General features: G+C 73.7%; 51 protein-coding genes, 3 pseudogenes and 1 riboswitch (1 of these 55 cut by a window edge). Of the genes and pseudogenes, 26 read left to right on the top strand and 28 right to left on the bottom strand.

Going from position 1 to position 55,369, the window contains the following annotated elements:
- From cdgB to AC02VZ_RS19645, 3 genes are all read left to right on the top strand, one after another.
- A protein-coding gene (cdgB, locus tag AC02VZ_RS19655; protein ID WP_432054744.1) for a diguanylate cyclase CdgB crosses the window boundary here: on the top strand, positions 1 to 812 show its final stretch. It extends 886 nt beyond the left edge of the window; the window shows 812 of its 1,698 coding nt (coding positions 887–1,698); the start codon falls outside the window, past its left edge; it ends in the stop codon at positions 810 to 812.
- Between the two features lie 116 nt (positions 813 to 928).
- The gene (locus AC02VZ_RS19650) at positions 929 to 1,870 is read left to right on the top strand and encodes a carbohydrate-binding protein (protein ID WP_432054743.1); all 942 of its coding nucleotides are present in this window, start codon (positions 929 to 931) and stop codon (positions 1,868 to 1,870) included.
- A 460-nt stretch (positions 1,871 to 2,330) separates the two neighbouring features.
- On the top strand, positions 2,331 to 2,789 hold the full coding sequence (locus AC02VZ_RS19645) for a DUF3515 family protein (RefSeq protein WP_432054742.1): 459 nt from the start codon (positions 2,331 to 2,333) through the stop codon (positions 2,787 to 2,789).
- 276 nt (positions 2,790 to 3,065) lie between these two features.
- On the opposite strand, the gene AC02VZ_RS19640 is transcribed toward AC02VZ_RS19645, so the two are convergent.
- The 3 genes from AC02VZ_RS19640 to AC02VZ_RS19630 form a co-directional block, all read right to left on the bottom strand.
- On the bottom strand, positions 3,066 to 3,581 hold the full coding sequence (locus AC02VZ_RS19640; protein WP_432054741.1) for a hypothetical protein: 516 nt from the start codon (positions 3,579 to 3,581) through the stop codon (positions 3,066 to 3,068).
- Between the two features lie 22 nt (positions 3,582 to 3,603).
- Positions 3,604 to 4,677, bottom strand: coding sequence for a DNA polymerase III subunit beta family protein (locus tag AC02VZ_RS19635; protein ID WP_432054851.1), 1,074 nt, complete (start codon positions 4,675 to 4,677; stop codon positions 3,604 to 3,606).
- 146 nt (positions 4,678 to 4,823) lie between these two features.
- On the bottom strand, positions 4,824 to 5,774 hold the full coding sequence (locus AC02VZ_RS19630) for a DUF1963 domain-containing protein (RefSeq protein WP_125628102.1): 951 nt from the start codon (positions 5,772 to 5,774) through the stop codon (positions 4,824 to 4,826).
- A gap of 263 nt (positions 5,775 to 6,037) precedes the next feature.
- Between AC02VZ_RS19630 and AC02VZ_RS19625 the strand changes: the two are divergent.
- Positions 6,038 to 7,017 (top strand): annotated as a pseudogene (locus AC02VZ_RS19625) (IS5 family transposase).
- Between the two features lie 19 nt (positions 7,018 to 7,036).
- Here the strand turns inward: AC02VZ_RS19625 and AC02VZ_RS19620 are convergent.
- From AC02VZ_RS19620 to AC02VZ_RS19610, 3 genes are all read right to left on the bottom strand, one after another.
- Positions 7,037 to 7,966 (bottom strand): 1-phosphofructokinase family hexose kinase, encoded by a 930-nt coding sequence (locus tag AC02VZ_RS19620; RefSeq protein WP_476475996.1) that lies wholly within the window; start codon positions 7,964 to 7,966, stop codon positions 7,037 to 7,039.
- A gap of 129 nt (positions 7,967 to 8,095) precedes the next feature.
- Complete coding sequence (nagA, locus tag AC02VZ_RS19615) at positions 8,096 to 9,265, bottom strand: N-acetylglucosamine-6-phosphate deacetylase (protein ID WP_476475995.1); 1,170 nt, start codon at positions 9,263 to 9,265, stop codon at positions 8,096 to 8,098.
- Positions 9,265 to 10,218, bottom strand: a complete 954-nt coding sequence (locus AC02VZ_RS19610) for an ROK family protein (protein WP_476475994.1) — start codon at positions 10,216 to 10,218, stop codon at positions 9,265 to 9,267. Before AC02VZ_RS19610 ends, nagA begins: the two co-directional genes overlap by 1 nt.
- 120 nt (positions 10,219 to 10,338) lie before the next feature.
- Here AC02VZ_RS19610 and AC02VZ_RS19605 point away from each other — a divergent pair, with 120 nt between their 5' ends.
- Positions 10,339 to 11,607 carry an extracellular solute-binding protein gene (locus AC02VZ_RS19605; protein WP_476475993.1) on the top strand — a complete coding sequence of 423 codons (1,269 nt, stop codon included), beginning with the start codon at positions 10,339 to 10,341 and terminating at the stop codon, positions 11,605 to 11,607.
- A 104-nt stretch (positions 11,608 to 11,711) separates the two neighbouring features.
- Positions 11,712 to 11,969 (top strand): DUF3263 domain-containing protein, encoded by a 258-nt coding sequence (locus AC02VZ_RS19600; RefSeq protein ID WP_476475992.1) that lies wholly within the window; start codon positions 11,712 to 11,714, stop codon positions 11,967 to 11,969.
- A gap of 90 nt (positions 11,970 to 12,059) precedes the next feature.
- On the opposite strand, the gene otsB is transcribed toward AC02VZ_RS19600, so the two are convergent.
- From otsB to AC02VZ_RS19585, 3 genes are all read right to left on the bottom strand, one after another.
- Positions 12,060 to 12,929 (bottom strand): trehalose-phosphatase, encoded by an 870-nt coding sequence (otsB, locus tag AC02VZ_RS19595; protein WP_476475991.1) that lies wholly within the window; start codon positions 12,927 to 12,929, stop codon positions 12,060 to 12,062.
- Between the two features lie 313 nt (positions 12,930 to 13,242).
- On the bottom strand, positions 13,243 to 14,673 hold the full coding sequence (locus tag AC02VZ_RS19590) for an alpha,alpha-trehalose-phosphate synthase (UDP-forming) (RefSeq protein ID WP_476475990.1): 1,431 nt from the start codon (positions 14,671 to 14,673) through the stop codon (positions 13,243 to 13,245).
- A 44-nt stretch (positions 14,674 to 14,717) separates the two neighbouring features.
- On the bottom strand, positions 14,718 to 15,662 hold the full coding sequence (locus AC02VZ_RS19585) for a glucosyl-3-phosphoglycerate synthase (protein ID WP_432054734.1): 945 nt from the start codon (positions 15,660 to 15,662) through the stop codon (positions 14,718 to 14,720).
- Positions 15,663 to 15,807: 145 nt separating this feature from the next.
- Positions 15,808 to 15,955: riboswitch (SAM riboswitch) on the top strand.
- 18 nt (positions 15,956 to 15,973) lie between these two features.
- On the opposite strand from AC02VZ_RS19585, the gene thrC reads away from it, so the two are divergent.
- From thrC to groL, 4 genes are all read left to right on the top strand, one after another.
- The gene (gene thrC, locus AC02VZ_RS19580; RefSeq protein WP_432054733.1) at positions 15,974 to 17,278 is read left to right on the top strand and encodes a threonine synthase; all 1,305 of its coding nucleotides are present in this window, start codon (positions 15,974 to 15,976) and stop codon (positions 17,276 to 17,278) included.
- On the top strand, positions 17,275 to 17,550 hold the full coding sequence (locus tag AC02VZ_RS19575) for a MoaD/ThiS family protein (RefSeq protein ID WP_362101459.1): 276 nt from the start codon (positions 17,275 to 17,277) through the stop codon (positions 17,548 to 17,550). The genes thrC and AC02VZ_RS19575 overlap by 4 nt, the downstream gene beginning before the upstream one ends.
- 441 nt (positions 17,551 to 17,991) lie before the next feature.
- Positions 17,992 to 18,195, top strand: coding sequence for a cold-shock protein (locus AC02VZ_RS19570; protein ID WP_004986573.1), 204 nt, complete (start codon positions 17,992 to 17,994; stop codon positions 18,193 to 18,195).
- Positions 18,196 to 18,958: 763 nt separating this feature from the next.
- Positions 18,959 to 20,581, top strand: a complete 1,623-nt coding sequence (gene groL, locus AC02VZ_RS19565) for a chaperonin GroEL (RefSeq protein WP_362101457.1) — start codon at positions 18,959 to 18,961, stop codon at positions 20,579 to 20,581.
- A 271-nt stretch (positions 20,582 to 20,852) separates the two neighbouring features.
- Here groL and AC02VZ_RS19560 read toward each other — a convergent pair whose 3' ends face one another.
- The 3 genes from AC02VZ_RS19560 to AC02VZ_RS19550 form a co-directional block, all read right to left on the bottom strand.
- Positions 20,853 to 21,422, bottom strand: coding sequence for a hypothetical protein (locus tag AC02VZ_RS19560; protein ID WP_432054732.1), 570 nt, complete (start codon positions 21,420 to 21,422; stop codon positions 20,853 to 20,855).
- Between the two features lie 237 nt (positions 21,423 to 21,659).
- Complete coding sequence (gene murQ, locus AC02VZ_RS19555) at positions 21,660 to 22,739, bottom strand: N-acetylmuramic acid 6-phosphate etherase (RefSeq protein WP_432054731.1); 1,080 nt, start codon at positions 22,737 to 22,739, stop codon at positions 21,660 to 21,662.
- A gap of 454 nt (positions 22,740 to 23,193) precedes the next feature.
- Positions 23,194 to 24,135: a MurR/RpiR family transcriptional regulator gene (locus tag AC02VZ_RS19550; RefSeq protein ID WP_432054730.1), complete on the bottom strand. Its 942-nt coding sequence runs from the start codon at positions 24,133 to 24,135 to the stop codon at positions 23,194 to 23,196.
- Positions 24,136 to 24,190: 55 nt separating this feature from the next.
- On the opposite strand from AC02VZ_RS19550, the gene AC02VZ_RS19545 reads away from it, so the two are divergent.
- Together AC02VZ_RS19545 and AC02VZ_RS19540 are read left to right on the top strand one after the other, a co-directional pair.
- Positions 24,191 to 24,589: a hypothetical protein gene (locus AC02VZ_RS19545; protein ID WP_432054729.1), complete on the top strand. Its 399-nt coding sequence runs from the start codon at positions 24,191 to 24,193 to the stop codon at positions 24,587 to 24,589.
- Positions 24,586 to 24,846, top strand: a pseudogene (locus AC02VZ_RS19540) (DUF4031 domain-containing protein); the annotation flags it as partial. The gene AC02VZ_RS19545 and the pseudogene AC02VZ_RS19540, both read left to right, overlap by 4 nt.
- Before the next feature lie 278 nt (positions 24,847 to 25,124).
- Here AC02VZ_RS19540 and AC02VZ_RS19535 read toward each other — a convergent pair.
- Positions 25,125 to 26,198: a GNAT family N-acetyltransferase gene (locus AC02VZ_RS19535; protein WP_432054728.1), complete on the bottom strand. Its 1,074-nt coding sequence runs from the start codon at positions 26,196 to 26,198 to the stop codon at positions 25,125 to 25,127.
- Positions 26,199 to 26,208: 10 nt separating this feature from the next.
- Positions 26,209 to 26,886 carry an HD domain-containing protein gene (locus tag AC02VZ_RS19530; protein ID WP_432054849.1) on the bottom strand — a complete coding sequence of 226 codons (678 nt, stop codon included), beginning with the start codon at positions 26,884 to 26,886 and terminating at the stop codon, positions 26,209 to 26,211.
- A gap of 690 nt (positions 26,887 to 27,576) precedes the next feature.
- Here AC02VZ_RS19530 and AC02VZ_RS19525 point away from each other — a divergent pair.
- The 4 genes from AC02VZ_RS19525 (at position 27,577) to AC02VZ_RS19510 (ending at position 30,395) form a co-directional block, all read left to right on the top strand.
- Positions 27,577 to 28,413 carry a helix-turn-helix domain-containing protein gene (locus AC02VZ_RS19525; RefSeq protein WP_432054727.1) on the top strand — a complete coding sequence of 279 codons (837 nt, stop codon included), beginning with the start codon at positions 27,577 to 27,579 and terminating at the stop codon, positions 28,411 to 28,413.
- On the top strand, positions 28,410 to 28,613 hold the full coding sequence (locus tag AC02VZ_RS19520; RefSeq protein WP_432054726.1) for a DUF397 domain-containing protein: 204 nt from the start codon (positions 28,410 to 28,412) through the stop codon (positions 28,611 to 28,613). Before AC02VZ_RS19525 ends, AC02VZ_RS19520 begins: the two co-directional genes overlap by 4 nt.
- A 163-nt stretch (positions 28,614 to 28,776) precedes the next feature.
- Positions 28,777 to 29,655, top strand: a complete 879-nt coding sequence (locus AC02VZ_RS19515; RefSeq protein ID WP_432054725.1) for an alpha/beta hydrolase — start codon at positions 28,777 to 28,779, stop codon at positions 29,653 to 29,655.
- A gap of 59 nt (positions 29,656 to 29,714) precedes the next feature.
- Entirely contained in the window at positions 29,715 to 30,395 is a 681-nt protein-coding gene (locus AC02VZ_RS19510; RefSeq protein ID WP_432054724.1) for a maleylpyruvate isomerase family mycothiol-dependent enzyme, read from the top strand.
- Positions 30,396 to 30,521: 126 nt separating this feature from the next.
- Here AC02VZ_RS19510 and AC02VZ_RS19505 read toward each other — a convergent pair whose 3' ends face one another.
- The gene (locus AC02VZ_RS19505; protein WP_432054723.1) at positions 30,522 to 30,953 is read right to left on the bottom strand and encodes a prealbumin-like fold domain-containing protein; all 432 of its coding nucleotides are present in this window, start codon (positions 30,951 to 30,953) and stop codon (positions 30,522 to 30,524) included.
- 144 nt (positions 30,954 to 31,097) lie between these two features.
- Positions 31,098 to 31,967 carry a choice-of-anchor A family protein gene (locus AC02VZ_RS19500; protein WP_432054722.1) on the bottom strand — a complete coding sequence of 290 codons (870 nt, stop codon included), beginning with the start codon at positions 31,965 to 31,967 and terminating at the stop codon, positions 31,098 to 31,100.
- A gap of 827 nt (positions 31,968 to 32,794) precedes the next feature.
- Between AC02VZ_RS19500 and AC02VZ_RS19495 the strand changes: the two genes are divergently transcribed.
- The gene (locus AC02VZ_RS19495) at positions 32,795 to 33,487 is read left to right on the top strand and encodes a copper homeostasis protein CutC (protein WP_432054721.1); all 693 of its coding nucleotides are present in this window, start codon (positions 32,795 to 32,797) and stop codon (positions 33,485 to 33,487) included.
- 81 nt (positions 33,488 to 33,568) lie between these two features.
- Here the strand turns inward: AC02VZ_RS19495 and AC02VZ_RS19490 are convergent, their stop codons facing one another.
- Positions 33,569 to 35,674 carry a HelD family protein gene (locus tag AC02VZ_RS19490; protein WP_432054720.1) on the bottom strand — a complete coding sequence of 702 codons (2,106 nt, stop codon included), beginning with the start codon at positions 35,672 to 35,674 and terminating at the stop codon, positions 33,569 to 33,571.
- A 254-nt stretch (positions 35,675 to 35,928) separates the two neighbouring features.
- Positions 35,929 to 36,912: a helix-turn-helix domain-containing protein gene (locus AC02VZ_RS19485; protein WP_432054719.1), complete on the bottom strand. Its 984-nt coding sequence runs from the start codon at positions 36,910 to 36,912 to the stop codon at positions 35,929 to 35,931.
- 237 nt (positions 36,913 to 37,149) lie between these two features.
- Between AC02VZ_RS19485 and AC02VZ_RS19480 the strand changes: the two genes are divergently transcribed.
- From AC02VZ_RS19480 to AC02VZ_RS19465, 4 genes and pseudogenes are all read left to right on the top strand, one after another.
- Entirely contained in the window at positions 37,150 to 38,061 is a 912-nt protein-coding gene (locus AC02VZ_RS19480; protein WP_432054848.1) for an aldo/keto reductase family oxidoreductase, read from the top strand.
- 115 nt (positions 38,062 to 38,176) lie between these two features.
- On the top strand, positions 38,177 to 38,362 hold the full coding sequence (locus tag AC02VZ_RS19475; protein ID WP_432054718.1) for a hypothetical protein: 186 nt from the start codon (positions 38,177 to 38,179) through the stop codon (positions 38,360 to 38,362).
- Between the two features lie 21 nt (positions 38,363 to 38,383).
- Positions 38,384 to 38,695 (top strand): annotated as a pseudogene (locus AC02VZ_RS19470) (ABC transporter permease); the annotation flags it as partial.
- Between the two features lie 154 nt (positions 38,696 to 38,849).
- On the top strand, positions 38,850 to 39,233 hold the full coding sequence (locus AC02VZ_RS19465) for a hypothetical protein (RefSeq protein WP_432054717.1): 384 nt from the start codon (positions 38,850 to 38,852) through the stop codon (positions 39,231 to 39,233).
- 30 nt (positions 39,234 to 39,263) lie between these two features.
- Here the strand turns inward: AC02VZ_RS19465 and AC02VZ_RS19460 are convergent, their stop codons facing one another.
- Entirely contained in the window at positions 39,264 to 40,907 is a 1,644-nt protein-coding gene (locus AC02VZ_RS19460; RefSeq protein WP_432054716.1) for a DNA repair helicase XPB, read from the bottom strand.
- Positions 40,908 to 41,204: 297 nt separating this feature from the next.
- Positions 41,205 to 43,907, bottom strand: a complete 2,703-nt coding sequence (locus AC02VZ_RS19455) for a helicase-associated domain-containing protein (RefSeq protein ID WP_476475989.1) — start codon at positions 43,905 to 43,907, stop codon at positions 41,205 to 41,207.
- A 120-nt stretch (positions 43,908 to 44,027) separates the two neighbouring features.
- Between AC02VZ_RS19455 and AC02VZ_RS19450 the strand changes: the two genes are divergently transcribed.
- Positions 44,028 to 45,116, top strand: a complete 1,089-nt coding sequence (locus AC02VZ_RS19450) for a hypothetical protein (RefSeq protein ID WP_432054714.1) — start codon at positions 44,028 to 44,030, stop codon at positions 45,114 to 45,116.
- 408 nt (positions 45,117 to 45,524) lie between these two features.
- Entirely contained in the window at positions 45,525 to 46,319 is a 795-nt protein-coding gene (locus AC02VZ_RS19445) for an HAD family hydrolase (protein WP_476475988.1), read from the top strand.
- Here the strand turns inward: AC02VZ_RS19445 and AC02VZ_RS19440 are convergent.
- A complete protein-coding gene (locus AC02VZ_RS19440) occupies positions 46,286 to 46,546 on the bottom strand; it encodes a hypothetical protein (protein ID WP_362102600.1) in 261 nt (86 codons plus the stop codon). The two genes, AC02VZ_RS19445 and AC02VZ_RS19440, sit on opposite strands and share 34 nt — an antisense overlap.
- A gap of 162 nt (positions 46,547 to 46,708) precedes the next feature.
- On the opposite strand from AC02VZ_RS19440, the gene AC02VZ_RS19435 reads away from it, so the two are divergent.
- The gene (locus AC02VZ_RS19435; protein ID WP_164333825.1) at positions 46,709 to 47,092 is read left to right on the top strand and encodes a cold-shock protein; all 384 of its coding nucleotides are present in this window, start codon (positions 46,709 to 46,711) and stop codon (positions 47,090 to 47,092) included.
- Between the two features lie 256 nt (positions 47,093 to 47,348).
- Here AC02VZ_RS19435 and AC02VZ_RS19430 read toward each other — a convergent pair whose 3' ends face one another.
- The 4 genes from AC02VZ_RS19430 to AC02VZ_RS19415 form a co-directional block, all read right to left on the bottom strand.
- Positions 47,349 to 48,236, bottom strand: coding sequence for a 1,4-dihydroxy-6-naphthoate synthase (locus AC02VZ_RS19430; protein ID WP_476475987.1), 888 nt, complete (start codon positions 48,234 to 48,236; stop codon positions 47,349 to 47,351).
- The gene (locus AC02VZ_RS19425) at positions 48,226 to 48,921 is read right to left on the bottom strand and encodes a futalosine hydrolase (RefSeq protein ID WP_476476050.1); all 696 of its coding nucleotides are present in this window, start codon (positions 48,919 to 48,921) and stop codon (positions 48,226 to 48,228) included. The genes AC02VZ_RS19430 and AC02VZ_RS19425 overlap by 11 nt, the downstream gene beginning before the upstream one ends.
- Before the next feature lie 23 nt (positions 48,922 to 48,944).
- Complete coding sequence (locus AC02VZ_RS19420) at positions 48,945 to 49,442, bottom strand: DUF2771 domain-containing protein (RefSeq protein ID WP_362102591.1); 498 nt, start codon at positions 49,440 to 49,442, stop codon at positions 48,945 to 48,947.
- Positions 49,443 to 49,505: 63 nt separating this feature from the next.
- Complete coding sequence (locus AC02VZ_RS19415) at positions 49,506 to 50,966, bottom strand: MFS transporter (protein WP_476475986.1); 1,461 nt, start codon at positions 50,964 to 50,966, stop codon at positions 49,506 to 49,508.
- Positions 50,967 to 51,423: 457 nt separating this feature from the next.
- On the opposite strand from AC02VZ_RS19415, the gene AC02VZ_RS19410 reads away from it, so the two are divergent.
- Positions 51,424 to 52,350: a DUF3027 domain-containing protein gene (locus AC02VZ_RS19410; RefSeq protein WP_432054710.1), complete on the top strand. Its 927-nt coding sequence runs from the start codon at positions 51,424 to 51,426 to the stop codon at positions 52,348 to 52,350.
- 48 nt (positions 52,351 to 52,398) lie between these two features.
- On the opposite strand, the gene AC02VZ_RS19405 is transcribed toward AC02VZ_RS19410, so the two are convergent.
- From AC02VZ_RS19405 to AC02VZ_RS19395, 3 genes are all read right to left on the bottom strand, one after another.
- The gene (locus AC02VZ_RS19405) at positions 52,399 to 53,298 is read right to left on the bottom strand and encodes a hypothetical protein (protein ID WP_476475985.1); all 900 of its coding nucleotides are present in this window, start codon (positions 53,296 to 53,298) and stop codon (positions 52,399 to 52,401) included.
- Positions 53,299 to 53,306: 8 nt separating this feature from the next.
- Positions 53,307 to 54,200 carry a helix-turn-helix domain-containing protein gene (locus tag AC02VZ_RS19400; RefSeq protein ID WP_476475984.1) on the bottom strand — a complete coding sequence of 298 codons (894 nt, stop codon included), beginning with the start codon at positions 54,198 to 54,200 and terminating at the stop codon, positions 53,307 to 53,309.
- Positions 54,201 to 54,451: 251 nt separating this feature from the next.
- Positions 54,452 to 54,883 carry an ATP-binding protein gene (locus tag AC02VZ_RS19395; protein WP_432054707.1) on the bottom strand — a complete coding sequence of 144 codons (432 nt, stop codon included), beginning with the start codon at positions 54,881 to 54,883 and terminating at the stop codon, positions 54,452 to 54,454.
- A gap of 159 nt (positions 54,884 to 55,042) precedes the next feature.
- Here AC02VZ_RS19395 and AC02VZ_RS19390 point away from each other — a divergent pair.
- Positions 55,043 to 55,369, top strand: a 327-nt coding sequence (locus AC02VZ_RS19390) for a helix-turn-helix domain-containing protein (protein ID WP_476475983.1), incomplete at its 3' end; no start/stop codon positions are given.

The following is a 55,369-nucleotide window of genomic DNA, read 5'->3' as shown; positions in this document are numbered from 1 at the left end:
ACGGCACGTACGTCTGGGTGTCCCTGCGCAACAGCGTGGTCGCCGACGCCGCCGACGGGCCCCGTTTCCTGCTCACCCACGTCGAGGACATAGAGGAGCGCAAGCGGCGCGAACTCCACCTCGCCCACCGCGCCTCCCACGACTCCCTCACCGGCCTGCCGAACTCCGCCGAGCTGCGCGCCCGGCTCTCCGCCCGGCTGTGCCGCCAGCGCCCGCCGGCCGCGCTGCCCACGGCCGGGTCCGTGGAGGCGTTCGAAGCCTTCGAGTCGTTCGACACCCACGACGCCGCCCACGGCGGGCCGCCCGTCTTCGACCGGGGCCACGACTTCGACTTCCCGCCCGGCGCCGACGAGTACGACGGCTACGACCACCACGTGCACATGGTCGCGCCGTCCGACGAGTACGACGACGGCAGCAAGGGGCTCGCGGTCCTCTTCTGCGACCTCGACGGCTTCAAGTCGATCAACGACCGCTTCGGGCACAACGCGGGCGACGCCGTCCTCATCGAGGTCGCCCGCCGGCTCGGCAACGGCGTCCGCGACGGCGACACCGTCGCCCGGCTCGGGGGCGACGAGTTCGTCATCCTCGCCGACGGGCTCGGCCGCGCCGACGCCCAGGACCTCGCGGTGCGGCTGCGCAACGAGATCATCCAGCCCATCCGGGCCGAGGGGCGGGCCGTACGGGTCGGCGCCAGCTTCGGCATCGGGTGGGCGCACTGCGGCATGACGGCGGACGAAGTGCTGAAGTCCGCCGACGAACGGATGTACGTCGAGAAACGATCCCGTCCCAAACAGCACCGTCGAGCCGGGTGAACCCCAGGTCAGGAAGCTGATGCGGTCCGCGTCACCCGATCGGGTCATCCGATGGGGGTAGGCTCGCCATTCTGACCACGCTTCTGCACCCGATCAGTACCTAGGAGCACCAAGGGATGACGCCCGGCAACAACGGCGCGAGCACGCCCGAGGACGACGACCCGTTCGGCTACCTCTACGCCGACGGTCAGGCCAATGGGGCCCAGCCGCCGTCCGGGGGCTACGGCTACCCGAACTCGGTCAACCGGGTACGGGCGGTCGGCACCCGGCAGTACGGCCAGCAGGCGCCCGCCCCGCAGGCACCCCCGCAGCAGGGCACGTACGGCCAGCCCAACGCGCACTACGCGGCCCCCGAGACGCTGCCCGGCGGCGCCTCTTCCACCGTCCACTCCCCGCAGCCGGGGCACGGGGGCGGCGGCCGGGGCCGCGGGCCGAACACCAAGGCTCTGCTGATCGGTGCGACGGCCGTGGTCGCCGTGGTCGCCATCGGCATCGGCGTCGCGATGATCGGCGGCGACGACGACAAGAACGACAACCGGGCGGACGCCACCCCGACACCGGCGCAGAGCCAGAGCAGCGAACCGAGCCCGTCGGCGAGCGACGACGGCGAGGCGGGGAAGCCCTTCGCGTCACCGACCATCGACGCGAAGGCGCTCCGCCTGGACGGCGGTGCCTCGCTGGCGTCGGACGTCGAGGGCGCCCAGTCCGACGGCGGCATCTACGTGACCAACCTGAACCAGCCCGGTTCCCAGGTCACCTGGACCGTCAACGGCATCCCGAAGGACGGCGCGTACACCGTCTTCGTGGGCTACAGCACCGCCGGTGAACCCCAGTCGATGACGCTCACCGTCAACGGCAAGGAGTTCGGCAACAAGCTGAACATGGACAACTTCACCGGCGCCGAGGACGGCGACTTCGCCAAGGGCTGGACCAAGACCTTCGCCTGGCCGACCCTGAACAAGGGCACCAACACGATCTCGGTCTCCTGCAACGACGGCGACAAGTGCAACGTCCTGCTGGACCAGCTCTACATCAAGGAAGGCCAGGTCAAGAAGTAGCCCGCCCGCAGTCCCCCCACGGCGCCCGGGGCCCTGGCCCGAGGCGTCACCCCCGGTTTTGGCCGCACCGCGCTTCCCGGGCCTGGTGACGGCAGTCGGATTGCCGCGGTCATTCGATGTCCAGGGTCGTGTCACAGTGCTCGAAGCGCCAGGGCGGGGGTGCCGGCTCGATCAACTCCGGGCGGCCTCGGGGGTAGTTCACTCAGATGCGGGAGTTGCGTCGGCGGGTTTCGCGTACCGAGTGCGCCCGGGGCGCGGTGGCACGAACAGAGGGAGTCTCCGATGGCGTGCCCTGCCAGGCGCGGCACAGGCGTAAGGAACTCCTCACCTCATCACTCCGCCTCTGCGCTGGGAAGAGCGCCAAGCTGGGGCGTTCCGTGGGCACGGTCACCATGAATCGCAGCACAGAAGCCGAAGGCAGTCACGGTCGCTCGACTCGCTCCTTTTCCGACCGAGGCGCATGTTCACGCTTCTTGCGGCAGGTGCAGTGATCTTCTCAGTTCTCCTTTTTGTGGAGTCCCGCAGAATTGATTCCGGGCCTGACGCGGAAGATTTCGCGTGTTCCAGAGTTGTCGACCGCTCCCCTGACGAGGTCGCTTCCGAAGCCCGCGACTGGGTGACTGGTGAAGGCGTTGCCTCCTGGGGCGGGGGTTCGACAGTTCTCTGTTGCGGCGTCGATGAACTGCAGCCCACGATCAATCTGTGCATCTCGTCCGATGGCGTCGACTGGGTACTGGATGAAAGGAGATTGAAGGAGACTGGCGTGAGTGTTCTCACGACGTACGGGCCCTCTCCTGCGGTTGAAGTCGCGTACTCCGGTGGGCGAGAAGAAGTGGGCGGTCTCCTCGTCGAGCTGAAAGAATCCGTCATTGAGATTCCTCAGGACAGCAAGTGCATCGGTTACGGAGACACGCTCTGATCCTCATAGTGGTTGACACACATGAGGTGGACCGGCGCTGCGTACGTCTCAGCGTCGGACGAGCGGCGGGGGCGCCTGGAGCCGTTGCTGCCGAGGCTTGAGAAGCGACATCTCATCGCGGGTTCCGGCATGCCGGCCGTGAGCCGCTGCCGGATCGGGAGGGGCTGCGGGATGTGGCCACGGCACGCCCCATCTCGGCCGCGACCGGCGCGATCGGTCTCGTCCGGCAACGCTCGACCAGTCGACGGCGTCCCTCGACGGTGAGGGGCGCGTGCGTCATGCAGTGGGACCGGGCGCGGAGGGGCGCTTGGTGGTGTCCCGTTGGGAGATGGCCTGTGCCGCCTCGTCCAGGGCGGTGCGCAGGAAGGCACCGTATGCGTCCTGAGGGAGGTTGGGGGCGTGCTCTTTGGCTGCGTTGATGTGCTCCGTGGCCGCCTCGAAGGAACCGAGTCGTCGGTAGTTGTCGGCCAGGTTGAGGTGGAGAGAGGGGTAGAACCCGGCGATGCGGAGGCCGGCGTGGTGCTCCTGGACGCGCTGTTCGGTCACCGCATCGGCAGCGTCCAGGGCACGGACATCCCAGGCCAGGGCCTGGGCGGGATCCTCATAGAGATCCGCCAGGTAGTGGGCGAGTGAGCACCGGTGCAGTGGGTCGCCGGTGACGCCGATCGCCGACCACAGGTTCAGGAGCTTGGTGCGGGCGGAGTGAGTGTTGCCCGTTCGGCCTTCAGTAACGGCCTGGCCGATGGCCTCCATCGTCGGGTCGGGGCTGGCGGGTGCCGTAGGTGCAGACATGGCGTGGTCCTCGTGGTCGTTCTCAAGCTGAGCGGTCGGATGTGGTGGGCATGGCCAGGGTGGTGAGATCGCCACGGACGGCGGAGCGGATCGTGACGGGTCGGTCGTGTCCCCTCAGGTCGAGCATCACGTCGGGGCCGATGGCCGTGCTCACGGCGGGATAGAGCGTGGTCATCTCGAACCGGATCTCAAGGGCCGGGCCCGTCACGGTGGCGGGGAGCTGAACACCGGCGTGCTCGTCGTTCGGGATCCTGACGCTCACTGCCTGAGCGGAGACGTGCAGCGCGACATGTTCGCCGGGGTGCTCTTCGACGGCACGCAGCAGAAGATTCTTCGAGACTGTCACACGGGTGGTGACCTCATCCAGGGAAGCGAGCATCAGCCGGTGGTCGGGGAAGTCGTCGGACAGCAACCGGCAGTGCCGGTCCTCCTGCCCGGGCATGCGCAGCCAGATCCCGTGCGGCACCGTTTCTATGTGGACCAGCGCACTGCGCCGGACTGCGGCGACCGCGGCCCGCAGGTCGTCGCCGTCGACCGTGCCGACCCACGTCTGCGGTACGGGCCGTGCCGGCACCAGGGTCCGGGTGGAGAGCCGGTAGCGGTCAGTCGCCGTCAGGGCGATCGCCTCGTGACTCGCCTCGATGTGCACGCCGGCGAGCACTGCGATCCCCGGTTCGTGCGCCGTCGAGGTCAGGACCTGATCGACCGCATCCGCCAGTACGGGTCCCTTCAGGGTGGCGATCAACAGACTGGGCACGCTCGCGCCGAGCATGGACTTGATGACCGCAACCTTCTGCCGCGCTGACGCCGCATCCTCGACGATCTTGGCAACATGCTCGTCGAGCAGCCGCGCTGCTACGTCGGCCCCAGCGTCCAGGACCGCCTCCACCGCAGCCAGAGGCATGGCGATCTCGCGGAGCTGACGCAGCGCGGTCGCCCGCGCCACTTGGTCAGCGCCGTAATAGCGGTAACCCGAGACCGGGTCCACTTCGGCTGGGGACAGCAGCCCGGAGTCGGAGTAGAACCGCAACGCGCTGGCGGTCAGACCAGTGTGCTGGGCAAAGACCCCGATGGGCATCAGCTCGGAATTCGGCACCTCGCCATCATCGAGCTTCAACCAACTCGAAGGTCAACATGGCCGTGGGGCGTCACCGACGTCCTGGCCGGCAACACCTAGGGGGTGTGTGATGTCGTGATCACGCGGTGGTCACGAGGCCTCCGGGACAGGCCGAACCGCAGAAATCAGCCCAACCAGTAGTGCTCGACCTTGTCGAACCGTCTGGCGTGAAGGTCGTCGCGGCTGATCAACCAGCTGATGTCGCCGTCCATCCAGTCGTACTGGAGCGACTCCATGTTGAAGGTCGCGAGGTGCAACAGCGGTTGTCCGGGCAGCTCCCGCCATGCCCGGTCGTAGACCTCGTCGAACCGCTCCGGGGCGTCCCTGAGTTCGCGGACCGCCTCCTCCCGCAGGCGCTGGAACGCCTCTGTGCTCTTGTCCCAGCTGTGGTGGATGTTCCCCTGCACTCCCCGCAGCTTGTCGGTGCTGTTGTCCATGGCCGGTCTGACGCCGACCTTGGCGGCGTACTCCTCGACGGCGGCCTCCAGCCGAGCGTGCCACTCGGCTTCCTCCCCTTCCGGCTCACCCCAGATGCCCCCGTGGTCCTCGCCGATGAGCCAGGCGTGGGCGTCCCATGCGTCGTTGTGGGAGGCGACCATGGTCCAGCGGTCCAGCATCATGTGGGAGGACCCGAACTGCAGGTCCAGTTCGCTCGGGACGGGGGCCGGGCGCACGGTCGTCTTGGTCCCGGGCGGTATGTAGAGCGCCTTGCCGCCGCCAGCGTCCGACCAGGTGAACAGCAGGAGGTGCCCCTCCCGGGGCAGCCCGTCGTCGAACAGCGTGCGGGGCACCGCGGCGAGGTCGAAGGATGCGACGAAGATGTCGCCCACCTTCCACTCCATGTCCAGGGGCAGCGCCGGCGCCCCTCCGATGTGACCGATCACCCGGTCGCCGGGCCGGACGCTCTCCGGCGTCTTCTGCTTGAAGTACACGGCCGGCTCCATGCTCCACAGCAGGCGGGTGATGGCGTCGTCGGACACCCCGTGCCGCCGGGCGAAGGCCCGGAAGGCACTGCTGCGGGACGTCTGCCCCACGGGATCGCCGGAGGGGCCGACTGTGCTGTCCCAGTTGCTCACGAGTTCGCTTTCTGACGAGGGATCGGTGACCGGCACCGTGCGGGCGGAGCCCGATGCTGATCAACACGGTAGAGCACCCCTCCGACAACGCCCTCGTCGCCAACTGCCGGTGCCCCTAAGGCTGTCCACACGCCGCGTCACCCTCGGACCATCGTCGGCCTGAGGGTGGCGCGGCGCCGGCGACTCCTGGGGCCTGTGTGTTGTCGTGATTAGTTGCCGGGTTCTGAGCTCTTCGCGAGGTGGAAGCCGGTAGGACTGTGGTCGTGACGCGTAGGCAACTCACCGATGCTCAGTGGAAGTTCATCGAGCCGTATCTGCCGATCGGTAAGTACGGCCCGTATCCGGAGCGTTTGCGGGAACAGTTTGAGGGGGTGATCTGGCGGTTCCGCTCCAGCGGTCAGTGGCGGGAGATGCCTGCCGAGTTCGGCCCATGGGCCACCGTCTACGGACGTTTCCGCATCTGGCGAGACGCCGGTGTGTTCACCGCCCTGCTGGAAGGCCTGATCGCTCAGGCAGCCCGCGCGGAGCAAACAGATTTATCGCTGGTCAGCGTGGACTCCACTACGGTCCGTGCCCACCATGACGCCGCGGGGCTCCGCGTCAGCAAGCACCTCATGTCGGCCCTGGAGGAGGCTGCGCACAAGCAGGAGACAGCCCGGCAAAAAGGGGTGGTACGGAGGAACAGAACGGACAGGACGAGCGCCGGCGTATCCGGCGCCGACACAAGCTCCGTCTGAAGCAAGCCCTGCTCGGCCGGTCCCGGGGCGGCCTCACCAGCAAGATTCATCTCGCGGCGGACCGCAGATGCCGTCCGCTCGCCTTCGTCTTGACCGCCGGGCAGGCCGCGGACAGTCCGCAGTTCATCCCCGTGCTCGAGAAAGTGCGAGTCCGTCTGCCGGTCGGCCGTCCCCGCACCAAACCTGGCGCAGTCGCCGGTGACAAGGCCTACTCATCGCGCGGAAACCGCCGCTACCTGCGAAAACGCAACATCAAAGCAGTCATCCCGGAGAAGAAGGACCAGGCCGCAAATCGCAAGAAAAAGGGCTCACGCGGCGGCCGGTCCATCAGCCACGACGCCGACCTCTACAAGGAACGGAACACTGTCGAACGCCTGATCAACAAGCTGAAAGCCTGGCGGGGCGTCGCCACCCGCTACGACAAGTCACCCGAAAGCTACCTTGCCGGCCTCCACCTCCGAGCCTCCATAATCTGGATCGACGACTCGCTCAAGTACACCGTGTGATCACGACATCACACAGCCCCTAGGCCGCACTCGCCTCCCGCTCCACCGTCACCCGCTCCCGCAGCTCCTCGTACGCCGCCCGGTCGAACTCGCCCGCCACCGGTGACAGGACCGTGGCCGCCGACAGGGCGACCGCGCGGGTGAGGCGGTCCGGCCAGGGGAGGTTCTCGACCAGGCCCGACAGCAGGCCCGCGACAGCCGAGTCGCCGGCGCCGGTCGGGTTGCCGTGCAGGCGGGCCGGGGGTGTGGCGCGCCAGCGGCCCTCGGGGGTGAGGGCGAGCAGGCCGTCCGGGCCGAGGGAGGCGACCACCGCGCCCGCGCCCCGGCGGCGGGCGTCCCGGGTGGCGGTCGACGGCTCGTGGGAGCCGGTCAGTTCGGCCAGTTCGTCGGCGTTGGGCTTGAGGATGTCGGGGCGTCCCGCGATGCCGCGGCGCAGGGCCGCCCCGCCGGTGTCGAGGAGGGTGGGCACCCCGGCCGCGCGGGCGGTGCGCAGCAGGCCGGCGTAGGCGCCGACGGGGACGCCCGGCGGGAGGCTGCCGCACAGGGCCACCGCGGCGGCGGACGGGAGGAGGGCTTCGTAGGCCTCCTGGAAGGCGGACCACTCCGCGGGGGAGACCGTGGGGCCGGGTTCGTCGAACCGGGTGGTGCCGCCGGAGGTCTCGTCGACGACGGTCATGGTGCGCCGGGTGGTGCCGTCGATCGGGAGCAGCCGGTCCACCAGGCCGGGTACGGCGGCGAGTTGCTCGCGCAGGATGCGTCCGGTGGTGCCGCCGGCGAAGCCGGTGACCGTCACCTCGTGGCCGAGGGCGGCGAGGACCCGGGCCACGTTGATGCCCTTGCCGCCGGGGCGTTCGGCCACCTCGGAGACGCGGTGGGAGGCGTGGGGCCGCAGGGACGGCACACGGTGGGTGATGTCGAGAGCGGTGTTCAGCGTCACCGTGAGGATCACCGTGCCGACCTCCCCGTCGTGCCGTCCGCGTCGGTCGCGCGGGCCTGTCCGTCAGGTACACGATCATGCCAAAGAGACGGCGGCCGGCCCACCCCCGAGCCGGTCACCGTCTCCCGACGGCCGGACGGATCACGCCGGTTGGGGACGGACCACCCAGGAGCCCCGGCGCATCACGCCGGTGAGGGCGAAGTCCGCGTCCAGGACGACTAGGTCGGCGTCCTTGCCCGGTTCGAGGGAGCCGATCCGGTCGTCCAGGCCCAGCAGCCGGGCGGGGTTGGCGGACAGGGCGGCGACGACGTGTTCCACGGGCAGGCCGTCGACGGTCACCGCCCGCTGGAAGGCGCGGTCCAGGGTGAGCGTCGAGCCGGCGATGGAGCCGCCCTCCACCAGGCGGGCCACGCCGTCGGCGACCTCCACCTCCAGCGGGCCGAGCAGGTAGCGGCCGTCGCCGAAGCCGGCGGCGTCCATGGCGTCGGTGATGAAGGCGACCCGGCCGGGGCCCGCGTGGTGGAACGCCAGTTGGAGCGCGGCGGGGTGCAGGTGGACGCCGTCGTTGATCAGCTCGACGGTGACCCGCTCGTCCTCCAGCAGGGCGGTGATGGGGCCGGGGGAGCGGTGGCCGAGGGCGGGCATGGCGTTGAACAGGTGGGTGGCGACGGTGGCGCCCGCGTCGATGGCGGCGACCGTCTGCTCGTAGGTGGCGTCGGTGTGGCCGACGGCCGCGATCACGCCGTGCTCGGCCAGCAGGCGCACGGAGTCCAGACCGCCGGGCAGTTCGGTGGCGAGGGTGACCATCCGGGCGTGGCCGTGGGCGGCGTCGATCAGCTTGCGGACCTCCGCCGGGTCGGGGTCGCGCAGCAGTTCCTCGGAGTGCGCGCCCTTGCGGCAGGGGGAGATGAAGGGGCCCTCGAAGTGGATGCCGGCCAGGTCGCCCTGCTGGGCCAGTTCGGCGAGGAGGCCGGCGCGCTGGACGAGGGTGTCCATCTCGCCGGTGACGGTGGAGGCGACCAGGGTGGTGGTGCCGTGCTCCCGGTGGGTGCGGATGCCGTGCAGGACGTCGTCGGCGGTGCCGGAGGTGAAGGAGGCGCCGCCGCCGCCGTGGTTGTGCAGGTCGACGAAGCCGGGCACCACCCAGTGGCCGGTCAGGTCGACCGTGCTGACGTCGCCCGCGGGGGCGGTGGCGGACGCGGGGGGACCCCCGGCGACGATCCGCGTGCCCTCGACGATCACGCGGCCGTCGTCCACGGTCCCGGTGGGCAGGACCACCCGGGCACCGGTGAGAACAGTGGTGGGGGCCATCAGGCGGATACCTCCGAGGGGTCCGGGGAGTCGGCGGGGGTGAGCAGGTCCCGGGCGAGGAGTCCCGCGCCCAGGCATCCGGCGGTGTCCCCGAGGGCCGCGGGGACCAGGGACGGCATCTTCTGGAAGGTGACCCGCCGCCGGACGGCCTCCCGCAGTGGTGTGAACAAGGTTTCCCCCGCCTCGGCGAGCCCGCCACCGACGATCAGCGTGCGGGGGTCCAGCAGGGTGAGCGCGGTGACCAGCCCGTCGGCGAGCGCGTCGACCGCGCCGTGCCAGACCGTGCGGGCCCGTTCGTCCCCGGCCTCGACGGCCGCGGCGCAGTCGGCCGCGTCGGCGGCGGGGTCGCCGGAGGCCGCCGCCCACGCCTCGCTGACGGCCGAGGCGGACGCGTACCGCTCCAGGCAGCCGCGCTGGCCGCACGGGCAGGGGACGCCGCCGGGCCGGACGACGACGTGACCGATCTCGCCGGCGAAGCCGTGCGCTCCGGCCTCCACCCGTCCGTCGATGCCGATGGCGCCCGCGATGCCGGTGCCCAGCGGCACGAACAGGAACCGGTCGGCGCCCCGGCCCGCGCCGATCCGGCCCTCGGCGAGCCCGCCGGCGCGCACGTCGTGGCCGACGGCGACGGGGATGCCGCCGAGCCGTTCGGTGAGGAGCGCGCGCAGCGGGACGTCGCGCCAGCCGAGGTTGGCCGCGTAGACGGCGGTGCCGGTGCCCTCGTCGACGATGCCGGGGACGGCGAGGCCCGCCGCGGAGGCGGGGCGGCCGAAGCGGCCGGTGCCGTGGGCGTGCAGGTCGGCGGCGAAGTCGAGGATCCCGGCGACGACGGCTTCGGGGCCGCGCTCGCGGCCGGTGGCGCGGCGCGCCTGGTGCAGCAGCTCGCCGCCCGCCCCGACCAGGGCAGCCTTCATCCCGGTGCCGCCCACGTCGAGGGCGATGACATGTTCCACGAGGACAGTGTGACCCCGGCACCCGGGAGAGGTCTAGTCCACTCACGTGGTGTAGACCTTATTCCGGTTATCGAAAAATTTCGAACGGCGACCCGGTCGCCGGGGTTGGGGCAGTGAGCAGTGCAGCGGCGGGTCAGGACACGGGCGATCGCGGTGGTCTCCGCACTGGGACTCGTCGGAGTCCTCGGCGGATGCGGTGGCGGTGACTCCTCCGGCGTGACGCTGAAGCTGGTCGCCGCCGACTACGGGGACAGCTCGGCCAACAGCACCCGGAAGTACTGGGCGGAACTCGTCGAGGACTTCGAGGCCGGGCACCCGGGCGTGAAGGTCGACGTCAGCGTCTACTCCTGGAACGACGTCGACCGCAAGGTCAAGGAGATGGTCGACGCGGGCGACCCGCCGGACCTGGCGCAGATCGGCGCGTACGCCGACTACGCGCAGCAGGGCCTGCTGTACAAGGCGCGCGAGGTGCTCTCCATCCCCGTCCAGGCCGACCTCCTCTCCCAGCTGACGGACGCCGGCAAGGTCGCCTCGGTGCAGTACGGGGTGCCCTTCGCCTCCTCCACCCGCGTGCTGTTCTACAACAAGGACCTCTTCGACGAGGCCGGGCTCACCCCGCCGAAGACGTGGGACGACCTCGTCGACAACGCCACGAAGCTGAAGGCCGAGGGCGTGAAGTACCCCTACGCGCTGCCGCTCGGGCCCGAGGAGGCGCAGGCCGAGACGATGCAGTGGCTGCTCAGCGGCGACGGCGGCTACACCGACGACCGGGGCGCCTACACCATCGACTCCGTCGAGAACGTCGACACCCTCACCTGGCTGAAGGACGAACTGGTCGGCGCCGGTCTCACCGGCCCCGTCGCCCCCGGCGAGCTGGACCGGGCGGACGCCTTCGCCGCCTTCGCCGCGGGGGACGTGGGCATGCTCAACGGGCACCCCTCGCTGATGAAGCTCGCCGAGCGGAAGGGGGTGGAGTACGGCATGGTGCCCACGCCCGGCGTCGACGGGGAGAGCCGGGCCACCCTCGGCGTCTCCGACTGGATGATGGCCTTCAAGGAGAACGGCCACCGCGAGGCGATCGGCGACTTCCTCGACGCCGTCTACAGCGAGAAGAACGTGCTGACGTTCTCCCGCACCTACAACCTGCTGCCGGTCACCCAGTCCGCGTCCCGCGTGATGGCGGAGTCCGCCGACGACAAGGATCTCAAGCCCTTCCTCGACCAGCTCGGGACGTCCGAGCTGTACCCGGTCGGCGAGACCTCCTGGGCGGCCGTCAACGCGCAGATCAAGAAGCAGATCGGCAAGGCCGTCGCCCCCGGCGGCAGCCCCGCCGTCGTCCTCTCCGGCCTCCAGGCCACCGCCACCCGCACGGAGGGCGGCGACCGGTGACGGCGCCCCCGGCGGTTACCGGGCGAGCCTCCGGGACACCCGTGGGGGCCTCCTGGGCCGCCGGGCCCGGGCCGTTGTCGGTGGCGGGGGTTACGGTGCGGGACATGGACGAGGAATCGGGGACGGCCCGGCCGGCGGCCGGACTGGGCCGGCGCGAGCAGGACATCCTCGCGCTGGAACGCCGTGGCTTTCCCGGCCCCGGCGCGAAGGAGCGCGCGATACGCGAACGCCTGGGCCTGGCCCCGGTGCGCTACTACCAGCTGCTCAACGCCCTGCTCGACGACCCCCACGCCCTGGCCCACGACCCGGTCACGGTCAACCGCCTGCGCCGCATACGGGAGGCCCGGCGCGCGGAGCGCTGAGCGGCGGGGCCGGGGCCGCGGGGCCGGGGGCCGCGGGGTCGGCGGGCCGGGGACGGGCCGGCCGCGCCGGGCGGCCCGCCCGCGTGCGCGTCAGGCCATGCGCCCGGCCAGCGCGGTCAGCAGGTCCACCAGGCCCGCCGGGCCGTCCACCACCAGGTCCGCGCGGTCGCGCAGCTCGGGGACCTCGTCGCTGCCGCTGCACACCAGCAGACCGGGGACGCCGTCGGAGCGCAGCTCGTCCACCGCCGCGAAGGCCGGGAGGTCGCCGAGGTCGTCGCCCGCGTAGAGGACGCACCCGGCGCCGGTCTCCCGCGCGTACTCCCGGAGGGCGACGCCCTTGTCCATGCCCGGCGGGCGCAGCTCCAGCACCATCCGGCCCGGCTCCACGATCAGCCCGTGCCGGGTCGCCAGGTCCGTCAGCGGCTCGCGCAGGGCCTCGAAGGCGGCCTGCGGTGCGGCGGCCCGCCGGGTGTGGACGGCGACCGCCCGGCCCTTCTCCTCGACCCGGGCACCCCGCGCCGTGTCCAGCCCCTCCAGCAGCCCGGGCAGCTCGTGGCGCACGGCGGCCACCCCGGGGTGCGGTTCGGGTGCCGTGACGGTGTCGGTGGCGGCGTCCCAGCGCTCCGCGCCGTAATGGCCGAGGACGACCAGGTGCTCCAGCCCGGCGACCCCCGCGAAACCGCCGTTGCGGACCGCGACGGCGGGCGGGCGGCCGGTGATCACCGCGACGGAGGCCACCTTCGGGGCGAGCGCGGTCAGCGCCGGCACGGCGCCGGGGTGGGCCCGCGCCCGGTCCGGGTCGGGCACGATCGGCGCGAGGGTGCCGTCGAAGTCGAGGCCGATCAGCGCCCCGCCCGGCCGGGCGAGCAGGGCGTCGAGCCCTTCGCGCCCGGCCCGGGTGACGGGCGTCGGCAGGTCGGGGACGGCATGCGGATCCGTGGATGCGGTGTGGCTGCCCATACGGCCAACCTATCCACGTCCGTCCGGTGCCACGCCTGCCCGGCCGTCCGGTGCCACGCACGCCCGGTGCCACGTCTGCCCGGCCCGACGTCGGCGCGCAGGCAGGCACGGACGACCGTCGTCGCGCACCTCGGTCCCGGACGGCCACCGGCCCCGCAGGGCCGGGCTCGGAGTGGCCCCGACCCGCAGACCGGCCGGATCGTCCCCGGGTGCGCGTCGGGCCGCACCGGGCCGTGCCGGCCCGGCGCCCGGCTCCCGCGCCCGGCGGATCAAGGCCCAGGCCGAGGGCCGGGGCCCAGGCCCGGGCCCGGGATCAGGCGGGGCCCTGCTCCCGCAGGGCGTCCAGCTGGTCGACGAACCACTGGGCGGGCGGCAGCGCGGTCGCGGCGGCGGCCAGGCGCTTGCTGTGCTCGGTGCGCTGGGCCGGGCCCATCGTCAGGGCCTCGTGCAGGGCGCGGGCGGTCCCGGTCACGTCGTAAGGGTTGACGGTGATCGCGTCCTCGCCCAGTTCCTCGTGCGCCCCCGCCTCCCGGGACAGCACCAGCGCGCAGCCGGTGTCGGAGACCACCGGGACCTCCTTGGCGACCAGGTTCATGCCGTCCCGCACCGGGTTGACCAGGGCCACGTCCGCCAGCCGGTAGGCGGCCAGGGAGCGGGCGAAGTCGTCCTTGACGTGCAGCACGACCGGACGCCAGCCGGGCGTGCCGTACCGCTCGTTGATCTCCTCGGCGACCCGCTGCACCTCGGCGGTGTAGTCGCGGTACACCGCGAGGTCCTGGCGGGAGGGGTAGGCGAAGGCGACGTGCACGACCCGCTCGCGCCAGTCGGGGTGGTCGTCGAGGAGCTGCCGGTAGGCGAGCAGGCCGCGCACGATGTTCTTCGACAGCTCGGTGCGGTCCACCCGGACGATCGTGCGGCGCGGGGTGCCGTCGGGCGCGGTGCCGATCTCCTCGCGCAGCGCGGCCATCCGCTCCTCGACGTCCGGCTCGTGGGAACGGGCGCGCAGGAAGTCCGCGTCGGCACCGAGGCCGTGCACGCCGACGCGGGTGCCGCCGAGGCCGCCGGCGAACTGCTCGCAGCAGGCGGTGAAGGCGTCCGCCCAGCGCCGGGTGAGGAAGCCGAGCCGGTCCGCGCCCAGCATGCCGCCGAGCACCTGGGCGGCGATGTCGTCGGGCAGCATCCGGAAGTACTCCGGCGGTGCCCACGGGGTGTGCGAGAAGTGGCCGATGCGCAGGTCGGGGCGGAGCTCGCGGAGCATGCCGGGGACGAGCGTCAGGTGGTAGTCCTGCACCACCACGGCCGCGCCCGGCGCCGCCGCCTCGGCGAGCGCCTCGGCGAAGGCCCGGTTGTAGGTCTCGTACGACGCCCACCGGCGGCGGAACTCCGCGTCGAAGACGGGTTCCAGCGGGGTCTGGTAGAGCATGTGGTGCACGAACCACAGCACCGAGTTCGCGATGCCGTTGTAGGCGTCGGCGTGCACGTCGGCCGGGATGTCCAGCATCCGCACGCCGTCCTCGCCGACCCCGCGCCGCACGGCCTCGCGGTCGCCGTCGGAGAGGGCCGAGCAGACCCACAGGGCGTCGGCGTCCGAGCCGATCGCGGACAGCCCGGACACCAGTCCGCCGCCACCTCGTCGGGCCCGCAGCGCACCGTCCTCGTCCACCGTGTACGACACGGGCCCGCGGTTCGACGCGACCAGCACCTGGGCACCCTGACCAGCCTGAGCAGCATGCGTGGAAGCCATACGCACCAACCTAGCCCGGCCTCCGGAATCCCAAACGTCGAGGATCAGGCCACCCGGCGCGCCTGGTACTCGGCGATCTCCCGCATGGGCGGGCGTTCCTCGGTGTCGACGGAGTAGGTGCGCGGCTCGAAGCCGTCGTCGGAGCGCTCGAACTGGGTGAGGGCGGGCCGGATCAGGTGGCCGCGGGCCAGGCGGAGCTGGGCGGTGCGGTAGATGGCGGCGGCCATCCGGCCGAGCGCCCGCCCGTCCTGGTGGCGGTGCTTGCGCACCCCGACGTCGACCTGGGCGAGGGCGTCCAGCCCGGCCAGGTGCAGGGCGTCGACCAGCATGCCGAGCTCGACCCCGTAGCCGACCGGGAAGGGCAGCTGCTCCAGCAGGCAGCGGCGGGCCGCGTACTCGCCGCCGAGGGGCTGGACGAAACCGGCGAGCTGCGGCCAGTGCATGTTGAGGAGCGGGCGCGCCATCAGCTCGGTGACCCGGCCGCCCTGCCCGGCGGCGGCGCCCAGGGGACGGTCGTACATGGCCTTGACCAGCTGCACGTCCGGCTCGGTGAGCAGCGGACCGACGATGCCGGTGACGAAGTCGGAGGAGAAGTCGCGCAGGTCGGCGTCGACGAAGCAGACGATGTCGCCGCGGGTGACCAGCAGGGAGCGCCAGAGCACCTCGCCCTTGCCGGGCACGGCGGGGATGCGGGGCAGGATCGCGTCCCGGTGGACCACGGTGGCGCCGGCCGCCGCGGCGGCCTCGGCGGTGCCGTCCGTCGAGCCGGAGTCGACCACGACGATCTCGTCGACCAGCGGCACCTGGAGCATCAGGTCGTGCCGGATCACCGCCACGATGTCGCCGACGGTGGCCTCCTCGTCGAGCGCGGGCAGCACCACGCTCACCGTCTGCCCCGAGGCGCGTTTCGCGGCCAGGAGCGCGTGGAGGGGGCGGTCGGCCACGGACCAGGACCGGTCGATCAGCCAGCGCTCGACTTCTTCCAGCACGGTCTGCGGCTCCTCACTCCGGTCCGGTCCTGTGATCCATCTCGCGCTTCGGACGACTGTCTCAACCGCCCGGGGCGTCGGTTACAGTCTTGAACAACGCGCACGGTCCCCGCATGCCGGGGTCGCCGCCGCGACAACTGAACACCGCTCATCCAGAGGGGCAGAGGGATACGGCCCGTTGAAGCCCCGGCAACCCTCCAGTCGGTTCTTGTCACACGGACGTGGCGAGGCTCCCGGCTAGGGAAGGTGCCAAATCCGTCTCACGGCGAGATGCGTCGTGAGGAAGATGAGGAGAAAGGGCCTCGCCTCACATGGCTGTGCAGACCGTTGCAAGCAACGCCGACTCTGCCGGTTCCGCCGGTTCCCCCGCCGTCGACCTGGGTCCCGCCGCCGCGCTGTCCTGCCGCGAGTGCGGCCACCGCGTCCCGCTCGGACCCGTCTTCGCCTGCCAGGAGTGTTTCGGCCCGCTGGAGATCGCCTACGACTTCTCGTCCTACGAGGCCGGGGAGCTGCGCCGGCGCATCGAGGCGGGACCCGCGAACATCTGGCGCTACGCGCCCCTGCTGCCCGTCCCCGCGGACGTGGCCGGCAAGCCGAACCTCAACCCCGGCTGGACCCCGCTGGTCAAGGCGGACAACCTGGCCCGTGAACTCGGCGTCACCGGCGGGCTGTACGTCAAGGACGACTCCGGCAACCCGACGCACAGCTTCAAGGACCGGGTCGTCGCCCAGGCCCTGGAGGCCGCCCGCGCCTTCGGCTTCACCACCCTGTCCTGCTCCTCCACCGGCAACCTGGCCGGCGCCGTCGGCGCCGCCGCCGCCCGGGCCGGCTTCCGCTCCTGCGTGTTCATCCCGCACGACCTGGAGCAGGGCAAGGTCGTCATGGCCGCCGTCTACGGGGGCGAACTCGTCGGCATCGAGGGCAACTACGACGACGTCAACCGCTTCTGCTCCGAACTGATCGGCGACCCGGCCGGCGAGGGCTGGGGCTTCGTCAACGTCAACCTGCGCCCCTACTACGCCGAGGGCTCCAAGACGCTCGCCTACGAGATCTGCGAGCAGCTCGGCTGGCGGCTGCCGGACCAGATCGTCGTCCCGATCGCCTCCGGCTCCCAGCTCACGAAGATCGACAAGGGGCTGCGGGAGCTGATCGACCTGGGGCTGGTCGAGGACCGGCCGTACAGGATCTTCGGCGCGCAGGCGGAGGGCTGCTCCCCGGTCTCGGCCGCCTTCAAGGCCGGGCACGACGTCGTCCGCCCGCAGAAGCCCGACACCATCGCCAAGTCGCTCGCCATCGGCAACCCCGCCGACGGCCCCTACGTCCTGGACATCGCCCGCCGCACCGGTGGCGCGGTGGAGGACGTGACCGACGAGCAGGTCGTGGACGCGATCAAGCTGCTCGCGCGCACCGAGGGCATCTTCGCGGAGACGGCGGGCGGGGTGACCGTCGGCGTCACCCGCAAGCTGGTCGAGAGCGGCCTGCTGGATCCCTCGCTGACCACCGTCGTCCTCAACACCGGCGACGGCCTGAAGACCCTCGACGCGGTCGCCGGCACCGGCCTGACCGCCACCATCCGCCCCACCCTGGACTCCTTCCGAGAGGCTGGCCTCGCATGAGCGTGACCGTCCGCATCCCGACCATCCTGCGTACCTACACCGGTGGGCAGGCCCAGGTGAACGCCGAGGGGACGACCCTCGCCGAGGTCATCGAGGACCTGGAGAAGAACCACACGGGCATCGCCGCCCGCGTCCTGGACGACCAGGGCAAGCTGCGCCGCTTCGTCAACGTCTACGTCAACGACGACGACGTGCGCTTCGAGCAGGGCCTGGAGACGGCGACGCCGGACGGCGCCGGCGTCTCGATCATTCCGGCGGTCGCCGGGGGCTGATCCGGCCCGGTCATTACCGTAGGTAACTTCGGTTACCGAGCGTGGAACCCGCTGCCCCCTCCGTGAGAGAAACGGAGGGGGCAATTCCATGGGATTGAACGCGGTAGGGTTGGGGAACGCGGCCCCGGTCTCTCGATCGGGAACCGTGAATTCCTGCCGCTCGCCCGACGATAAGTAGCCAAAGTCTGTGCGCCTTTCGCGGCTTTTGTGACGTTTGTGCGGCCCGGTTTGCCCTGAATTCGGGCGAAGTTGCACAACATTCCGGACCGGTGTCGTCCAGATTTCTCGTCCGATTGACCTGTTGCAGACGGCAGTTGGACAGATACATTCAGCCGCGGTCGACGCGTTCCGGCGCACGCCCCCACTCCAATGGGGGGTGAGGTCTGACCCGGGTCCGCGAAGTGTGGATCTGTGCAAGGGCCAGTAATAGGGGAGTTAGGCATGGCTCAGGGCACCGTCAAGTGGTTCAACGCGGAGAAGGGGTACGGCTTCATCGCGGTCGACGGTGGTGCGGATGTTTTCGTCCACTACAGCGCCATCCAGATGGACGGGTACCGCACCCTTGAAGAGGGCCAGCGGGTCGAATTCGAGATCTCGCAGGGCCAGAAGGGCCCGCAGGCCGACATGGTTCGCGTCACCGCCTGAACGCGCTACCAGCCGCAAGCAGGTTCTGCTGACGAGGGGCCCGCACCTCCCGGGGTGCGGGCCCCTCGCCGTGCGTCGACGCCCCCACGGACGGGGGGGCGCGGGCGGCGGCCGGCCGTGCGTCGACGTTCGCCGGGAGTGGTGGCCCGGCGTGCCGTCCGCCGGGGGTGGGTGGCTGGTCATGCGCCGCCGTCCGTCGGGGTGGGTGGCCGGCCGTGCGCCGACGTTCGCCGGGGGTGGGTGGCCGGCGCGTACGCCCCGTCCGCCCGCGCTCCCCGTCCGGGCGGCGCCGTACACCCGTGTTCGCCGACCGCTGAGAGCGCGCCTCCCTCCTCCTTCGCGCCCCCGCGCGAAGGAGGAGGTGTACAGGGCGTGGCCGCGCCCCCGTGCCACCCCCGCGCCGCCCCCGCTCGGGGTGCCTCCCCACCCCCGTCCTCCGCCATCCGCCCAGCACACGGGCCCCGTCAGCCCTCGCGCCGAGGTGTCCGCGGGGCGCCTGTTCCCCTCCCGGGCCACGCCTGCGGGCGCACCCGCGCGCCGCGACCCTCCGACGGGCCCGCTTCGCGGGAGCGCCTTGCACTCGGAGGGGTCGAGTGCTAATCATTGGCGTTAGCACTCTGAAGGTGAGAGTGACAACGAAGGACCGGGTCGGTGAGGCCCGCAGGCCGTGTGGGGCAAGGAACCACGAGGCCGGCGAGCCGTCCGTCGCGGGCGCGGGCGCGGTCCGAAGGAATCACCCCCAGTCCTGGAGGGACCACTTCACATGGCCAAGATCATCGCGTTCGACGAGGAGGCGCGGCGCGGCCTCGAGCGCGGCATGAACCAGCTCGCGGACGCCGTCAAGGTGACGCTCGGCCCCAAGGGCCGCAACGTCGTCCTCGAGAAGAAGTGGGGCGCCCCCACGATCACCAACGATGGTGTCTCCATCGCCAAGGAGATCGAGCTCGAGGACCCGTACGAGAAGATCGGCGCCGAGCTGGTCAAGGAAGTCGCCAAGAAGACGGACGACGTCGCCGGTGACGGTACGACCACCGCGACCGTCCTCGCCCAGGCCCTGGTCAAGGAGGGCCTGCGCAACGTCGCCGCCGGCGCCAACCCGATGGCCCTGAAGCGCGGCATCGAGAAGGCCGTCGAGTCGGTCTCCGCCGCCCTGCTGGAGCAGGCGAAGGACGTCGAGACCAAGGAGCAGATCGCTTCCACGGCCTCCATCTCCGCCGCCGACACCCAGATCGGCGAGCTCATCGCCGAGGCCATGGACAAGGTCGGCAAGGAAGGCGTCATCACCGTCGAGGAGTCCCAGACCTTCGGTCTGGAGCTGGAGCTCACCGAGGGTATGCGCTTCGACAAGGGCTACATCTCGGCGTACTTCGCCACCGACATGGAGCGTATGGAGGCCGTCCTCGACGACCCGTACATCCTGATCGCCAACTCCAAGATCTCCAACGTCAAGGACCTGCTCCCGCTCCTGGAGAAGGTCATGCAGTCGGGCAAGCCGCTGCTGATCATCGCCGAGGACGTCGAGGGCGAGGCCCTGTCGACCCTGGTCGTCAACAAGATCCGCGGCACCTTCAAGTCCGTCGCGGTCAAGGCCCCGGGCTTCGGCGACCGCCGCAAGGCCATGCTCGGCGACATCGCCATCCTCACGGGCGGCGAGGTCATCTCCGAGGAGGTCGGTCTCAAGCTGGAGAACGCCACCCTCGACCTGCTGGGCAAGGCGCGCAAGGTCGTCATCACCAAGGACGAGACGACCATCGTCGACGGTTCGGGCTCGGCCGACCAGGTCCAGGGCCGCGTGAACCAGATCCGCGCCGAGATCGAGAACAGCGACTCGGACTACGACCGCGAGAAGCTCCAGGAGCGCCTCGCGAAGCTGGCCGGCGGCGTGGCCGTCATCAAGGCCGGTGCCGCGACCGAGGTGGAGCTCAAGGAGCGCAAGCACCGCATCGAGGACGCCGTGCGCAACGCCAAGGCGGCCGTCGAGGAGGGCATCGTCGCCGGTGGTGGCGTGGCCCTGCTGCAGGCCTCCCAGGTCTTCGAGAAGCTGGAGCTCGAGGGTGACGAGGCGACCGGCGCCAACGCCGTGAAGCTCGCCCTGGAGGCCCCGCTGAAGCAGATCGCCGTCAACGGTGGTCTCGAGGGCGGCGTCGTGGTGGAGAAGGTCCGCAACCTCACGGTCGGCCACGGCCTGAACGCCGCGACCGGCGAGTACGTGGACATGATCGCCGAAGGCATCATCGACCCGGCGAAGGTGACCCGTTCCGCGCTGCAGAACGCCGCCTCCATCGCCGCGCTGTTCCTCACCACCGAGGCCGTCATCGCCGACAAGCCGGAGAAGAACGCGGCCCCGGCCGGCGGCGGCATGCCGGGCGGTGACATGGACTTCTGATCCTTCCGAGGATCGGACCCGTCCGACGCACGACCGAGGGCGGCACTCCCTGGACGACAGGGGGTGCCGCCCTCGGGCGTGTCCGGGCCCTCGACCGCCGACAGCCGGCACCCGGCACCCGGCACCCGGCAGCCGGCGCCCGGCAGCCGGCGCCCGGCAGTCGGTGCCCGGCAGTCGGTGCCCGGCAGCCGGTGCCGGCGGTCGCGGGGGCGGGGGCGGGGGCGCGGTAGGGCCGGTGGGGCCGGTAGGGCCGGTGGGGCCGGTGGGGCGGTCAGAGGCCGCCCATCGGTTCGATGTCGACGCGCACCGGGGTGCCCCACACGCGCAGCACCTCGTAGTCGGTGAACTCGTGCACGAGCCGGTAGGCCATCGCGGGCCGGGGGCCGCGCCGTTGGGCGGCGAGGTACATCTCGGCCTCGCGGCGGTCCCGGCGCGGGGTGCCGCACAGCTGCCACGCCTGGCCGTTCCACAGCTCCGGCAGCCAGCGCTGCTGCGGCTGCGGCCGGTCGCCGCTCACCCCGTAGCGGGACGGGACGGGCTCGGCGGGCGGGTGCTGCGGCGCCGGGCCGTTGAACTCGGCGCGGCGGGCGGCGCGCCGGCGCGTCTCGCACAGCAGGCACAGGTCGGGCGCGCTCTTGTCGACCGGGCCGGTGGGGTGCTCGGGGCAGCGGGTGCTCGGCGCCGCCGAGCCGACGCCCTCCTCCAACAGGTCCAGGGCCCGCCGCAGGTCCGCCTTCACCTCGTGCAGCTTGGCGTCCGGTGTGTCGGCGCCGAGCGCCTCGCCGTGTTCGCCGAGGAGGCGCAGGGCACGCCCCAGTGCGGTGAGCTGCGCGTGGTTCATGGCGTCCGTCTCCGTGGGGTGGGGTTCGGTCTCCGTCGCTCCGGGACCGGTCCGGGTCGGTCCCTGGGGTCGGGTCCGGGTCGGTCCGGGGTCGGGCCAGGGGTCGGGTCCGGGTCGGGTCCGGGTCGGGTCCGGGGTCGGTACGAGTATCCCAGCGGCCCCCGGAGGCTGTCACAGCCGTGACCGTGACAGCGCCCCTCCGGGCTCCGGTGACTGCCGGCCGGCCCGGCCGTGGCGTCAGCCGTCCGCCCCTGGGGCGCCCCCGGCCTTGGCGAGCGCCACCCGGAGGTGGCCGCCGGCCTCGTCGAGGAGGCGGGCGGCGGTGGGGGCGTCGGCGTCGGTGAGGAGCACCAGGACGGCGTGCTTCACCTCGCCGTCGGTCGCGGTCAGCGCCCGCTCGACGGCGGCGTCGTCCGCGCCGGTGGCCAGGGCGACGATCCGGTGGGAGCGGGCGCGCAGCTTGTCGTTGGAGGCGCGCACGTCGACCATCAGGTTCCCGTACGTCTTGCCCAGCCGGATCATCGTGATCGTCGACAGCATGTTCAGGACGAGCTTCTGCGCCGTGCCCGCCTTGAGGCGGGTGGAGCCGGTGAGCAGTTCCGGGCCGACGACGACCTCGATGCCGTGGTCCGCGGCGGCGGCCAGCGCGCTGTCCGGGTTGCAGGCCAGCCCGACGGTCAGGGCACCGAGGGCCCGGGCGTGGGTGACGGCGCCGACGGCGTAGGGGGTGCGGCCGGAGGCGGAGACGCCGACCACCGTGTCGTCGGCGGTCAGTCCGAGCGCGTCCAGGTCGGCGCGGGCGAGACCGGCGGAGTCCTCCGCGCCCTCGACGGAGGTGACCATGGCGTCGGGGCCGCCCGCGATGAGCCCGACGACCTGCCCGGGGTCGGTGTTGAAGGTGGGCGGGCACTCGGAGGCGTCCAGCACGCCGAGCCGGCCGGCGGTGCCCGCTCCGGCGTAGACGAGCCGGCCGCCGCGGGACATCCGGTCGGCGACGGCGTCGATGGCGGCGGCGATCTCCGGTAGCCGCCGGGCGACCGCGGTGGCGACGGTGGCGTCCTCGCCGTTCATCAGCCGTGCGATGTCGAGGGTGGGCAGCCGGTCGATCTCGGCGAGCTCCGGACGGAACGCCTCGGTGGGCAGGGTCTCCAGCTGGGCGCGCAGAGCGGGGGAGGAGGACGGATCGGGCAGGCGCCCGCCGGGCGCGGGGTGCTCGGGTGACGCGGGGCGCTCGGGCGCGGTGTGGTCGGGCGAGGAGGCGGGAAGGCACGCGGGGTGGTCGGGTGAGGAGGGGGTGGTCGCGGGACGGTCGGTCATGGTGCGGGTCTCTCCGGTCTCCGGTCTCTCCGGTCGGTCTGGTCCGTGCGTCCGGGGCGGGCCGCGGCCGTCCGGTGGCCGTGGCACTGCTGGGGGGAGCCCGGTGGTGATGATCGTGCGGGGTGTGGGGAGGAGAAGGGGGCGGGAAAGCCGTGTGGTGAGGGGGAGGGCGTCGGGACGTCGAGTGAGTCGGGGGAAGGGACGGAGAGCGGAGGGGGAGGGCGGCCGTCGGCCGTCCGGGGTGAGCGCGGCCGGCCGGGGGCCGTTCCGGCTCCCGCCCGTCCTGCCGCCGGCCGGCCCATCGGTCTGTCCGCCCGTCGGTCCGCCCGTCGGTCCGGCCGTCCGTTCTGCGCGGTCGCCCGTCCGTCCGGCCGGTCGTCCGTCCGTTCCGCGCGGCGGGGCGTGCTGTTCCGTGCCTGCGGGACGCTGTGCCGCCTGCCTCCTCCCGCCCCGGCTACCGCGAGCCGCTGCGGTGGCGGTGGGCCAGGGCCTCGTAGGACGCCGACAGGGCCGGTGCCGCCTGTTCATAGGTCCGCTGCGCGACGCCGACGAACAGGCAGTCCACGACGAGCAGTTGGCTGGTCCGGGAGGACATCGCGGCCGGCCGCAGCTCGCTCTCGCGGGCGGTGGACGTGGTCAGCACGTGGTCGGCGTACTGGGTGACCGGGCCGTCGGGGCGGCCGGTGATCGCGACGGTCGTCGCCCCGTGCTCGAAGGCCACCCGGAGCGGTTCGATGACGTCCCCCGTCGACCCGGAGTGGGTGATGGCGATCGCCACGTCGCCCGGCCGCAGCTGCACGGCGTTGGTCACCGCGAGGTGCGGATCGCTCGGGGCGTGGGCTATCAGACCTATGCGCAGCAGCTTCTGGGTGAGGTCCTGCGCGACCAGGCCGGAGGCGCCGAGGCCGTACACGTCGGTGCGCCGGGCGCCCGCGAGCGCGGTGACGGCGGCGCCGAGCTGCACGGTGTCCAGTCCGGCGGCGGTGTCGGCGAGGGTCTGCTGCTCGTCGTAGGCGAGCTTCGCGACGACGTCGGCGATGGGGTCGTCCACCGCGATGTCGGTCGTGATGGCCGGAGCCCGGCCGGACTGCTGCTGGGCGGCGAGCCCGGCGAGGGCCAGGCGCAGGTCGCGGTAGCCCGGGTAGCCGAGGAGGCGGGCGGTGCGCACGACGGTGGCCTCGCTGGTGCCGGTCAGCTCGGCGAGCCCGGTGACCGTGAGGGCGGCGCAGCCGGCCGGGTCGCCCGCGACGGCCTCGGCGACGCGCTGCATGGAGCGCGTCATCGACGGCGCCAGCGTGCGCACCTTGGCCGCGAGGGCGGCGGGGGCGGGCGGGGCGGATGCGGAGCCGCCCGGTCCGCGGTCCTGGGCGAAAATTTCCTTCACGTCCTGGGTCACCCCTGAAAGATATTTTCGGCTCGGTGCCGGGGTCAAGAGTGCGCACAATAGGGGCATGCACCCCGACAACGCCCCCGTCAGTTCGCTGGAGCAGGCGCTGCACGCGGCCAGGGCCCTCGTCCTCGCCGACCTCGTCGCGCGCGAGGTCGCCGACGCGGACGTGGTGTCGCTGGTCGAGGAGTCGGTCGCGCACCGGCGGTGGTGGGTCGAGCAGTGGCCGGAGGGCGCCGCGTTCCTCGCCGGGCTGGTCGCCCAGGACGTGCAGGACGCCCTGCTGGAACGGTATGGCCGCTGGCCCGTCTGTCCGGTGTGCGGATCCGGGGACCCGCACGCGCTGGAGGTGGAGCCGGAGCTGGGCCCGGACCCGCACTGGGTGTGCCACAAGGCGGGCGTGAAGGTGGCGGCGGTCGGCTCGCTGGGCCCCGGGGCGACGGGCGGCACGCCGGCCCCATGACGCTCTACATCGACCCGCCCACCTGGCCGGGCCACGGCCGCCTCTGGTCCCACCTCGTCAGCGACGTCTCCTACGAGGAACTGCACCTGTTCGCCGCCCGCCTCGGCGTCCCGCGCCGGGCCTTCGAACGCGACCACTACGACATCCCCGAGCACCGCTACCGGGAGGCCGTCCTCGCGGGCGCGCTGGAGGTCAGCAGCCGCGAGGTGGTCCGCCTGCTGCACGGGGCCGGGCTGCGCCGCCGCAAGGGCGCGAGCACGGGGACGGGCCGCAGCGCGGTGCCGGGCCTCCCGGGCCTTCCCGACGGCCTCGGCCTCCCCGGCAGCCGCCCGGGCCTCCCCGGCGCCCCCGGCGCCCCGGGCGTCCTGGGCGACGGCGGCCCGGGTCTCCCCGGCCTCCCCGACGGCCCGGGCGTCCTGGGCGACGGCGGCCCGGGGCTCCCCGGCGGCCCCGGCGCCCCGGGTGTCCTGAGCGACGGCGCCCCCGGCGTCCTCGCCCCCCGTCCGCTCCCGGGGCCGGCCATGGGCGGCCCGGGTCAGCGGCGCAGTTCGTAGGCGAAGCCGCCCTCGCCGTCGCCCCCGGCGAGCCGGGTGAACCCGGCCCGCTCGATCACCGCCCGGGACGGCCGGTTCTCCGGTCCGGTCGTCGCGAACACCGACGTCACCTCCGGCTGCTCCAGCGCCCACGCCGACAGCGCGCGCAGCGCCTCGGTGGCGTACCCGTGGCCGCGCGCCCCGGGGGAGAGGTCGTAGCCGATCTCCACCCGGCCGTCCTCGTCCGGCGGGCCGTGGAACCCCATGCCGCCGACCGCCCGGTCGTCCTCCCGGCGGACCAGCACGAACATCCCCCACCGCGCCCGCAGCACGCCCTCCCGGTACGCCGTGAGCAGCGCCCCGGCGGCGTCCCGCGTGCTGTCGAACGGCCCGGACTCCACCCAGTCGAAGCTGCCGTCCCCGCCCACCGACAGGTCGGCGGCGGCCGCCGGTGTGACGCCCTCCAGGACGAGCCGCCCGGCCGGTACCACCAGGGTGTTGTTCCACCGCCACGCGCTCACCCGCTGACGGCCGGGCAGCTCCCCGCGCCCGGTCGCCCACCGCAGCGTCGGCCAGGGCGCGGGGCCCGGCCGCACCTCCGGGAAGAGGCGCGTCAGCACGAACTCGGCCAGCGCGGCGGGCGGTTCGTACGCCACTCCCAGCCCGGCGGCGATGTCGTGCGTGTGCAGCAGCACCTCCGCCACCCCCATCGCGGCGAAGCCCTCGCGGTTCGCGTGCCGGAACGGGTACGGGTGGAAGGCGCGCACCGCCCGCGGGGTGCTGCGCACGGTGGCGGCCAGCAGGGTCCCGGCCGTGCGGATCACGTGCAGGGCACCGGCGTTGTCGGTGCCGTCCTCCAGGACGATCCCGAAGGGGACGTAGGCGTCGGTGGCCCGCCCGGCGAGCTGGCCCGCGTAGGAGAACAGGTCGTCGGCGATGTGCTCCGCCGTCCGCCGGCAGTCCCACTCCAGACCTTCCGCCCGTACGGCCCGCCAGTCCCGGCCGACGGCTGCCCCCAGCGCGCTCACGCAGTCCGCGACGGCGTCCTCGACCTGTCGTGCGCCCGTGGCATCCATGGGGCCGACCCTAAGCGGGCGGCGGTGCCGGGGTCGACAGCATGTCCAGCTCGCCGCGGAGGTTGTGGCGGGCCGTGGCCTCCCAGTGCTCCGCCCCGTACGGGGTGCGGAACAGGCGGGGCAGGCCGAGCAGTTGGCGCAGCACGGCCGCGCGGCCCTCCCGGAAGGCGTCCACCGGGACGAAGTGGTACTCCTCGCGGACGGCCACCGTGTAGGCGGCGTACGCGGACGGCGGCGAGGCGAGGACCGCCAGGTCGGCGTCGCACAGCACCTGCCCGTCGCGGTCGTCGTCGGCCGGGTCGTGGCCGACGGTGAGCCGGACCAGCCGGGCCACCTCCGCCACCTTCGCCTCCGGCACCCCGGCCTCGGTCAGCGCCCGCTCGGCCAGCCGGGCCGACCGTTCCTCGTTCTCGGAACGGTCCGGCAGGTACACGGCGTCGTGGAACCAGGCGGCCAGCCGGACCACGTCCGGGTCGTCCGCGTACTCCGCCAGCGCGTCGACGTGGTCCAGCACGGCGGTCAGGTGGGCGACGGTGTGGTAGCGCCGCTGCGGCTCCGCCCAGCGCGTCAGCAGGGCGTCGGCGTACGGCGACGGGTCCGGGCCGCCGCCCCCGGGGCCCCGGGCGCCCTCCAGGGCACGGGCGAAACGGTCGCGCAGGGCGTTGACGGCGTCTTCGGTGTCGGCCATGGGGACATGGTGCCGGGTGGGGACGGTCGGTACGACCTCCGGCGGCTCCCCGGCCCGCCCGACGGCACCCCGGTCCGCCGGGGCGCCGCCGCCGAGGTCCAGCTCCGCCCGCACCGTCTTGCCCGGCCCGCCCTCCGCGCGCGGCCCGACGGACAGCCGGCTCACCAGCCGGGACACCAGCCACAGCCCGCGGCCCGTCTCCGCCTCCGGGTCCCGGGGAGGAGCGGGCGAAGCCGCCGGCACGTCGCCGGCCCGGGAGTCGGTGACCTCGACCCGGACGAGATCCCGGGACCTCGACCCGGACGAGATCCCGGGCAGCGGTCAGCGTCAGGCCCAGACGCACGTCGCGGCCCGGGACCCGGCCGTGGGTCACCGCGTTGGCGACCAGTTCGGCCACCACCAGCGTCACGGTCGCGTTCACCTCGGAGTCGTGGGCGAAGCCCCACGCGTCCAGACGGTGCGCGGCGAGCCGCCGGGCCAGGCGGGCACCTCGCGGGGTGGAGCTGAAGCACAGCGAGAAGTGTTCGGCGGGGGCGGCCGGTCGAGCGGTGCGCTCGTTGGGGGTGGTTTCGGTCGTCATGGCAGTGAGCGTGCCGGTCCATGCGTACCGTGACGAGTCGTGACGCCCTGACACAGCGTGTCTGTAGGGGTGCAGCGAGTGCCTGTCGGTGAGGAGAGAGAGGAACACTCATGGCACAGAACGCGGAGGCGGCGCGGGCCGAGGACCCGGCCGATGAGTTGCTGCGTTCCTTCGGCAGGCAGGTCAAGATCCTCCGCGAACGCCGCGGCCTCACCCAAGCCGCACTCGCCCCCCGACTCGGTTACAGCGAGGCGCAGATCGCCGCCATCGAGCAAGGGCGCCGGATCCCGCGACCGGAGACGATCGACCATCTCGACAGCGCCCTGGAGGGCGGGGGGCTGCTGCTCGCCATGAAGCGGGCCGTGGCCCTCACGCGGTACCCGGCCTTCTTCCGGGACGCGGCGCGCATCGAGGAGGAGGCCGTCGAGTTCCACGCGTACGCGGTGCTGGCCGTGCCCGGCCTGCTCCAGACGGGGGAGTACGCGCGCACCATGTTCACCGTGTGGCGGCCACGGCGGCGCGAGGACGAGATCGAGCAGATGGTGGCGGCGCGCATGGCACGCCACGGCATCTACGGGCGCAGGCCCGCGCCGACGCTGAGCTTCGTCATCGAGGAATCCGTCCTGAGCCGCCCGGTCGGCGGAGTGGAGGTGCTGCGCGGCCAGTTGGAACACATGCTGCACATCGCCGAGAACCCCCACGTCGAGATCCAGGTCATGCCGACCCGGGTCACCGACCACGCGGGGGCGGACGGACCGTTCACGATGATGACGCCGGAGGGCGGTGAACAAGTGGCGTACGTGGAGAGCCAGGCCAACGGGCGTGTGATCACCAGGCGGGAAAGCGTACGGGGGTTCGCCGTGCGGTATGGAATCCTGCGGGCACAGGCGCTGTCCCCTGCCGAATCCGTGCGCCACGTCGAGAAGTTGCTGCAAGGAGACCTATGAACACCGAGCAGTCCCAGGCCCACGCACTCCACTGGTACGCGTCCAGCCACAGCGGGGGCGCGGGCGGCGAGTGCGTCGAGGTCGCCACCCTCCCCGTCCGCGTCCATGTCCGTGACTCCAAGGACACCGGCCGGGGCACCTTCACGGTGTCCCCGGCCGCCTGGTCCGCCTTCGTCACCCACGCGCGTCACGCTCACTGAGCGGGACCGGTCGCCGTCGGCCGGCCGCCGACGGATTCCGGGGGCCGTTCCCGCGGGAACGGCCCCCTGACGTCCCGAAACTCGATCGTGCCGCGGCCCTGCGCTCGGTAGCGTGACCGGCGGATGCGCGATCAGCCATCCGCACCCCGCACCGCCGGAAGAAATGAGCTGCCGAGTGCAACCGACCTTCGTCCTGGTCCACGGGGCCTTCGCCAACTCCTTCTCCTTCGCGCCGCTCCAGGCCGAACTGGGGCTCCTGGGGCACCGGTCGGTCGCCGTCGACCTGCCCGGCCACGGCTTCGGGGCGACGTACACCCACGCCTACCAGGCGCCGCAGGACCTCGAAGCGCTGGCCGCCGCGCCCGGGGCGATCAAGGGCGTCACGCTGGCCGACAACGCCGCGCACCTGATCGGTGTCCTGGAGCGGGCGAAGCGGAACGGCCCGGTGGTCCTCGTCGCCCACAGCCGGGGCGGGATCACCGCCACGGCGGCGGCCAACGCCCGGCCGGACCTCATCGACCGCATCGTCTACGTGGCGGCCTGGTGCCCGGTCGCGCTCGACGTCGGCGACTACTACGCCGAGCCGGAGATGGCCGACGTGGACGCCGCCTCCCTGGCCCTGGCGGTAGCCGGGAACCCCGCCGAACTCGGCCTGCTCCGCGTCAACTTCCGTACCGCCGACCCGGCCGCCCTCGCCGCGTTGAAGGCCGCCTTCCTCGCCGACGGCACCGACGAGGAGTTCCTGACCTTCCTCAACACCTTCCAGCCCGACGAGAACCTGGACGTCGGCACCTCCGCCGACCGGGCGCAGGCGGCGACCTGGGGCAGGGTGCCGAAGACGTACGTCCGGCTGGCCGACGACGCGAGCATGCCGCCCGCGTTGCAGGACCGGCTGATCCGCGAGGGCGACGCGCTGACGCCGGACAACCCCTACGACGTCCGCACGTTGCCGGGCAGCCACCTCAAGTGGCTGGTCGACCCGGCGCCGGCCGCCCGGCTGCTGGGCGAACTCGCCGCGCTCACCGCACCGTCCGCGAACTGACCGGGCTTCTCCCGGGCTGTTCCGCTCGTCGGGGCCGGGCAGGGCCTAGCGTGGGGCGCATGACGACTCCTGCCGATGTGCACGACGTACGTGACCCCGAGCTGCCCGGGCGGCTGCTCGTCGCCGAGCGGGACGTGCTGGTGCCGCTGCTGCGGGCGCGCCCGGACGGGGACTTCGCGCTGCCGGTCGCGGCCTGTCCGGGGTGGACGGTGCGGGACGTGCTGGCGCACTGCTCGTCCGCCTTCACCCGGGTGCTGGAGAACCGGTTCGAGAAGGGGGTGTTCTCGCCCGAGTCCAACGACCGCGACATCGCCGAGCGGGCCGACTGGAGCAACGCGCGGATCGTCGACGAGTTCGAGCGCGGGCTGACCGAGGCCGGCCCGGTGATCGCCCGGGCGGGCGGCGTGCTGGACGTGCTCGCCCTCGGGGAGTGGGTGCACGCCGGGGACCTCCGGGAGACCTTCGGCGAGCCGGGAGCCTACGGCGACGACCGGCTGCCCGCGGCGCTCGCGCTGCTGGCCTACGTGACCTGCCGCGACCACCACCTGCCGCTGCACGCCGACCTGGACGACGCCGACGAGCCGCTGCGCCTCGGCGACATCGCGGGCGACCGGCCTCCCGCGCGCTACATCGGCGACGGGCCGACCCTGGTGCGCCTGTACGCGGGGCGCCCGGTCCACGGCGCGTCGTACGAGCTGGCGGGGGCGCGGGCGGAGGAGCTGAACATCTTCGGGGACTGAGGCGGGCGGACGGCACCGTCCGGTCCGTGACCGGCGCACCGGCCGCGGGGCGGCGAAGCCCCGCGGCCGGTGACGGCCTCCGTGACGCCCACCCGCGGGTGTGGCGCCTGCCGGCCTCAGTGGCGCCTACCGGCCGGCGTGCCGGGTGCCGTGCTCGCCGGGCTTCTTGCCGTGGGCGCCGTAGCCGGTGCCGGCGTGGCCGTAGCCGCCCGTGTCGCCGTAGCCGGTGTCGTGGTCGCCGTAGCCGCCGCCCTCGTTGACGCGTGCGACGGTGACGCCGTCCCCGGCGTTCTCCGCGGTCAGCTCGTGCGGGCCGCTGACCGGGTCGTCGGGAAGCTCGTAGCCCTCGGGCACGGCCGTCTCGACCAGGTAGTACCCGCCGAGCGGCAGGCCGTCGAAGGCGCAGGTCCCGGCGGCGTCCGTGGTGCAGCTCCGGCCCGTCATGGTGTCCGGGTCGGCACCGGTGGTCTGGAGTCCCGGCGTCCCGTTGGTCTCGCGCCAGAGGTCGAACGCCGCACCCGCGAGGGGGGCGCCGTCGTCCACGTCGGTCTTCTCCACCCGGAGGGAGCCCTCGGGGCCGGGCTGTTCGCTGCGGGTGTTCTCCGCCGTGACGCGGATCCCCTCCTCGGCGTCGTCCCCGGTCAGGACGAGGGGGCCGAAGACGCCCGGGTCGGGGAGGTCGTACCCGTCGGGGGCCGCGGTCTAGGTGCCGGGCTCGACGGTCCGGGCGCAGACACCGTCCGGGCCGGTGGTGCAGGTGTCGCCGAGGCGCGTGTCGGGGTCGGCGCCGGAGGTCTGGAGACCGGCCGTGCCGTTGGTCTCCTCCCACAGTTCGAAGACCGCGCCCGGCAGGGGGTCGCCCGTCGTCGCGTCGGTCTTCTCGATCCGCACCTCGCCGGTGACCGGCTCGTCGCCGTCGCAGTCCGGCAGGTCGCCGTCGAAGGGGTACGAGTGGAACTCGACGCCGGTCTGGGCGCTGGTGTGGGTGAGCGAACCGGTGGTGAAGAACCGGCCGTTCATGCCCGGCAGGGTCACCGTCGTCATGGACGCCTGCTGCCCGACCAGGACGCTCCCCTGGAAATGGCCCGAGCCGGTCAGGTCCACGGTGGTCGCGTCGGGGAAGTTCCACAGCAGCCGCTCGCGGAGGGCGTTGAGCGGGTCGGTCGCGTCGTCGATGCCGCCGCTGTAGGTGTTGACGACGCGGTCGGTGCCGACGAGGTTCACCAGGATCGTGGCGCCGTCCGGGATGCCGGCGAAGGCGATCCCCTGCTGGCCCCCGCCGGGGCCGGTCAGGTCGAAGTCGACGTTGAACACCTGGATCGGTGAGGTGCCGTCGCCCGTGAACAGGGTCTGGTAACCCTGGTTGACCGCGGTGCCCGTGGCCGGGCGGGGCGCCCCGTCGACCCGGGCGTAGCACTGGCTGGCCGCCGTCAGCCGGTCGCGCAGCGGCCGGTACGGCACCGCGGCGTCCGGGTCCTGGACGAGGGTGGCGTCCACGGTGCCGGTCACCGTGCCGGCGTGGCGGACGACGCCGCCCTCGGCGATCACCCGCTGGCGGGGGGCGACGGTCACGTCCCCGCCGGTGGTGAGGAAGTCCGGCGCCGTCCGGCGGGGGAACCCGCGAGCCGACCCCGACGATGCCCACGTTGTAGACGGAGCTGCCGCCGGCGCTCTTGTCCATGTCGAAGGTGTCCAGGACGACGACCCTGCCCTCGGCCTCCGCGGCCCTGCCGCGGACCAGGAAGTCGTCGCCGACGAAGATGCTGATGCCCTTGTCGCGGCCGGCGAACGGGCCGTTGTTGATGCCCGGGTAGGGGTCCGGGCAGTCACCCGGGACACACGGGCCGAGGCCGCCCGGCAGCGGGGCGGCCTGGGCCGGGCCGGAAGCGGCACCGACGACCAGGACGGGGGCGAGGCCGGCCACGAGGGCGCACGCCAGTCCGGTCCGGCCGAGCCGGGAACGGAGGGCGGACGCGCGTTGTCTGATGACATGCGTGCCCGCAGGTTTGGCCGTGGGCGTCCGTGGGGCGAAAACGACATCCGGATTCGGGTCCCCGTCACGCCAACGGCTCGCAGTCGGTTGCTCCGTTGGCCGGTACGGGTGCGGTGGGCCGCAGCGGCGCGCACGGGACGACCGGGCCGTCGCCGGGTGCGTCGTTTCGGCCGGAGAGGCCGAGACCTGGAGAGGCCGAGGGCCGAAGGGAGCGTGGGACGGAGAGGCCGACGCCCGAAAGGAGCGAGGCCCGGAGAGACCGACGCCCGAAGGGAGCGGGGGCCGGAGAAGACCGAGGGACGTTCGCGATGCGGGTAGATTGGACTAGACCTGTCGTCGTAGTCTGGTGCCGATACCGATACCGATACCGATACCGGCGCACCGATGAACCGATGAATGGGGTCCCATGAGCAAGCGTGCGGTGCTGGAGGTGATCGCCCTCGGCGTCGAGGACGCGGTCGCCGCTCAGGAAGGCGGTGCGGACCGTCTGGAGCTGGTCACCGACATGGCGGCCGACGGGCTCACCCCGTCCCCCGCGACGGTGGCCGGGATCCGCGAGGCGGTCGACCTCTCGCTGCGGGTGATGCTGCGGCTGGCGGACGGGTTCGCCGCCGGGGACGTGGACCGGCTCGTCGGGGTCGCGGGGGAGCTGCGGGGGGCCGGGGCCGACGAGTTCGTCCTGGGGTTCCTGGACGCCCACGACCGGGTGGACCTGGCGGCGGTGGAGCGGGTGGTCGGCGCGCTGGGCGGGTGCCGGTGGACGTTCCACCGGGCCATCGACCGCGCCGCCGACCGGGACGCGCTGCGCAAGCAGCTCGACGGGCTCCCCGGCCTGGACACCTACCTCACCGCGGGCTCGCCGGCCGGGGTCGACGAGGGGCTGCCCGTGCTGTGCGCCGAGGCCGGACGGCACGGTGAGCCGGGATACGCGCAGCAGGTGCTGGTCGGCGGCGGGCTGCGCCTGGACCACGTGCCCACGCTGCTCGCGGCCGGTCTCGACGCCTTCCACATCGGCGGGGCGGCCCGCCCCGACGGGTGGGACGGGCCGGTGTCGGCCGCGGCGGTCGCCGAGTGGCGGCGGGCCGTCGACGGCGGCTGAACCCGCTGCCCTGGGCCCCTTCGGCAGCGCGCCGGGGGTGTGCAGGGCCGTGGGCCGTTCCGGTGGTGGCCCGGGAGGGCGTCAGGCCGCCAGCTGCTGCGGCAGCGGGTCCCGGTGCGTGACGATCAGGCCCGAGACCGCGCGGGTCAGCGCCACGTACAGCCGGCGCAGGCCGGTGCGCTCGTCGGGTTCGGCCGCGACCACGGCGCCCGGCTCGTCCAGGACCACGTAGTCGTACTCCAGGCCCTTGGCCAGGGACGCCGGGACGAGCGTGAGGCGGGTGGCGTGCGTGGTCTCCTCGCCCGGGGCGACGAAGCCGAGGCCGGCCGCGGTGAGCGCGTCGGCCAGCTCCGCCACGCGGGCGTCGGCTGCGATCAGGCCGACCGAGCCCTCGCGGCGCAGCAGCTCGCGGCAGGCGGCGAGGACGTCGGTCGTCGCGGTGGCCCGGCGGATGTCGAAGAGGCCCGGGTTCTCGCGGATCGACGCCACCGGGGTCAGCCCCGGCGCGATGTGCGGGAGCAGCCGGGAGGCGTAGGCGATGACGTCGGTCGGCACGCGGAAGCCCGCGGTCAGCTCCTCCACGACCGCCTCCGGTTTGCCCAGGTGGGCCAGCGCCTCGTCCCAGCTGCGGGTCGCCCACGGCGTGGTGCCCTGGGCCAGGTCGCCGAGGACGGTCGCCGAGCCCGTGGAGCAGCGGCGGCCCACCGCGCGGTACTGCATGGGGGACAGGTCCTGGGCCTCGTCGAGCACCACGTGCCCGAGGGAGTGGGTGCGCCGGATCAGGTCGCTCGCCTCGTCGATCAGGACGGCGTCGGCCGCCGACCACCGCGCCGACCGCACCGACCGGGCAGGCTTCTCCCACAGGATCGTCTTCTGCTCCTCCGCGTCGAGCAGGCCCTCGGCGTGCTCCGCCAGGACGTCCGGGTCGCCCAGCAGCCGCAGCACCAGTTTCGCCGGGTCGACGGCCGGCCAGACCGCCTTCACCGCCGCCTTCACCGCGGCGTTGCGGGCCACCGTGTCCTGCACCCGGTCGTCCGGCGCCTCACCGGCGCGTTCCATCTGCACCAGCACGGCGTGCGCGATGCGCTGCGGCAGGGCGTCGCGGGCGGCTCCGTAGCGCATGTCGCGCTCCAGCAACTCCCGGACCATGTCCTCCAGTTCGTACGCCGGGACGCGCCAGCGGCGGGAGCCGCGCACCACCACGACCGGCTCCGTCGGCATCGTCACGTGCGCGTAGAGCGCCCGGCGCAGCACCTCGGCCATCCGGGCGTCGCCCTTGACGGTCGCGGCGGCGGCGTCGTCCGTGCCGCGCACCTCGACGTGCGCGACCAGGTCGTCCACCGTGGCCTGCCGCACGGTCAGCTCGCCCAGCGCGGGCAGCACCTGCTCGATGTAGTGCAGGAAGGACCGGTTGGGGCCGACGACGAGCGTCCCGGTGCGGGCCAGCCGCTCCCGGTGCGCGTACAGCAGGTAGGCGACGCGGTGCAGACCGACGGCGGTCTTCCCGGTGCCGGGGCCGCCCTGCACGCACACGCTGCCGGACAGCCCGGAGCGCACGATCTCGTCCTGCTCGGGCTGGATCGTGGCGACGATGTCCCGCATCGGCCCGACGCGCGGGCGTTCGATCTCCTGCTGGAGCAGCCTGCTGGGCCCCGCCGCCTCGGCCGGGTCGTTCAGGTGCTCGTCCTCGTACGCGGTGAGGTGGCCGCCGGTGTAGCCGAAGCGGCGGCGCAGCGCGACGCCCATCGGGTCCGTGCGGGAGGCCCGGTAGAACGGCTGCGACACCGGCGCGCGCCAGTCGATGACCATGGGGTCGCCGTCGGCGTCGTGCACGTGGCGGCGCCCGATGTAGAACCGCTCACCCGCGCCGTCGTCCGCCTCCGCGCCGTCGTCCGGGGCGGGCAGGTGGTCGAGGCGGCCGAAGAACAGCGGGGTGTCGGCGAGGTCGGCCAGGGCCTTGACGCGGTTCTCGATCTGGTGTTCCAGGACGGCGGCGTTGACCCAGTTGGCGGTGACGTCCCGGATGTCGAGCGCCTCGACGTCCTCCCGCATGGCGCGCAGGGCGGCGCGGGACGCGGCGAGGTGGGAGCGTTCGCGGGCGAGGGGGTCGTCGCCGGCGGTCGGGGAGTCGGCGGAACCGTCTACGGGTTGGTCTACGGGCTCGTCTACGGGCTCGTCAACGGGCATGGACGTGGACACGGGGGTGCCTCCGGGTGACCTGCTGGGGTGGGCTGCGGGGATGCCGGCCGGTTTCCGTCCGGGCGGCGGCGCTCCACGAGGGGGAGGCGGGGAGAAGCGGCGATTCTAGGGCGTGGAGCGGGGCCGGGTCCAAACGGTTTTCGCCGGGCGGACGGCGGCTCCCGGTCGGCGAGGGGGGTGGGTTCTCGGCCGGAGGCCGGAGGCCGGAGGCGCCGGAGAGGGGGCGCAGTACCCGGCGGCGGTCAGCGTGTCCCGGGGGCCGGGCGGGCGCCGGCGGGGTCCGTGGCCGTGGCACGTCGGGCGGGGCCGGTGGGGGCGGTCGCCTGTCGGGTGGGGCCGGTGGGGGCTGTGGCGGTCGCTTGTCGGGCCGGGCCGGTGGAGTCCGTGGCACGGCGGGCGGGGCCCGTGGTCAGGGAGGCGAGCAGGGCCAGGCGCTCGGCGTCCTCGCTGCCCGGCGCCGCGTGGTAGGCGGCGAGCGCCAGGCCGTCCGGGCCGTCGACGTCCAGCTTGGACAGGGTGAGGCTCAGTTCCCCGACCTGGGGGTGGTTCATCCGGATCGGCTTGTCCACCACCGGCCGCACGTCGTGGCGGGCCCACACCTTCCGGAACTCGGCACTCGCCAGGGACAGTTCACCGACGAGCCGCACGACGCGCGGATCGTCGACGTCGGTGCCGAGGCGGCGCCGGAAGACGGCCACGCACTGGGCGGCGGTGTGGGACCAGTCCGCGTGCAGGGCCTGTTCGGCCGGGTCGAGGAAGAAGGAGCGCAGCCGGTTCTCGCCCACCCGGAGGGTCGGCACCAGCGCGGAGGCGAGCGGATTGACCGCGATCACGTCGAGGGTCCGGTCCGTCACGAACGCCGGCAGCCCGATCGTCGCCAGCAGCTGTTCCGTGGCCGCCGGGACGGTGGGCCGCCGGGAGGTCCGGCGGCGGGCCCGTGGCCGGGGTGCGGCGAGCTGGTGGAGGTAGGCCGTGGCGGTGTCGTCGAGCAGCAGCACCCGGGCCAGCGCGTCGAGGACCTGCGCCGACGGATTGCGGTCGCGGCCCTGTTCCAGCCGGAGGTAGTAGTCCGAGCTGATGCCGGCGAGCAGGGCGACCTCCTCGCGGCGCAGCCCCGGCACCCGGCGGATCCCGTGCACCGGCAGGCCCATGTCGGCCGGTGTCACCAACTCCCGGCGCGCCCGGAGGTAGTCACCGAGCCGGTTCTCCTCAGACATGCGTTCCATCGTAGGCGGCGGGGGCGTGGTGTCCCTGGTCCTGTCACTCCCAGGATCGGCGGGGATCTGGGCGGGCCGCGCCGACGGGACGACGGTGGGGGCATGACCACTTCATCCAGCACTCCGCCCGGCACCGCGACCGACGATCCGCCCGGCACCTCCGCCGGCACCACGGCCGACACGCCTCCCGTCGCGTCCTCCGACACGTCTCCCGGCACGTCCGCCGGCACTCCGCCCGACCGCGCGGTGAGCACGGCGACGACCACCCTCCCCGGCGGCACCTGGACGATGGGCGACCTGACCGTCAGCCGGTTCGGCTACGGGGCCATGCAGCTGACCGGCCCGGGCGTCATGGGCCCCCCGGCCGACCACGCCGGCGCCCTCGCGGTCCTGTGGGAGGCCGTGCGCCTCGGCATCACCCACATCGACACCGCCGACGCCTACGGGCCGCACGTCACCAACCGGCTGATCCGCGAGGCGCTCCACCCCTACCCCGACTCCCTGCACGTCGTGACCAAGGTGGGCGCCGTACGGGACGCGCAGGGCGGCTGGCCGGTGGCCCGGGAGCCGGACGACCTGCGCCGGGCCGTGCACAGCAACCTGGAGAACCTGGGCGTCGAGTCGCTGGACCTCGTCAACCTCCGGCTCGGCACCGCGGAGGGACCGCGGCCGGGTTCGCTCGCCCGCCCCTACGAGACGCTCGTCGAACTCCAGCAGCAGGGCCTGATCCGGCACCTCGGCCTGAGCAACGTCACCGCCGAACAGGTCACCGAGGCGGAGGGCATCGCCCCGTTCGTCTGCGTGCAGAACCTCTACAACCTCGCGCACCGCGGGGACGACGCCCTCGTGGACCGGCTCGCCGCCCAGGGCATCGCCTACGTGCCGTTCTTCCCGCTCGGCGGCTTCACCCCGGTGCAGTCGGACGCCCTCTCCACCGTGGCCGCCCGGCACGGCGTCCGGCCGATGGCGGTGGCGCTGGCCTGGCTGCTGCACCGGTCGCCCAACATCCTGCTCATCCCGGGCACCTCGTCGGTGGCCCACCTGCGGGAGAACGTCAGCGGCGCGGGCGTCGCCCTGTCCGGGCAGGACCTCGCCGAACTGGACGCCATCGGCCGCCGACCCCCGGACGCCTCGTCCGTCTCCCCCTCCCACCCCTAGGGGACGCCCCGTCCTGCCTGAGGGGTACGGGTCGGCCGGGAGGCGTATGCGCGGGGCCTGTGGATCAGGTCCCTGGGCCGATGTCCGGGCCGGGGCGGGGAGCAACCATGGAGACATGAGTACAGCGACCGTCAACCCCACCGCACCGCCGGTCCGGCCGACCGGCGCGACCGCACTCCGGGGCGACCGCCCGCTCCGCCTCGGCGACGCCCTGCGCGCCGTCCGCGTCTTCCTGGGCACGGCCTTCGAAGTGGTCCTCCTCGGCGAGTACAGCGAGGAGGCGGGCGTCCGCCGCCGGTAGGCGCGGCGGGCCCCGGTTCCCGCGCTCACCTGGATCGCGGTCGGCATGGGCCTGGGCGCCCCGAACGCCGAGGCCGCCAGCAACAACGCCACGCCGTTGATCCTGCTGCCGCTGCTGTCCAGCGCCTTCGTCCCGGTCGACGGGATGCCGGGCTGGTTCCGGCCGATCGCCGAGTACCAGCCGTTCACCCCCGCCATCGAGGCCCTGCGCGGGCTGCTGCTCGGCAGCGGGATCGGCCACCACGGGTGGCTCGCGGTGGCCTGGTGCGTGGCGCTGACGGCCCTCGGCTACGTCTGGTCGACCGCCTCCTTCGCCCGCGAACCCAAGGGGTGAGCGACCGGGCGTCCCGGGGCGCCCAGCCGTCCCGGGACTCGTGCGGCCGGGCGCTCCGGGCGGGCCCCCGGGCCGCCGTCTGAGTACGGGAACGCCCCCCGGGGTGAGTACGCGAACCGGTGCGGGCGGCGCGGCGGGCCGCTTCACTGGCCGCATGAACCGTCACCGCCCCGCCGGACCCGCGTCGACGGCCCGGCAGTACCGGGCCGAGCCGGACCCCCGCGCCTGGGTGGCGCCCGCCGTCGCCACCGGGCTCGGGGTGTTCCTGGTCCCCGCGGCGCTCCTGCTGACGGCGCTGTCCCCGATGGCGACCGACTCCTGCGGCCCCGACGACTGCTCGCGGGCCCTGACGACCTCCCTGGCCCTGGCCCGGGGCACCGTGCTCCACGGCGGTGTCCTCGCGGCGGGCGCCTGGCTCGCCGCGTGGCTGCTGCCCCGGACGCGGCGCTGGACGGTGCCGCGCATCTGGCTGGCCGGTCTGTCCCTGCTGCCGTGGGCGTTCGTCCTGGTGCTGCTGCTCGCCCTGCCCGAGGGGTGACGGGCGGGCGCCCGCCGGCCGGGGCCCCGCTCAGCCCTCCGCCAGCAGCTCGTCCGCGTCCACGATCCGGTAGGCGTAGCCCTGCTCGGCCAGGAACCGCTGCCGGTGGGCGGCGAAGTCCTGGTCGATGGTGTCCCGGGCGACCACGGAGTAGAAATGCGCCTGGTGGCCGTCCGACTTGGGCCGCAGCACCCGGCCGAGCCGCTGGGCCTCCTCCTGGCGGGAGCCGAAGGTGCCCGACACCTGGATGGCGACCGTGGCCTCCGGCAGGTCGATCGAGAAGTTCGCGACCTTGGACACCACCAGCACGCTGATCTCGCCCTGCCGGAACGCCTCGAACAGCTTCTCCCGCTGCAGGTTGGTCGTCTCGCCCTTGATCACGGGGGCGCCGAGGTGCTCGCCCAGTTCGTCGAGCTGGTCGATGTACTGGCCGATGACGAGGATCTGCTGGCCGGCGAAGCGGCGCACGATCGCCTCCGTCACCTTCCGCTTGGTCGCGGTCGTCGCGCAGAAGCGGTACTTCTCCTCCGTCTCGGCGGTGGCGTACGCCAGCCGCTCGGAGTCGGTGAGGTTGACCCGGACCTCCACGCAGTCGGCGGGCGCGATGTAGCCCTGCGCCTCGATCTCCTTCCACGGCGCGTCGAACCGCTTCGGCCCGATCAGCGAGAACACGTCCGACTCGCGGCCGTCCTCCCGCACCAGCGTCGCGGTCAGGCCGAGCCGCCGCCGGGCCTGGAGGTCGGCGGTGAACTTGAAGACGGGCGCGGGCAGCAGGTGCACCTCGTCGTAGACGATCAGGCCCCAGTCCCGGGAGTCGAACAGCTCCAGGTGCGGGTAGACGCCCTTCCGCCGGGTGGTGAGCACCTGGTAGGTGGCGATGGTGACGGGACGGATCTCCTTCTTCGTCCCGCTGTACTCGCCGATCTCGTCCTCGGTGAGCGAGGTCCGCTTCACCAGCTCGTGCTTCCACTGCCGGGCGGAGACCGTGTTGGTGACCAGGATCAGTGTGGTCGACTTCGCCTGCGCCATCGACCCGGCGCCGACCAGCGTCTTGCCCGCGCCGCAGGGCAGGACGACCACGCCGGAGCCGCCGTGCCAGAAGTTCTCCACCGCCTGCTTCTGGTACGGGCGCAGCGCCCACCCGTCCTCGTGCAGCTCGATGGGGTGCGCCTCGCCGTCCACGTACCCGGCGAGGTCCTCGGCCGGCCAGCCCAGCTTCAGCAGCGTCTGCTTGATCTGCCCGCGCTCCGAGGGGTGCACGGCGACGGTGTCGGGGTCGATGCGGGCGCCGACCAGGGGCGCGACGCGCTTGGAGCGCAGCACCTCCTCCAGGACGGGTCGGTCGGTGCTGGTCAGGACGAGGCCGTGCGCAGGGTGCTTGACCAGGCTGAGCCGCCCGTAGCGGTCCATCGTCTCGGCGATGTCGACGAGCAGCGCGTGCGGCACCGGGTAGCGGCTGTACTGCACCAGCGCGTCGACGACCTGCTCGGCGTCGTGGCCCGCCGCCCGCGCGTTCCACAGGCCGAGCGGGGTCACCCGGTAGGTGTGGATGTGCTCGGGGGCGCGCTCCAGCTCGGCGAAGGGGGCGATGACGCGGCGGCAGTCGTCGGCCTGCTCGTGGTCGACCTCGAGGAGGAGGGTCTTGTCGGACTGGACGATGAGCGGACCATTCACGCGCGGCTGCCTTTCTGCGACGGGCTCGGCACGGCACTGCACCGGGGCTGCACGGGCACTGCACCGGTTGCACGGGCACTGCACGGCCGATCGTCCAGTTTGCCTGATCGAGGGCCCGCACGGTCCTGAGCCGGCCGCATCGCTCCGCCCCGGACGGCGTGAGCTTGTTCACCGGCCGGGCGGGAGACCCGTCCCGGAAGTGCTCGGCGGCCCGGTGCCCGGTGCCCGGCGGCCCGGCGGGCGACCGGTCCGGCGGCCCCGTACCCTCAGCAGCCCCCGTAGCGCCGACCCGCCCCCTCACCCCTCCTCGTCCGCCAGCTCCGCCACCCCCGTGATCCGGTGCAGCGGGTAGGTGCGGACCTCGTCGGCGGTGTGGTCGTACGCCGTGACGAAGCCGCCCTCGACGCGGACCGGCGCGATGACCCGCTGGCTGGCGGCGCCCTCGGCGTTGACGTAGCCGATCCACAGGGCCTCGCCGGTGAGGACGGCGGCCTGCAGGGTGGCGAGGGTCTCGGCGGTGGTGGTGCGGGGCGGCTCGCCGCCGGGCGCCGCGCGGTCCCCGTCCGCGGCGGGCTTGCGCGGGGCCGTGGAGGCGAGGTCACCGGCCCGGATGGCGCGGACCGCCGCCCGGAGCAGGGTGTCGTCGGGCACCGGCGGGCCGTCCGGGACCGGCTCGGGCGCCGTGCGCGGCGGAGTGCGGCGGGCGTGCGCGCGGGTGATCACGACGTCGCCCTCGGCGGACTCGGCGGCCGGGGCGAACCCCATCGACCGCAGGCCCTCCAGCAGCGCCGCCGGGTCGGCCTGCGCGGCCAGCACGGTCGGCGCGAGGCGGCGCAGGCCCAGTCCGGCGGCCCGCTTGTCGGCGAGGATCTCGTTGAGCACGGCGTCGTCGTCGCAGCGCACGTACGCCGAGGCGGCGCCCACCCGCAGGTGCCCGTGCCGGCGGGCCACGTCGTCGATCAGGTACGCCAGCGGCTGCGGCACCGGGGTCCGGGAGTGCGCGGCGAGGAAGGCGTGCAGGTCGGAGGCGGTCTGCCCGGCGTCCAGGGCGCGCCGGACCGATCCCGGCGTGAACCGGTACACCGTCGCCCCGCCCTTGGACTCCACGTCCGCCAGCACGTCCAGCAGGTCGGCGAGGGGCCGTTCCAGCGGGCCGGGCGCGACCGCCGTCAGATCGGCCTGGAGCAGGACGTGGTCCAGCGGCTCGGGCAGCAGCGGCGCCAGCAGGCGGGCGGCCTCGGCGGACGCCGTGGCCTGCTCGGCGGGGGAGAGGGCGGCGGGGAGCGTCGGCGGCACGGGCCGGTGGTGCACGGGCAGCTTGTCGCCGGGCACGTCGGCCGGTTCCGGCTCCCGGGCGCCCGCCGCCCCCGGCGGCCGCGGCGCGGCGGGGCCGAGCAGGGCCCGGCCGTGCGTGGACAGCGCGCCCCGCCCGGTGACGCCCAGCATCTCCGCCTCGGCCAGGGTCCAGCGGGCGAGCCGCGACCGCAGGTCCTCGCCGCCCCCGGAGGCCGACCCCGAGGCCGACCCCGAGGCCGAGCCGGACGCCGACCCGGACCCCGGCCCGGAGGCGGCGGAACCGGCACCGCGGTGCCCCGGGTCGGACCCCGCGGCGCCCGCACCCGTCGCGGACCCGGCCCGCCCCCGCAACGGCCGCTCCCAGCGCAGCCGCGCCAGCACCGACCCCTCGGCCGCGGAGTGCCCCTCCGGCAGCCCGGCCAGCAGCGTCAGCACCCGGTGCCGCACCTCGGGCGCCGCCGACCGGTCCAGCCCCGGACCGAGCGCCGCCAGCGCCCGGTCCTTCGCGTCCCGCCCGCCGACCAGCCCCGGCGTCCGGGTCGCCGTCAGCCAGGCGGTGACCAGGTGCGCCCAGCGCTCGGCGGGCGGCCGTTCCCGCCACTCGTCGTGGGCGGGGGTCGCCGCATACCGCTCGTCGGCCTCCCCGTCGGCCGCCAACAACCCTGCCGCATAGGCGAGTTCGACCCAGAACGCGGCCGTGGGCTCCGGCACGTCCAGCGCCACGGCGGTCCGCTTCAGGTCCCGCACGCTCAGCCCGCCGGACCGCAGCACGGCGGGCCCGCCCTCGTCCCAGTCCTTCAGCAGCTCCTCCACCGTCGCCAGCGCGGTGAACGCCTGCCCCGCCGCCGTCGCGTCCACGACCTGCGGGCGGTGCGTGCCGGCGGACTCCACGGGCGGCGGCACCGGCTCGGTCACCCGGTGCGCCCGCCCGCCCCGCAGGTGCAGGGCCACCTCACGCGGCAGCACCACCGTCCCGGGCGCCGTGGGCAGCAGCAGCCCGCGATCGAGCAGCCAGCGCAGCCGGGGCGCCGGATCGGCCGTGACCTGCCCGTACGGCGGCCCCCACACCAGCCGCTCCAGCACCTCCACGGACTCCGCCGGAGCCTCGTCCAGCAGCGCGGCCATCCGCTCCCGGTCGGTGAACAGCGCGGTCAGCGACGCCACCGCGGACACCGAGTCGTGCGTGGACGGCAGGCCCGCCGCCGCCACCAGCTCCTGGATCCGCCCCGGGGACATCCCGGCGGTCGCCTCCCGCACCGAGGGACCCAGCCCGGTCGGCGACGGGTGCTGCGGAGTGGGCGACAGCAACTCGCGGGCCGTGCGCACCAGACGGAGCACGTCGTCCCCGCCCCACACCAACGCCTGCTCCCGCAGCGTGCCCAGCGCCGCCGGCAGCGCGGCGGCCACGGCCGGATCGCCGTCGTCGCCCGCCAGCAGCCCGAGCAGATCGTCGTACGAGGCCGGGTCGGGTGCCACCGCCAGCGCCTCCGCCGTCTGGAGCGCGAACCGGTCCAGCCGTTCCAGCGCGCGCACCACCGAGGCCCGGGTACCGGCCCGGGTGGCGAGCTGCGTCAGGTCACCGGGCACGGGCGTGACGAGGTCCGGGCGGCTGCGCAGGAGCGCGGCGAGGGCGGCGTCGTCCCGCCCCCGGAGGGCTTCGGCGAGGGATCGGGGCGCCGCCGCTGGCTTCTCCTCGGTGCTCATCCGCCTCACGGTAGCGGGTGGGGTATGCGCGTGGGGCGTGTGCGGTTGGGCCGGGCGACGCGACTCGCGATACCGTCGGTCGACGGTGTGAGCCAACGCATCCGCCCCCGAGGGGACTTCGTGGGTATCGAGAGTGACCAGGTCGTCTACGAGTACCTGAGCCGCGTCGGCGACGTGGCCCAGCAACGGCAGCTGCCCTCGGCGGCGCGCATGCGGCTGGTCACCGAACTCCGCGACGAGATCGACCGGCGCCGCGCCAAGGCCGTGGTGGACTCCCCGGCCGCCGTGCGCCGCATCATCTCCCGCATCGGCACGCCCAGCGAGGTCGTCACCGCGGCCACGCGGACCGCCGACACCTCCGGGGCCGGAGGACCCGCCGACGCCCCGGCCGCGAGCGCCCCCGCCGCCGTCCCCGAGCAGCGCGACCCCGCCGTGCGAGAGGCCCGCCGAGCCCCCGCCGACCCGGCCCCCAAGCGTCCCGGGCGGCCCAAGGGCGTCCTCGGCCGCATCGTCCCGGGCCCGCGCCCGGCCGCCCCCGCCCGGCCGGCCGGCGACTCCGCGCCCGCCCCCGCCGACGTGCCGTCCCGGCCCGTCCCGTCCTCGCCGCACCAGGCCGGAGCGGACGAACTCGGGGACAGCGCGGGCCGGCCCGACTGGTGGCGGGTGGACAGCAGCCCCTTCGGTGTCGGCGACGAGGTGCCCGGGTTCGTCGGCGGGGTGGAGATCCCGGAGCTGCTGAAACCCCCGCCGGCCCGCGCGGAACCCACCGGGGCCGGGCCCGGGAAGCCGGAGGACGACGAGGGCGGAGCGGCAGCCGTGGAGGCCGACGTGGCGGCCCCCGCCCGCCGCCGCCTGTGGCGTCCGGCCGCCGGGAGCTGGAACAACCCGCTGCTGCTCCTGGCCGCCGCCCTGCTGGTCGCGGGCGCCGTCCTCGGCACCTGGCTCGCCCTGCTCCTCGGCTGGCTCATCGCCTGGGCGTCCCGGCGGCTGACCCCGGCCGAGTCGAAGTGGGCGGTCGTGATCATCCCCGGCCTGTCCCTCACCGCGGGACTCACCTGGCTCTGGGGCCGCAGCGCCGGCCGGTGGGGCGACCCGGTCGCCGAGGGCGCCATGAACGACGCGGTCGCCGAGACCTGGCCGTGGGTCGTCCGGGGCGCCGCCGTCGCCTCCGCCCTGTTCCTCGTGTGGCGCTCGCAACGGCAGAGGTGAACGGGGTCGCCGGGCGCGGACGCGGACGCCGACGCGGGCAGGGCACGGGTACGGACACGGGCGCGGGCCCGCCCCGGCCCGCGCGCCGGCAGAGGTGAGCCGGTGACCGGGCGGGGGCATGGCCACGGGCATGGGCATGGGCACGGGCATCAGCATCTGCAAGAGCCTGCGCCGGGGCTCAAGGTGACGGGCGGGAGCCCACGGCGGGGGGCGCGGGCCCGGGTGAGAGCCTCCGCCGGGGCCACGGACACGGGTGGGAGCCGGTGCCGTGGATCGCGGAGGCGGGCGGGTCTCGGCGCCGGGCCGGACCCGGGGCGGCCGGACCCGGGGCCGCGTCGACGTCGGGAACCGGCCGGGGCGCGGCCGGCGGCGGTGGGGTGCGCGGGGCGCCCGGGCACAATGGCCCATATGCCTTCCACGACCCCGTTCCCGCCCTCGTCGCAGTCCCCGTCCTCGTCCCCGTCCGCGCCGCAGTCCGCGGCCCCCGCGACTCCGTCGAGTGCCCCGGCCCCGGCCCCGAGCCCGTCCGCGACCCCGGCCGGGGCGGTCTCCGCCTCCCCGGTGTCCCCGGCGGACCCCGGGCCCACCGTGGGGTTCGACCTCGACATGACGCTCATCGACTCCCGGCCGGGCATCCGCGCCTGCTACCGGGCGCTGGCCGAGCGGACCGGGACGTACATCGACGCCGATCTCGCGGTGACCCGCCTCGGCCCGCCGCTCGCCGACGAGCTGATCCACTGGTTCCCGGCCGAGCGGGTCGAGGAGGCGGCGGACCTGTACCGGTCGATGTACCCGGAGTTCGCCATCACCCCCACCCCGGCCCTGCCCGGCGCCCGTGAGGCCGTCGACGCGGTGCGGGCGGCCGGCGGGCGGGCGGTCGTCGTCACCGCGAAGTACGAGCCCAACGCCAAGCTGCACCTGGCCCACCTCGGCATCGAGCCGGACGCCGTGATCGGCGGGCTGTGGGCCGAGCAGAAGGCGCTCGCGCTGCGCGAGCACGGCGCGCACGCCTACGTGGGCGACCACGTGGGCGACGTGCGCGGCGCGCGGACCGCCGACGCGCTCGCGGTCGCGGTCGCCACCGGGCCGTGCGACGAGGCGGAGCTCCGCGCGGCCGGGGCGGACGTCGTCCTGGCCTCGCTCACGGAATTCCCGGGATGGTTTTCGGACTACCGCACGGATGGCTCACCCGACCGCGCCTGACGCCGTCCCGCCGCCGCGGAACGCAGAACTCCCGCTCCGGCCATCAGGAATCCGACGCCCATCAGCATGCTCAGCACGAACATGTAGGTCGGAAAGGGCGTCGTTCCGAGGAACAGCGGGGCCACCGTGACCAGCGTGGCCACGGCACCGACGAAGAAGACGATGGCACCGGCACGGATCAGACCGTCGCCGGGCGCCGCGGAATTCGCTTGGGTTTTGTCACGCACTCGACCAGGGTAGTTCCTGCCCGAGAGAACGAACCCGGGGACGTCTTGTCACCGGCCCGAGGACCATTAGCCTGGGTACCGGCGGGCCACCAGGCCCGCCCCAGTGCTATCAAGAGCCGTTTCCGAGCAGTTTTCCCGACGAGAACGAGGACGAGGACAGACGTGCCCACCGGCAAGGTCAAGTGGTTCAACAGTGAGAAGGGCTTCGGCTTCCTCTCCCGAGACGACGGCGGTGACGTCTTCGTCCATTCCTCGGTCCTCCCCGCCGGAGTCGAGACACTCAAGCCGGGTCAGCGCGTGGAGTTCGGCGTGGTCGCCGGGCAGCGCGGTGACCAGGCGCTCTCCCTCACCGTTCTCGACCCGACCCCGTCGGTCGCCGCGGCCCAGCGCCGCAAGCCGGACGAACTGGCCTCCATCGTCCAGGACCTCACCACGCTGCTGGAGAACATCACCCCGCAGCTGGAGGGCGGCCGTTACCCCGACCGCGCCTCCGGCAAGAAGATCGCCGGCCTGCTGAGGGCGGTCGCCGACCAGCTCGACGTGTAGCCCGCAGGACGCGGGTGGCGCCGACCACGCCGGCGCCACCGGGACGAGGAACGGCCGCGGTACCGGTACCGCGGCCGTTCCTCGTCGTCACGAGCACCGCGGCCGTTCCCGTCGTCACGAGCGCCGCGGCCGTCGACGCGGGACGCCGCTACCCGGCAGCAATGCCCCACCCGGCAGCGTGCGCCGCACCGCACGACCTGCCTCACCCGGCAGCCTGCGCCGCACGGCGTGCCCCACCCGGCCGCCGCGCCCCCCGTCAGGGGAACCGCAGTGCGTCCGGCGTCAGTGGGGGCACCAGGCCCTCGGCCGCCGCCCGGGTCAGCAGCCCGCGCACGGCCGCGTAGCCGTCCTCGCCGAGGTCCGCGGTGAACTCGTTGACGTACAGCCCGATGTGCTGGTCGGCGACGGCCGGGTCCATCTCCTGCGCGTGCGCCACCACGTACGGGCGGGATGCCTCCGGGTCGTCCCAGGCGGCGCGCACCGAGGCCCGCACCGCGTCCGCCAGCCCGGTCAGCGCCGCCTCGCCCAGGGAGCGCCGGGCGATGATCGCGCCGAGTGGGATCGGCAGCCCGGTGGTGTCCTCCCAGTGCTCGCCCATGTCGGCCAGCTGGTGCAGCCCGTAGTTCCGGTAGGTGAAGCGGGCCTCGTGGATGACGAGACCCGCGTCGACCGTGCCGTCCCGCACCGCGGGCATGATCTCGTGGAACGGCATGACCACGATGTCGCCGACCCCGCCGGGCACCACGTCGGCGGCCCACAGCCGGAACAGCAGGTAGGCCGTGGACCGTTCGCTCGGCACGGCGACCGTCCGGCCCGCCAGGTCCGCGCCCGACAGGGTCGCGTCCCGGGTCAGCACCAGCGGCCCGCAGCCCCGTCCCAGCGCGCCCCCGCAGGGCAGCAGCGCGTACGTGTCGAGGACGTAGGGCAGTACCGCGTAGGACACCTTCAGCACGTCGAGCTCGCCGCGCTCGGCCATCCCGTTGGTGACGTCGATGTCGGCGAACGTGACGTCCAGGGCGGGCGCGCCGGGCACCCGGCCGTGGGCGAGGGCGTCGAAGACGAACGTGTCGTTCGGGCAGGGCGAGTACGCGATCCGAAGCCGCCGGTCCCGCCCGTGCTGTGCGGGCTGCTGTTCACTGCTCATGCCGGTTCCAACTCTCCAGGACGGGCCCCAGCTTCCCGAAGCCCTCGGTCAGGGCGGTCAGGGCGTCGCCGATGCGCCAGGCCGCGCGGTCGCGGGGGCCGACGGGGTTCGACACCGCGCGCACCTCCAGCACGGGCACGCCCTGCGCGGCGGCGGCCTCGGCGACCCCGAAGCCCTCCATCGCCTCGGCCAGGGCCCGCGGGTGGCGGCCCCGCAGTTCCTCGGCGCGGGCGGCGGTGCCGGTGACCGTGGACACGGTGAGCACCGGGCCGGCGGGCGCGCCGGTCGCGGCGGCCACGGCCCTCACCAGGGACGCGGGCGGGTGGTGGGTGACGGTGCCGAAACCGAGCTCGGTGACCGGCAGGAAACCGTCGGCCATGTCCGCGCCCAGGTCGGCCGCGGTGATCTCGTCGGCGACGACCAGCGACCCGAGGGGCGCGTGCGGGGGGAAGCCGCCGCCGATCCCGGCGGAGACGACCAGCCCGTAGGGGTGGCCCTCCAGGGCGGCGGCGGTCAGCGCGGCGGCCGTCGACGCCGCCGCCCGGGCCGGGCCGACCCCGGCCGCGAGCAGATCGGGGCCGTCCGCGACCGCGTGCACGTCGGCACCCGGTACCGGCGCCTCGCGCACCGGCCCCGGGAACGCCCGGGCCACCGCGTCCCGCTCGGCGGGGACGGCGGTGGCCACGAGGAGCCGTACGGAGGGAGTGATCAGGCGTCCTTCTTCAGCCGGAAGGACCACAGCCCGGTCGTCTCGTTCTCGCCCTCCTTGATCGACACCAGGGTCGAGTCGCCCTGCGCGCCGTACTGGGCGTTGAAGAACACGCTGCCCGGGATGGTGCGGTACGTCTTGGTGCTGGAGTCGGTCAGCGGCTGACCGTTCATCAGGATCGTCCAGCCCTTGTCGGCGACGTCCGGGTCGACACCGAAGCGCACGGTCTCGTCCGGGTCGACCGTGATGCTCTTGACGTCCTTGTCCTTGAGGCACTTGTCGAGGTCGGACGCCTTCAGCGCCTCACCCTCGCCGCCGCAGGCGGCCTCGGAGCTCACGGAGGAGCTGCCGACGGTGATCGTGGACATCGCCGTCGGCTTGTCACAGGCGGACAGGACGAGCAGTCCGGCGGATACGGCGCCGGCGGCGACGGCGACGCGGCGGCGTCGCACAGCGCGGTGGCTCTGGGCGGCTGCGCCGCGGGGCAACGTGGTCATGACGGAAAGGCTATCGGGCGGGCCCCGCCCACCTCCCATGTGGGGTACGGCGTGGCCGGGCCGTTACGCCACTCGCGGACGCGCCGGGCCCCCGTGCCGGGCCGACGTGAGCAGGGGGCGCACGGTCAGCAGCCAGCCCGTGCCCACGATGCCGGCGCCGACGGCCAGGCCCAGCGGCCCGATCAGCGGCATCGCGATGCCGATCGCACCGCCCAGCACCCACGCCATCTGCAGCAGCGTCTCCGAACGGGCGAACGCCGATGTGCGCACCAGCTCCGGCACGTCCCGCTGGATCAGCGCGTCCAGCGACAGCTTGGCCAGCGCCTGCGCGAATCCGGCGACCCCCGCCAGGCAGGCCACCAGGGCCGCCCCGAAGAACGTGGCGGCCACGATCGCCGCGCTCGCCACGCACGCCACCACCGTCACGATGATGATCTCCGGGGCGCGGGCACGCAGCCACGCCCCCACCGCCGTGCCCAGCGCGTTCCCGGTGCCCGCCGCCACGCCGACGATGCCCAGCGACACCGCCGCGCTCTGCCCGGTGAGCGGGTGCTCGCGCAGCAGGAACGCCAGGAAGAAGATCAGGAAGCCGGTCAGGCAGCGGATCGCGGTGTTCGCGGCGAGCGCGTGGGTGACCGCCGGACCGACGGTGCGCAGCCCGGGCCGCTTGCCGTTCTTGCTGCCGTTCTTGCGGTGCGGCCCGTGCAGGTGCCGCTCGTCCGAGGCGAGCAGCGCGACGTCCTCCCCCTTCGCGGAGTCCACCTTCGACGGCAGCCGGAAGGACAGGAACATACCCGTCACGAACAGCGCGAACGCCCCGAACAGCGGCCAGCGCGGCCCGATCTGCTGGAGCCCCGCCCCGATGGGCGCGGCCACACCGGTGGCCAGCAGCCCGCCCAGTGTCACCCGCGAGTTCGCCTTCACCAGGGAGAACGACGGAGGCAGCAGCCGCGGCACCACCGCGCTGCGCACCACCCCGTACGCCTTCGACGAGACCAGCACGCCGAGTGCGGCCGGATACAGTTCGAGCCCGCCGGTGACCACCGCGCCGGACAGCACCAGCGCCAGCAGCGCCCGCGCGAGCATCGCGCCCGCCATCGCGGCGCGGCGGCCGTGCGGCAGGCGGTCCAGGAGCGGGCCGACCACCGGCGCGAGCAGCGTGAACGGCGCCATGGTGATCGCCAGGTAGAGCGCGACCCGCCCGCGGGCCTCGTCCGTCGGCACCGAGAAGAACACGGTGGACGCCAGCGCCACCGTGATCATCACGTCGCCGGCGCCGTTGACCCCGTGCAGTTCGATCAGCTTGCCGAGGCCCGACTCGCCGGCCCCGTGCGCGTGCGTGGCCCGGCGGATCCCGCGTGCGGTCCCGGTCACCGGGAAACGCAGCGCCCGGCCGACCGCACGGGCACCGCCGCCCGCCCGGCCCGTGCCGTTGCGCCGGCCGTTGTCCTTCGTTCCCTTGGTCCCTTTGGCCTTCGCCCCACCGATCCCGGTGGCGCCGTGGGGTGATTTCGCGGTAGCCACCTCGCCATAGTGCCCCGAGATGGCACCGCATAGTGCTGCCACGTCTGCCGACGGGCCCGGCCCGGGCCCGCCGTGCGGCTGTCCGGCGCAACCGGTGCCGCCCAGAGACGGTCGGCGCGGTGCCCGCGACCCGCGTGGGGAGGCCCGGCGCGCGGAACCCGCCCGGTACGGTCGGCACGCCGCCCGCGACGGCCGGCACGCCGCCCGCGACGGCCGGCACGCCGCCCGGGACCCGCGTGGGGGAGCCCGGCGCGCGGAACCCCGGAACAACCGTCGGTGTAGGCCCACGGCACGCGAGAAGGTAGCGTGCCTATCTCAGCCATCCCGCAGAATGGATGGAGGCGCGCCCGAGCACGATCCGGCGCGGACGTCGACGCGGTCCTGCGGTCCGCTCCGTCCGCCCCCCGCGCATGGGAGTGGCGCACTCGTGAGACGGCGTAGGAGAGAAGCGATACCTGTGAGCGCAGCGACAACGCGAAGCCGCACCCCTGACCGTCTGTGCGCCGAGGCCGTCGACCTCGCCCGCGCCGCAGCCGAGGAGGCCGCGGCGCCCGGTGTGGTCGGCGAGCACGAGGGACTGGTCTCCGAGGGGGACCGCGTCGTCACCCACTTCTTCGGCTGCACCGAGCTCGGCTACCGCGGCTGGCGCTGGGCCGTCACCGTCGCCCGCGCCTCCCGCGCCAAGATCGTCACCGTCGACGAGACCGCCCTGCTGCCCGGCCCGGACGCGATCCTCGCCCCGGAGTGGGTGCCGTGGAGCGAGCGGCTGCGCCCCGGCGACATGGGCCCCGGCGACCTGCTGCCCACCGACGCCGACGACCTGCGCCTGGAGCCCGGCTGGTCCGGCGAGGACGAGCCCCCGCCCAACTCCGTCCTCTCCGAGGAGCTGGCCGACCTCGTCGACGCGGAGGACGCCGAGGTCACCGACGGCACCCCCGCCGAGCTGGCCACGCCCCCCTCACGGGGTTCCATCGCGGCGGTCGCCGACGAGCTGGGCATGCGCCGCGCCCGGGTCCTGTCCCGCTACGGCCTGCACGCCGCCGCCGACCGCTGGGAGGAGGCGTTCGGCGCGAAGACCCCGATGGCCCAGTCGGCCCCGGCGTCCTGCGTCTCCTGCGGCTTCCTCGCCCCGATCGGCGGTTCCCTCGGCCAGGCGTTCGGTATCTGCGCCAACGAGTTCTCCCCGGCCGACGGCCGCGTGGTCTCCCTCGGCTACGGCTGCGGCGGTCACTCCGAGGCCGCGGTCATGCCGAAGCCCCCGCAGCCGGCCGCCCCGGTCATCGACGAGACCCGCGTCGACCCCTTCCCCCTGCGCCCGGCCCCGGACTCCGGTTCGGTCCCGGCGACGGAGGACGAGGCGTCGGCGGAGCTGGGCCACTCCTGACCCACGGGGCGGCCCGGCCCACGGGAGGGCCGCCCGGGGCCTGGTCGTTCACCCGTCCGCGTCGAAGACCGCCTCGGCCGTCGGCGCGGTGACGGCCCGCCGGAGCCAGCGGCTGAGGGTCTGCGGGTCGTCGCAGCCGTTGATGCGCTCACGGGCCTGGTCGGAGACGTCGAGGCCGCGTTCGGCGAGCACGGTGAGTACGTCCTCGGCGGCGCGCCGCCTCTCGCTCTCGGCACTGGCCTCCGCTCGGGCTTCTTCCCGGATCTCTTCGACGAGGTAGGACTTGTAGAAGGAGAGGTCCACGGCCACCAGATTCCTCCAGAGGTGCTTCGCCGGGTGCTTTCCCAGACCCTGTGCGGTGAATTCGACGATGGGGTCAGCAATGTCTTGAGGCACGTCGCGCAGTGCGGTGGACAGCGCCTTCAGTATCGCATTGACGGCCGGTTCGGCGGCATGTGTGATTGCTGCCAGGCTGGCGAGGACAAGGTCCGCGCGCGCCTCTTCCGGGTCGGTGATCACCGGCATGTTGTGCGGTCCGGCGACCACGGGCCGCAGGGTCAGGGTGGGCAGCTGGGGAGGCCCGCTGCTGACCGCCCGCTGGGCCCATTTGGCCGTGGTGTGGTCCTGGCAGACGACCAGGAGTGCGGTGGGCAGCCGGTACTTCGTCCACAGGTAGGCGGTGTAGTAGGCCCAGCTCGCCGGCTTGTCGGGGTCCCGCTTGCCCTGGGCCTCGACGGCGAGGAGGAAAGCGCCCTGTTCAGCGGTGTCGAACCGCAGGAGCGTATCGACCCGGCGTTCCACCGGACTGGTCTCCGTGAGGTCGGTCGGAAGGGGCGTGGCCCTGACGGGCCTGGGGATGTCCACGCCCAGGAAGCGCGAGACGCGGCTGAACAGGCCGGGGTCGTGCTGGAAGATGCGGTGCATCGCCTCATGAGGCGGACTGACCATGGGGTTCCTCAGTGGTTCGGATGAGTGGCCTCGGACGCGCGGCAGTTCCGGCAGCGGGTCTCCGTCGCGGGGCCGCGGAAGGCGTGGTCGCAGCCGTCGCAGTTGCGCAGGGGGTGCCGTACGGGGGGTGGGGCGGCGGGCGGGCGGTAGGGAGGGAGAGCGGGCAGGGCGGCGGTGAGGCGGTGGGCGAGGAGGGCCGCGGGGCGGGTGAGGGGTTCGTCGGGCAGGTCGGCGGTGAGGGCCAGGCGGACCGCGCCGGGGGTGGCCTCGCGTTCCAGCCAGGTGGCGACGCCCGGGGCGAGATGTTCGGTGTCGGCGGCGGAGAGCAGCAGGCGGGGGTCGTGCCGGCGCAGGCCGGTGAGCAGGTCGGTCGCCTGCTGGAGCAGGGCGGCGGCGGGGAAGGCGGGCCGGGGCACGGCGGGGAGGGCCTTGCGGGGGCGCGGGCGGGGCGGCTGCGGTGGGCGTTGCGCCGAAGGCCGGGGCTGCGGGTCGGGGCAGCCGGTGTCGGCCGGTTGCCGCCGGTGGCCGGGCTGGTTGCAGGAGATCGTGCGGGTGACGATGCGGCCGGTGGCGGTGCGGTGGCGTTCGCGGCGCAGGTAGCCGTGGGCTTCCAGCTCGCGCAGGGCGGAGGCGATCCGGGTGGTGCCTTCGGCGAAGCGTGCGGTGAGGCTCTTGATGTCGACGGGGGCGCCGGAGGGGAGCGACTGGATGTGGCAGCCGAGGCCGATCGCCAGCAGGGACAGCTCCTCGTGCTGGGTGAGGTGGTTGCCGATCACCACGAAGCGGGTGGTGTGGCGGGTGTTCTCGTGAATCACGCCGCCGGTGCGGTGACGCGCTCGGGTCGGATTGCCGTCAGCGGCTGACTGGGCGCGCGGGGGCGCGCTAGGGTTTTGGGTACCCATCGAGAAGATGTTCCTTCTGTTGGTCTTCTTGGTGGTCAGGCCCTCGCTCCGGGATTGCGTTCCCGGCGAGGGCCGATGTTCTTTTCGGGTGTGTGCGCTGAGCGTAGAGGAGCTGTGGGCTCCAAAATCCAGCCCAAACAGTGATGTTCACCCGCCCGAGTGATCGTGCGTCTCGGGCGGGAGGGGTGGGGTTCGGTGGGGTTCTTTCTCCCCCGTTCTTTGTTCTGGAAGGAGCGGGTGGCACCGCAGCTTCAGATCCCGCGTTCCGGTGCCGTGAGCCGTAGTTCGGCCCAGACGGTCTTGCGCGGGAAGCGGCCCTCCGATACGCCCCAGCGGTCCGCGAGGGCGTCGACGAGGAGCAGCCCCCGGCCGGACTCGGCCTCGGGGGAGGGCGGTTGGGGCTGGGGGAGCCGGTCACCCCGGGTGTCGGTGACCTCGATGCGCAGGGTGGTGCCCACGACGTAGAGCGTGAGCCGGAAGTCCCGTCCCGCTACACGGCCGTGGGTCGCCGCGTTGACGGCCAGCTCGGCGATGATCTGGCGGGCGGGGTCCTCGGGCAGCCCCCAGTCCCGCAGTCGGGCTGCGCCCAGGCGGCGGGCCCGGTGGGCGCCGTGCGGCGTGGAGGAGAGCCGCACGCTGAAGTTGCGGACGGGTGCGGCGGCTTCGGCGGTTCGCTGATTCACGTCACCCAGCGTGGCCGGATCCGCATACCGTGAGAGGTCACTTCCCGTGTGCGTACGGTCACTGTCCGGAGGTTGTCCGGTGCTGTCGGGGCTGTGCCGACGGTTGGTGAGGGTAGGGCGCCGGGTGCGTCACGGACGATTCCGACGGAGAGGTGCGGCATGACGGCGGTCGAGGCGGGGACGGGTCGGCTCAAGGGCGAGGCGGACGAGCCGGGTTGGGAGGTCGACCCGGACGACGAGTGGGGCGTCGCCGTCATCACCACGGTGGGGCGGCAGTTGAAGCTGCGGCGCGAGGCAGCGGGGCTGCGGGCGGCCGAGTTCGGGAGGGTGCTCGGCTACGGCGAGGACATGATCTACAAGATCGAAGGGGGCAAGCGGATCCCCCGGCAGGAGTTCCTGGACAAGGCGGACGAGGTCCTGAACGCGGGCGGACTCATCGCGGCGGCCTGGGAGGACGTGAAGAAGGTCCGGTATCCGAAGAAGGTG

The organism is Streptomyces sp. 3-6 (assembly GCF_056323165.1).
The sequence above is the reverse complement of the archived record's forward strand: the minus strand, read 5'-3'. Positions and strand labels throughout refer to the sequence as shown.

Bases quoted from the DNA above. Each gene is read 5' to 3' on its own strand.
- AC02VZ_RS19485 (WP_432054719.1), bottom strand. From the start codon at position 36,912: ATGGAACGCATGTCTGAGGAGAACCGGCTCGGTGACTACCTCCGGGCG.
- AC02VZ_RS19590 (WP_476475990.1), bottom strand. From the start codon at position 14,673: ATGGCTTCCACGCATGCTGCTCAGGCTGGTCAGGGTGCCCAGGTGCTG.
- thrC (WP_432054733.1), top strand. From the start codon at position 15,974: ATGGCTGTGCAGACCGTTGCAAGCAACGCCGACTCTGCCGGTTCCGCC.
- AC02VZ_RS19560 (WP_432054732.1), bottom strand. From the start codon at position 21,422: ATGAACCACGCGCAGCTCACCGCACTGGGGCGTGCCCTGCGCCTCCTC.
- AC02VZ_RS19445 (WP_476475988.1), top strand. From the start codon at position 45,525: ATGCCTTCCACGACCCCGTTCCCGCCCTCGTCGCAGTCCCCGTCCTCG.
- AC02VZ_RS19570 (WP_004986573.1), top strand. From the start codon at position 17,992: ATGGCTCAGGGCACCGTCAAGTGGTTCAACGCGGAGAAGGGGTACGGC.
- murQ (WP_432054731.1), bottom strand. From the start codon at position 22,739: ATGACCGACCGTCCCGCGACCACCCCCTCCTCACCCGACCACCCCGCG.
- otsB (WP_476475991.1), bottom strand. From the start codon at position 12,929: ATGGGCAGCCACACCGCATCCACGGATCCGCATGCCGTCCCCGACCTG.
- AC02VZ_RS19520 (WP_432054726.1), top strand. From the start codon at position 28,410: ATGAACACCGAGCAGTCCCAGGCCCACGCACTCCACTGGTACGCGTCC.
- AC02VZ_RS19475 (WP_432054718.1), top strand. From the start codon at position 38,177: ATGAGTACAGCGACCGTCAACCCCACCGCACCGCCGGTCCGGCCGACC.
- AC02VZ_RS19400 (WP_476475984.1), bottom strand. From the start codon at position 54,200: ATGGGTACCCAAAACCCTAGCGCGCCCCCGCGCGCCCAGTCAGCCGCT.
- AC02VZ_RS19465 (WP_432054717.1), top strand. From the start codon at position 38,850: ATGAACCGTCACCGCCCCGCCGGACCCGCGTCGACGGCCCGGCAGTAC.
- AC02VZ_RS19455 (WP_476475989.1), bottom strand. From the start codon at position 43,907: ATGAGCACCGAGGAGAAGCCAGCGGCGGCGCCCCGATCCCTCGCCGAA.
- groL (WP_362101457.1), top strand. From the start codon at position 18,959: ATGGCCAAGATCATCGCGTTCGACGAGGAGGCGCGGCGCGGCCTCGAG.
- AC02VZ_RS19490 (WP_432054720.1), bottom strand. From the start codon at position 35,674: ATGCCCGTTGACGAGCCCGTAGACGAGCCCGTAGACCAACCCGTAGAC.
- AC02VZ_RS19545 (WP_432054729.1), top strand. From the start codon at position 24,191: ATGCACCCCGACAACGCCCCCGTCAGTTCGCTGGAGCAGGCGCTGCAC.
- AC02VZ_RS19640 (WP_432054741.1), bottom strand. From the start codon at position 3,581: ATGTCTGCACCTACGGCACCCGCCAGCCCCGACCCGACGATGGAGGCC.
- AC02VZ_RS19430 (WP_476475987.1), bottom strand. From the start codon at position 48,236: ATGAGCAGTGAACAGCAGCCCGCACAGCACGGGCGGGACCGGCGGCTT.
- AC02VZ_RS19495 (WP_432054721.1), top strand. From the start codon at position 32,795: ATGAGCAAGCGTGCGGTGCTGGAGGTGATCGCCCTCGGCGTCGAGGAC.
- AC02VZ_RS19405 (WP_476475985.1), bottom strand. From the start codon at position 53,298: ATGGTCAGTCCGCCTCATGAGGCGATGCACCGCATCTTCCAGCACGAC.
- AC02VZ_RS19575 (WP_362101459.1), top strand. From the start codon at position 17,275: ATGAGCGTGACCGTCCGCATCCCGACCATCCTGCGTACCTACACCGGT.
- AC02VZ_RS19525 (WP_432054727.1), top strand. From the start codon at position 27,577: ATGGCACAGAACGCGGAGGCGGCGCGGGCCGAGGACCCGGCCGATGAG.
- AC02VZ_RS19515 (WP_432054725.1), top strand. From the start codon at position 28,777: ATGAGCTGCCGAGTGCAACCGACCTTCGTCCTGGTCCACGGGGCCTTC.
- AC02VZ_RS19510 (WP_432054724.1), top strand. From the start codon at position 29,715: ATGACGACTCCTGCCGATGTGCACGACGTACGTGACCCCGAGCTGCCC.
- AC02VZ_RS19650 (WP_432054743.1), top strand. From the start codon at position 929: ATGACGCCCGGCAACAACGGCGCGAGCACGCCCGAGGACGACGACCCG.
- AC02VZ_RS19420 (WP_362102591.1), bottom strand. From the start codon at position 49,442: ATGACCACGTTGCCCCGCGGCGCAGCCGCCCAGAGCCACCGCGCTGTG.
- AC02VZ_RS19645 (WP_432054742.1), top strand. From the start codon at position 2,331: ATGTTCACGCTTCTTGCGGCAGGTGCAGTGATCTTCTCAGTTCTCCTT.
- AC02VZ_RS19535 (WP_432054728.1), bottom strand. From the start codon at position 26,198: ATGGATGCCACGGGCGCACGACAGGTCGAGGACGCCGTCGCGGACTGC.
- nagA (WP_476475995.1), bottom strand. From the start codon at position 9,265: ATGGCCCCCACCACTGTTCTCACCGGTGCCCGGGTGGTCCTGCCCACC.
- AC02VZ_RS19600 (WP_476475992.1), top strand. From the start codon at position 11,712: ATGGACGAGGAATCGGGGACGGCCCGGCCGGCGGCCGGACTGGGCCGG.
- AC02VZ_RS19530 (WP_432054849.1), bottom strand. From the start codon at position 26,886: ATGGCCGACACCGAAGACGCCGTCAACGCCCTGCGCGACCGTTTCGCC.